50 protein-coding genes and 1 tRNA gene (1 of these 51 running past the window's edge) are annotated in these 56687 nt (G+C 67.7%); 35 read left to right on the top strand and 16 right to left on the bottom strand.

Features of this window, described 5'->3' with window-relative positions; translation table 11 throughout:
- The 8 genes from hutU to BM115_RS24910 form a co-directional block, all read left to right on the top strand.
- Positions 1-1663 carry the 3' portion of a urocanate hydratase gene (hutU, locus tag BM115_RS24945; RefSeq protein ID WP_092300903.1) on the top strand. Its footprint begins 32 nt before the window's first position, so 1663 of the gene's 1695 nt are visible here — the last part of the coding sequence; the start codon falls outside the window, past its left edge; it ends in the stop codon at positions 1661-1663.
- A gap of 32 nt (positions 1664-1695) precedes the next feature.
- Positions 1696-2301 carry a HutD/Ves family protein gene (locus BM115_RS24940; RefSeq protein WP_177220009.1) on the top strand — a complete coding sequence of 202 codons (606 nt, stop codon included), beginning with the start codon at positions 1696-1698 and terminating at the stop codon, positions 2299-2301.
- Entirely contained in the window at positions 2298-3551 is a 1254-nt protein-coding gene (hutI, locus tag BM115_RS24935; RefSeq protein WP_092300900.1) for an imidazolonepropionase, read from the top strand. The genes BM115_RS24940 and hutI overlap by 4 nt, the downstream gene beginning before the upstream one ends.
- On the top strand, positions 3548-4954 hold the full coding sequence (locus BM115_RS24930) for a formimidoylglutamate deiminase (RefSeq protein ID WP_092300897.1): 1407 nt from the start codon (positions 3548-3550) through the stop codon (positions 4952-4954). Before hutI ends, BM115_RS24930 begins: the two co-directional genes overlap by 4 nt.
- Before the next feature lie 27 nt (positions 4955-4981).
- Positions 4982-5797 (top strand): N-formylglutamate deformylase, encoded by an 816-nt coding sequence (hutG, locus tag BM115_RS24925; RefSeq protein ID WP_092300894.1) that lies wholly within the window; start codon positions 4982-4984, stop codon positions 5795-5797.
- 207 nt (positions 5798-6004) lie between these two features.
- Positions 6005-6712: a hypothetical protein gene (locus tag BM115_RS27180; protein ID WP_143093938.1), complete on the top strand. Its 708-nt coding sequence runs from the start codon at positions 6005-6007 to the stop codon at positions 6710-6712.
- Positions 6709-7716, top strand: coding sequence for a M35 family metalloendopeptidase (locus BM115_RS24915; RefSeq protein WP_092300888.1), 1008 nt, complete (start codon positions 6709-6711; stop codon positions 7714-7716). The genes BM115_RS27180 and BM115_RS24915 overlap by 4 nt, the downstream gene beginning before the upstream one ends.
- Before the next feature lie 10 nt (positions 7717-7726).
- Entirely contained in the window at positions 7727-8101 is a 375-nt protein-coding gene (locus tag BM115_RS24910) for a hypothetical protein (protein ID WP_092300885.1), read from the top strand.
- Between the two features lie 97 nt (positions 8102-8198).
- On the opposite strand, the gene BM115_RS24905 is transcribed toward BM115_RS24910, so the two are convergent.
- The 4 genes from BM115_RS24905 to BM115_RS24890 form a co-directional block, all read right to left on the bottom strand.
- Positions 8199-9827, bottom strand: coding sequence for a bifunctional aspartate transaminase/aspartate 4-decarboxylase (locus BM115_RS24905; protein WP_092300882.1), 1629 nt, complete (start codon positions 9825-9827; stop codon positions 8199-8201).
- Positions 9828-9846: 19 nt separating this feature from the next.
- On the bottom strand, positions 9847-11532 hold the full coding sequence (aspT, locus tag BM115_RS24900) for an aspartate-alanine antiporter (protein ID WP_092300879.1): 1686 nt from the start codon (positions 11530-11532) through the stop codon (positions 9847-9849).
- Positions 11533-11803: 271 nt separating this feature from the next.
- Positions 11804-12565, bottom strand: coding sequence for a metalloprotease LoiP (locus BM115_RS24895; protein ID WP_092300876.1), 762 nt, complete (start codon positions 12563-12565; stop codon positions 11804-11806).
- A 132-nt stretch (positions 12566-12697) separates the two neighbouring features.
- The gene (locus tag BM115_RS24890; RefSeq protein WP_092300873.1) at positions 12698-12952 is read right to left on the bottom strand and encodes an RNA recognition motif domain-containing protein; all 255 of its coding nucleotides are present in this window, start codon (positions 12950-12952) and stop codon (positions 12698-12700) included.
- A 290-nt stretch (positions 12953-13242) separates the two neighbouring features.
- On the opposite strand from BM115_RS24890, the gene ppk2 reads away from it, so the two are divergent.
- Both ppk2 and BM115_RS24880 read left to right on the top strand, forming a co-directional pair.
- The gene (gene ppk2, locus BM115_RS24885) at positions 13243-14010 is read left to right on the top strand and encodes a polyphosphate kinase 2 (RefSeq protein WP_255370979.1); all 768 of its coding nucleotides are present in this window, start codon (positions 13243-13245) and stop codon (positions 14008-14010) included.
- Between the two features lie 113 nt (positions 14011-14123).
- On the top strand, positions 14124-15734 hold the full coding sequence (locus BM115_RS24880) for a SulP family inorganic anion transporter (protein ID WP_092300867.1): 1611 nt from the start codon (positions 14124-14126) through the stop codon (positions 15732-15734).
- Here the strand turns inward: BM115_RS24880 and BM115_RS24875 are convergent.
- Complete coding sequence (locus tag BM115_RS24875; protein WP_218158059.1) at positions 15692-16756, bottom strand: AraC family transcriptional regulator; 1065 nt, start codon at positions 16754-16756, stop codon at positions 15692-15694. The two genes, BM115_RS24880 and BM115_RS24875, sit on opposite strands and share 43 nt — an antisense overlap.
- 181 nt (positions 16757-16937) lie before the next feature.
- Between BM115_RS24875 and BM115_RS24870 the strand changes: the two genes are divergently transcribed.
- From BM115_RS24870 to BM115_RS24860, 3 genes are read left to right on the top strand one after another with little or no spacing between them, the layout of a single operon-like run.
- A complete protein-coding gene (locus tag BM115_RS24870; protein ID WP_092300861.1) occupies positions 16938-17918 on the top strand; it encodes a quinone oxidoreductase family protein in 981 nt (326 codons plus the stop codon).
- A gap of 11 nt (positions 17919-17929) precedes the next feature.
- Positions 17930-18778 carry a TauD/TfdA dioxygenase family protein gene (locus tag BM115_RS24865; protein ID WP_092300858.1) on the top strand — a complete coding sequence of 283 codons (849 nt, stop codon included), beginning with the start codon at positions 17930-17932 and terminating at the stop codon, positions 18776-18778.
- 20 nt (positions 18779-18798) lie between these two features.
- Positions 18799-20460 (top strand): fatty acid--CoA ligase, encoded by a 1662-nt coding sequence (locus BM115_RS24860; RefSeq protein ID WP_092300855.1) that lies wholly within the window; start codon positions 18799-18801, stop codon positions 20458-20460.
- An 84-nt stretch (positions 20461-20544) separates the two neighbouring features.
- Here BM115_RS24860 and BM115_RS24855 read toward each other — a convergent pair whose 3' ends face one another.
- From BM115_RS24855 to BM115_RS24845, 3 genes are read right to left on the bottom strand one after another with little or no spacing between them, the layout of a single operon-like run.
- Positions 20545-21522 (bottom strand): Bug family tripartite tricarboxylate transporter substrate binding protein, encoded by a 978-nt coding sequence (locus tag BM115_RS24855; protein WP_092300852.1) that lies wholly within the window; start codon positions 21520-21522, stop codon positions 20545-20547.
- A 43-nt stretch (positions 21523-21565) separates the two neighbouring features.
- On the bottom strand, positions 21566-21805 hold the full coding sequence (locus BM115_RS24850; RefSeq protein ID WP_092300849.1) for a DUF1289 domain-containing protein: 240 nt from the start codon (positions 21803-21805) through the stop codon (positions 21566-21568).
- 18 nt (positions 21806-21823) lie between these two features.
- Positions 21824-22879, bottom strand: coding sequence for a beta-keto acid cleavage family enzyme (locus tag BM115_RS24845; RefSeq protein ID WP_092300846.1), 1056 nt, complete (start codon positions 22877-22879; stop codon positions 21824-21826).
- A gap of 160 nt (positions 22880-23039) precedes the next feature.
- On the opposite strand from BM115_RS24845, the gene BM115_RS24840 reads away from it, so the two are divergent.
- Entirely contained in the window at positions 23040-24062 is a 1023-nt protein-coding gene (locus BM115_RS24840; protein ID WP_092300843.1) for an AraC family transcriptional regulator, read from the top strand.
- A 28-nt stretch (positions 24063-24090) separates the two neighbouring features.
- Here BM115_RS24840 and BM115_RS24835 read toward each other — a convergent pair whose 3' ends face one another.
- The gene (locus BM115_RS24835) at positions 24091-25260 is read right to left on the bottom strand and encodes a porin (RefSeq protein WP_092300840.1); all 1170 of its coding nucleotides are present in this window, start codon (positions 25258-25260) and stop codon (positions 24091-24093) included.
- Positions 25261-25415: 155 nt separating this feature from the next.
- Positions 25416-27017 (bottom strand): phospholipase D family protein, encoded by a 1602-nt coding sequence (locus tag BM115_RS24830; RefSeq protein WP_092300837.1) that lies wholly within the window; start codon positions 27015-27017, stop codon positions 25416-25418.
- A gap of 193 nt (positions 27018-27210) precedes the next feature.
- On the opposite strand from BM115_RS24830, the gene BM115_RS24825 reads away from it, so the two are divergent.
- The 13 genes from BM115_RS24825 (at position 27211) to aspT (BM115_RS24765) (ending at position 43248) form a co-directional block, all read left to right on the top strand.
- A complete protein-coding gene (locus tag BM115_RS24825; RefSeq protein WP_092300834.1) occupies positions 27211-28716 on the top strand; it encodes a DUF3300 domain-containing protein in 1506 nt (501 codons plus the stop codon).
- A 66-nt stretch (positions 28717-28782) separates the two neighbouring features.
- Positions 28783-29664: a DUF2950 domain-containing protein gene (locus BM115_RS24820; RefSeq protein ID WP_092300831.1), complete on the top strand. Its 882-nt coding sequence runs from the start codon at positions 28783-28785 to the stop codon at positions 29662-29664.
- Between the two features lie 242 nt (positions 29665-29906).
- Positions 29907-30479, top strand: coding sequence for a BPSL1445 family SYLF domain-containing lipoprotein (locus BM115_RS24815; protein WP_092300828.1), 573 nt, complete (start codon positions 29907-29909; stop codon positions 30477-30479).
- A gap of 20 nt (positions 30480-30499) precedes the next feature.
- The gene (locus tag BM115_RS24810) at positions 30500-31465 is read left to right on the top strand and encodes a sensor histidine kinase (RefSeq protein ID WP_092300826.1); all 966 of its coding nucleotides are present in this window, start codon (positions 30500-30502) and stop codon (positions 31463-31465) included.
- A gap of 4 nt (positions 31466-31469) precedes the next feature.
- On the top strand, positions 31470-32129 hold the full coding sequence (locus BM115_RS24805) for a response regulator transcription factor (protein ID WP_092300823.1): 660 nt from the start codon (positions 31470-31472) through the stop codon (positions 32127-32129).
- Positions 32130-32299: 170 nt separating this feature from the next.
- A complete protein-coding gene (locus BM115_RS24800; protein WP_092300820.1) occupies positions 32300-32671 on the top strand; it encodes a response regulator transcription factor in 372 nt (123 codons plus the stop codon).
- Between the two features lie 109 nt (positions 32672-32780).
- On the top strand, positions 32781-34010 hold the full coding sequence (locus tag BM115_RS24795; RefSeq protein WP_092300817.1) for an efflux RND transporter periplasmic adaptor subunit: 1230 nt from the start codon (positions 32781-32783) through the stop codon (positions 34008-34010).
- Complete coding sequence (locus tag BM115_RS24790; protein ID WP_092300814.1) at positions 34007-37222, top strand: efflux RND transporter permease subunit; 3216 nt, start codon at positions 34007-34009, stop codon at positions 37220-37222. Before BM115_RS24795 ends, BM115_RS24790 begins: the two co-directional genes overlap by 4 nt.
- Positions 37219-38700 (top strand): efflux transporter outer membrane subunit, encoded by a 1482-nt coding sequence (locus BM115_RS24785; protein ID WP_092300811.1) that lies wholly within the window; start codon positions 37219-37221, stop codon positions 38698-38700. The genes BM115_RS24790 and BM115_RS24785 overlap by 4 nt, the downstream gene beginning before the upstream one ends.
- A 1-nt stretch (position 38701) precedes the next feature.
- A complete protein-coding gene (locus BM115_RS24780; protein ID WP_092300808.1) occupies positions 38702-39283 on the top strand; it encodes a DUF1344 domain-containing protein in 582 nt (193 codons plus the stop codon).
- A 28-nt stretch (positions 39284-39311) separates the two neighbouring features.
- Positions 39312-39704 carry a hypothetical protein gene (locus BM115_RS24775; protein ID WP_092300805.1) on the top strand — a complete coding sequence of 131 codons (393 nt, stop codon included), beginning with the start codon at positions 39312-39314 and terminating at the stop codon, positions 39702-39704.
- 154 nt (positions 39705-39858) lie between these two features.
- On the top strand, positions 39859-41523 hold the full coding sequence (locus BM115_RS24770) for a bifunctional aspartate transaminase/aspartate 4-decarboxylase (RefSeq protein ID WP_092300803.1): 1665 nt from the start codon (positions 39859-39861) through the stop codon (positions 41521-41523).
- A gap of 39 nt (positions 41524-41562) precedes the next feature.
- Positions 41563-43248, top strand: a complete 1686-nt coding sequence (gene aspT, locus BM115_RS24765; RefSeq protein WP_092300800.1) for an aspartate-alanine antiporter — start codon at positions 41563-41565, stop codon at positions 43246-43248.
- A 49-nt stretch (positions 43249-43297) separates the two neighbouring features.
- On the opposite strand, the gene BM115_RS24760 is transcribed toward aspT (BM115_RS24765), so the two are convergent.
- Positions 43298-43382, bottom strand: a tRNA-Leu gene (locus tag BM115_RS24760).
- Between the two features lie 163 nt (positions 43383-43545).
- Here BM115_RS24760 and BM115_RS24755 point away from each other — a divergent pair.
- Positions 43546-44463: an alpha/beta hydrolase gene (locus BM115_RS24755; RefSeq protein ID WP_092300797.1), complete on the top strand. Its 918-nt coding sequence runs from the start codon at positions 43546-43548 to the stop codon at positions 44461-44463.
- A 13-nt stretch (positions 44464-44476) separates the two neighbouring features.
- Here the strand turns inward: BM115_RS24755 and BM115_RS24750 are convergent, their stop codons facing one another.
- From BM115_RS24750 to BM115_RS24735, 4 genes are all read right to left on the bottom strand, one after another.
- Positions 44477-45367, bottom strand: a complete 891-nt coding sequence (locus BM115_RS24750; protein WP_092300794.1) for an NAD(P)-dependent oxidoreductase — start codon at positions 45365-45367, stop codon at positions 44477-44479.
- A gap of 125 nt (positions 45368-45492) precedes the next feature.
- The gene (locus BM115_RS24745) at positions 45493-46926 is read right to left on the bottom strand and encodes a DUF1996 domain-containing protein (RefSeq protein WP_092300792.1); all 1434 of its coding nucleotides are present in this window, start codon (positions 46924-46926) and stop codon (positions 45493-45495) included.
- Positions 46927-47039: 113 nt separating this feature from the next.
- Positions 47040-48188, bottom strand: coding sequence for a methyltransferase (locus tag BM115_RS24740; RefSeq protein WP_092300789.1), 1149 nt, complete (start codon positions 48186-48188; stop codon positions 47040-47042).
- Positions 48189-48242: 54 nt separating this feature from the next.
- Positions 48243-49184, bottom strand: a complete 942-nt coding sequence (locus BM115_RS24735; protein WP_092300786.1) for a CysB family HTH-type transcriptional regulator — start codon at positions 49182-49184, stop codon at positions 48243-48245.
- A 172-nt stretch (positions 49185-49356) separates the two neighbouring features.
- On the opposite strand from BM115_RS24735, the gene BM115_RS24730 reads away from it, so the two are divergent.
- The 7 genes from BM115_RS24730 to cobA are packed head-to-tail and all read left to right on the top strand — an operon-like array spanning position 49357 to position 56385.
- Entirely contained in the window at positions 49357-50130 is a 774-nt protein-coding gene (locus BM115_RS24730; protein WP_092300783.1) for a sulfite exporter TauE/SafE family protein, read from the top strand.
- A gap of 31 nt (positions 50131-50161) precedes the next feature.
- Positions 50162-51844: a nitrite/sulfite reductase gene (locus BM115_RS24725; RefSeq protein WP_092300780.1), complete on the top strand. Its 1683-nt coding sequence runs from the start codon at positions 50162-50164 to the stop codon at positions 51842-51844.
- Between the two features lie 20 nt (positions 51845-51864).
- The gene (locus BM115_RS24720) at positions 51865-52440 is read left to right on the top strand and encodes a DUF934 domain-containing protein (protein ID WP_092300777.1); all 576 of its coding nucleotides are present in this window, start codon (positions 51865-51867) and stop codon (positions 52438-52440) included.
- Positions 52437-53243: a phosphoadenylyl-sulfate reductase gene (locus tag BM115_RS24715; RefSeq protein WP_092300774.1), complete on the top strand. Its 807-nt coding sequence runs from the start codon at positions 52437-52439 to the stop codon at positions 53241-53243. Before BM115_RS24720 ends, BM115_RS24715 begins: the two co-directional genes overlap by 4 nt.
- 26 nt (positions 53244-53269) lie before the next feature.
- The gene (cysD, locus tag BM115_RS24710; RefSeq protein ID WP_092300771.1) at positions 53270-54229 is read left to right on the top strand and encodes a sulfate adenylyltransferase subunit CysD; all 960 of its coding nucleotides are present in this window, start codon (positions 53270-53272) and stop codon (positions 54227-54229) included.
- A gap of 23 nt (positions 54230-54252) precedes the next feature.
- Entirely contained in the window at positions 54253-55557 is a 1305-nt protein-coding gene (locus BM115_RS24705) for a sulfate adenylyltransferase subunit 1 (protein ID WP_092300768.1), read from the top strand.
- A 39-nt stretch (positions 55558-55596) separates the two neighbouring features.
- Entirely contained in the window at positions 55597-56385 is a 789-nt protein-coding gene (gene cobA / locus BM115_RS24700; protein ID WP_092300765.1) for a uroporphyrinogen-III C-methyltransferase, read from the top strand.
- Between the two features lie 70 nt (positions 56386-56455).
- Here the strand turns inward: cobA and BM115_RS24695 are convergent.
- Positions 56456-56687, bottom strand: a 232-nt coding sequence (locus tag BM115_RS24695; RefSeq protein ID WP_143093937.1) for an IS3 family transposase, incomplete at its 5' end; no start/stop codon positions are given.

The raw sequence follows: 56687 nt of genomic DNA, 5'->3' as shown, positions 1-56687 counted from the left end.
CCAGCGCGAGATCCGCGCGCCGCACGGCAGCCAGTTGCATTGCAAGAACTGGCTGATCGAAGCTGCCTACCGGATGATCCAGAACAACCTCGACCCCGATGTGGCCGAGCGCCCGCAGGACCTGGTGGTCTACGGCGGCATCGGCAAGGCCGCGCGCAACTGGGAATGCTTCGACGCCATCCTGGACAGCCTGCGCCGCCTGGGCGAGGACGAATCGCTGCTGGTGCAGTCGGGCAAGCCGGTGGGCATTTTCCGCACGCACCCGGACGCGCCGCGCGTGCTGATCGCCAACTCCAACCTCGTGCCGCACTGGGCCAACTGGGACAAGTTCAACGAGCTGGACCGCGCCGGACTGATGATGTACGGCCAGATGACGGCCGGCTCGTGGATCTATATCGGCACGCAGGGCATCGTGCAGGGCACCTTCGAGACCTTTGTCGAGGCCGGCAACCAGCACTTCGGCGGCGACCTCGCCGGCAAATGGATCCTGACGGCCGGGCTGGGCGGCATGGGCGGCGCGCAGCCGCTGGCCGGGGTGCTGGCCGGAGCCTGCGTGCTGGCCATCGAGTGCGAGGAATCGCGCATCGACTTCCGGCTGCGCACGCGCTATGTGGACAAGAAGGCCACTACGCTGGACGAGGCGCTGGCCATGATCGCCGACGCCACCGCGAAGAAGGAGGCCATCTCGGTCGGCCTGCTCGGCAACGCCGCCGAGATCGTGCCGGAGCTGGCGCGTCGCGCCCAGGCCGGCGGCATGCGGCCGGACATCGTCACTGACCAGACCTCGGCCCATGACCTCGTCAACGGCTACCTGCCCGAGGGCTGGACCGTGGCGCAGTGGGAAGACCTGCGCCAGCGCGACCCGAAGGCGGTGGAAGCCGCCGCGCGCGCGTCCATCGTCAAGCATGTGAAGGCGATGCTGGCCTTCAAGGCGATGGGCGTGCCGACGCTGGACTACGGCAACAACATCCGCCAGGTAGCGTTCGACGAAGGCGTGAAGAACGCGTTCGATTTCCCGGGCTTCGTGCCGGCGTATATCCGCCCGCTGTTCTGCCGCGGCAAGGGGCCGTTCCGCTGGGTGGCGCTCTCGGGCGACCCGGAAGACATCTACAAGACCGACGCCAAGATGAAGGAGCTGTTCCCCGAGGACAAGCACCTGCACCGCTGGCTGGACATGGCGCGTGACCGCATTGCCTTCCAGGGCCTGCCGTCGCGGATCTGCTGGGTGGGGCTGGACGAGCGCCACCGCGCCGGGCTGGCGTTCAACGAGATGGTGAAGTCGGGCGAACTCAAGGCGCCCATCGTGATTGGGCGCGATCACCTCGACTGCGGCTCGGTGGCCTCGCCGAACCGGGAGACCGAGGCCATGCGCGACGGTTCCGATGCCGTGTCAGACTGGCCGCTGCTCAACGCACTGCTGAATACCGCCGGCGGCGCCACCTGGGTCAGCCTGCACCATGGCGGCGGCGTGGGCATGGGCTTCTCGCAGCATGCCGGGGTCGTCATCGTCTGCGATGGCACCGACGCTGCCGCGAAGCGCATCGAACGTGTACTCTGGAATGATCCGGCCACGGGCGTCATGCGCCATGCCGATGCCGGTTACGAGAGCGCCATCGCCTGCGCCCAGGAGAAGGGCCTGGACCTGCCGATGGTGAAGGGTTGAAGGGTTGAACGCTTGAAAGGTTGGAAGCGAGCATGAAGGAACTGGAGCCGGGTGTGGTGCGGTTTGCCCTCGACGCCATCGCCCCCACGCCGTGGAAGAACGGCGGCGGTACCACGCGCGAGATCGCCGTGTGGCCGCCGGGCGCGGGCATGGACGCCTTCGCGTGGCGCGTAAGCGTGGCGGACATCGTCGCCGACGGGCCGTTCTCGGCCTTCCCCGGCATTGACCGCCAGATCGCGCTGCTGGACGGCGCCGGCGTGCATCTGCAGGCCCACGACGACTCGTTCTGCCACCGGCTCACGGCCATCGGCGAGCCGTTCGGGTTTGCCGGCGACACGGCCGTGCACGCCACGCTGGTGGAGGGCCCGACGCGCGACTTCAACGTGATGTCCCGGCGCGGGGTGTGCCACGCCGACGTGACCCTGCAGCGCCAGCCGTTCGACGTGGAAACCGGCAACGACGCCGTGATGGTGTTCGTGATCCGGGGCGAATGGCGCGGTGCCGATGGCCTGACGCTACGGGATGGCGAGGGCCTGCTGGTGTCGGCAGGCGCTGCGCCGGGCCGGCTGGCGTTGGTACCGGCCGAAATCTCCGCGCTGTGCCTGCGCGTGTTGCTGCAAATGGAGCCTGCTCAATGACGATTTCCCACGCGCCGTCTGCCGATGGCGTCTGGCACCACTGCCACCTGCTGCCCGAGCCCGGGCAGGACACGGCGCTCCGCGATGGCGCTATCGTCGTGGCCGATGGCCGCATCGTCTGGATCGGCGCGCACGCGGCGCTGCCGGACAGTTATCTCCACCTGCCGCGCCACGACGCCGGGGGCGCCTGGATCACCCCCGGTCTGGTCGATTGCCATACCCATCTGGTCTATGGCGGCCAGCGCGCCGACGAGTTCGCGATGCGGCTGGCCGGCGCCAGCTACGAGGAGATTGCCCGGGCCGGTGGCGGCATCGTCTCCACGGTGCGCGCCACGCGCGAGGCCGACGAGGACACGCTGTTCGCCCAGGCCGCGGCGCGGCTGCAGCCGCTGCTGGCCGAAGGCGTGACCGCCATCGAAATCAAGTCCGGCTATGGACTCTCGCTGGACGCCGAGCGCAAGCAGTTGCGCGTGGCGCGCCGGCTCGGCACGGCCTTCGGCGTCACCGTCCACACCACCTTCCTGGGTGCGCACGCGCTGCCACCCGAGTACGTGGGCCGGGCGGACGACTATATCGATCTGGTCTGCGACACCATGCTGCCGGCGCTGGCCGGGGAAGGGCTGGTCGATGCCGTGGACGCATTCTGCGAGGGCATCGGCTTCTCGCCCGCGCAGACCACCCGCGTGTTCGAGGCCGCCACGCGGCACGGCCTGCCCGTCAAGCTCCATGCCGAGCAACTCAGCAACCTCGGCGGCGCGGCGCTGGCGGCGAGCTTCCACGCGCTGTCCGCCGACCATCTCGAACATCTGGACGAGGCCGGCGTACGCGCCATGGCCGCCGCCGGCACCGTGGCCGTGCTGCTGCCGGGCGCCTACTACTTCCTGCGCGACACCCACCTGCCGCCGCTGGCGCTGCTGCGCGAGCACGGCGTGCGGATTGCGCTGGCGACCGACCATAACCCGGGCACCTCGCCGACCACCTCGCTGCTGCTGATGATGAACATGGCCTGCACGCTGTTCCGCATGACCGTGCCCGAGGTGCTGGCCGGGGTGACCACCCACGCGGCGCACGCGCTGGGCGCGGCGGACCGGCATGGCACGCTCGCCGCCGGGCGAGCGGCGGACTTCGTGCTGTGGCAGGTGGCCACGCCGGCCGAGCTGGCCTACTGGTTCGGCCGCAATCCCTGCGCGGCAGTGGTGCGGCAGGGACGTATCTATCCGACTGGGGCTAGCGTGGGGGGCACGCCATGAGCGCGGGCCATCTCTTCGCACCGTCCGCCCTGCTGCCCGAAGGCTGGGCGCGCAACGTCCGCCTGGGCTGGGACGCGCAGGGCAGGCTGACCGAGGTCACGCCCGACGCCACCGCCGCCCCGGGGGACGAACACGCGGCGGGCCCGGTGCTGCCGGGCATGCCCAACCTCCACTCGCACGCATTCCAGCGCGGCTTTGCCGGGCTGACCGAGTACCGCAGCATCACGGCGGACGAAGACCCGGCCGGCGGCGACTCGTTCTGGAGCTGGCGCACGCTGATGTACCGCTTCGCGCTGCGGCTCTCGCCGGACGCGCTGGAGGCCATCGCCACCCAGCTCTATATAGAGATGCTGCGCGCCGGCTATACCAGCGTCTGCGAATTCCATTACGTCCATCATGATCCGGAGGGCCAGCCGTACGCCACGCCCGCCGAGATGTCGCTGCGGCTGCTGCGCGCGGCGCACCGGGCCGGCATCGGCATGACGCTGCTGCCGGTGCTGTACCAGACCGCCGGTTTCGGCGGCAAGCCGGCGCAGGCGGACCAGCGGCGCTTCCTGCACGACACCGATGCCATGCTGGCGCTGCTCGCCGACCTCGCCCCGGCCTGCGCCGAGCACGGCGCGCGGCTCGGGCTGGCGCCGCACTCGCTGCGCGCGGTGCCGCCGGAGAGCCTGGCGCGCGCCGTGGCCGGGCTGCATGCGATGGACGCCACCGCGCCGGTGCACATCCATATCGCCGAACAACAGAAGGAGGTCGATGACTGCCTCGCGTGGTGCGGCGTGCGGCCGGTGGAGTGGCTGCTCGATCACGCGCCCGTCGATGCGCGCTGGTGCCTGATCCACGCCACGCATATGGATTGGGACGAGCGCCGGCGGCTGGCCCACAGCGGCGCGGTGGCCGGCATCTGCCCGACCACCGAGGCCAACCTGGGCGATGGCGTGTTCGATGCCGCGCCCTACCTCGCCCAGCAGGGCGCGTGGGGCATCGGCTCGGACAGCCACGCGAGCGTGAGTGTGGCTGAAGAACTACGAACCTTCGAATACGGCCAGCGGCTGGGCCTGCAACGGCGCAATGTGCTGGCTTCGGCGCAGCATGCCCAGGTGGCGGACCGGCTCTGGCTCGAAGCCGTGGCCGGCGGCGCCCGCGCGGCGGCGCGTAACGTGGCCGGGCTGGCGGTGGGCCAGCAGGCCGATTTCCTCGTGCTGGACGGCGCCCACGCCACGCTGGCGGGGCTGGACGGCCCGCGCGCGCTGGCGACCCACGTGTTCGCCAGCCACGGGCATGAGACACTAGCGGAAGTCCGCACCGCCGGCATCCGCCGGGTGCAGCAGGGTTCGCATCCGCAACAAACGGAAGCGGCCCGGTTGTTCGCCGCCACGCGCGCCGGCCTGCTGGCCGACTGATCTCCTGAAGCAGCCCCCTACATCACGATGTCCTTCACCACCGATACCCCCGCTTTCACCCTGCATCGCGGCACGCGCCCGCTGCTGGTGTCGATGCCGCACGTCGGCACGTACCTGCCCGCGCCGCTGGCCGCCCGCCTCACGGCCGAGGCGCGCACCGTGCCCGATACCGACTGGCACATGGACCGGCTCTATGAATTCGCGCGCGAGCTGGGCGCCTCCGTGCTGATGGCCACCCATTCGCGCTACGTGGTGGACCTGAACCGCCCGCCGGACAACGCGAACCTGTACCCCGGCCAGGACACCACGGGCCTGTGCCCGGTCGACACCTTCGACAAGACGCCGGTCTACGCCGATGGATCGAAGGGCCCGGACGACGCCGAGATCGCCCAGCGCCGCGACGCGATCTGGCATCCGTACCACGCCGCCCTGCAGGAAGAACTGAAGCGCCTGAAGGCCGAGCACGGCACCATCGCGCTGTGGGACGCCCACTCGATCCGCTCGGTGCTGCCGCGCTTCTTCGACGGCAAGCTGACCGACTTCAACCTCGGTTCGGCGGATGGCGCGAGCTGCGACAAGGGCCTGGCGGACGATGTGCTGGCGATTGCCAGCGCGGTGCCGGCGCACACCGCCGTGCTCAATGGCCGCTTCAAGGGCGGCTACATCACGCGCCAGTACGGCAACCCGGCCAACGGCGTGCACGCGATCCAGCTCGAGCTGACGCAGTCGTCGTACATGGAAGAGGTCTACCCGTTCGCCTACGACCCGTCGAAGGCCGGCGCCATCCAGCCGGCCATCCGGCAGATGCTGGAGACGGTGCTGGGGTTTGTGGAAGCGCGCTGAGGGTTTGAGGCGCTGACCCTCTTCCGCTGTTGGGGGAAGGGCGCCTGACTCAGGCCGCTATTGCTCGGGGACAATTGCATTCCCATTGCAATTAGGAAGTGGCCCCGAGCGATTTCATTGATCGCGTCGCATTCAAGAGAATTGCTATAGACGTTGGTGATCGCATTGCGTCAGCCTTTTGGCTTTTGCCAGGAAGGGAGACGTAAGGTGAAGCAAAACGACGCGCCGAATGCAAGGCCATGCGGGCACATCCTGCATACGGATCCACCTCTCTACGTGCTCGTCACGTACTGCCCGCAGCGCGCTCAACCGGACTTCGTCCGGGCCTCCTGCGAGGCCATCGACGAGACCTATCATGGGCGTCCTGGCAATGCCCTGACGGTTTTTCTGTCGCCGTTCGATGCCTATCTGTCTGCGGCATACATCTCGCAACCCGGCGAGCCGTATCACGTCGTGCACGCCGCTCGTTTCGACCCGCGCGAACTGATCCACACCAACGGCGGCAAACTCCATATTTCCCTTCATTGCGGTTTCGGGGCTCACGACGGGCGACTCGTCAGACGGCGTGCGGGCAGTATCGTGACGCTCTCGGCGGAACAATCCTGGGACATTGATTCCCACAACGTCAGTGCCGTCGATATCAACCTCACGGATCATGACCTCAAGGGATATCAAAGCCTTCGAGACGCTGCAGGACTCTTCGCGCACGCGGAATCCCACGCGCCGTTCCTGAGCCTGCCTCACCCGGCAAGGGCGCGGGCCGTCGGGCGCGCCATTGCTTGCATGGAAGGCACCGTGGATCTGTCGCACAAGGCGAACCAGTGCGCGATTTATGATCCGGAAGCCGGCGCATGGCATTTCGTCCCCATCGGCGTGTTCTTCGACGCCCAGAATGAGGAGGCGTGCCCATCATGACATCGGCCGATACGCGTTACTTGATCGGGGAAGGTGACAAGACTGGAACAGGCGGTTATCAGTCCGCCAGCAGCACGTCGACCAATATGGGGAAGCGCATTGCGTTGGAAGGAGACTATGCGAGCTGCCCCGCCTGCAAGGCTGGCGGTCCCGTCTATAACGACTGCGACCCGCGATGGTACGAGAACGGAAAAGCCGTGCTCGTCGAGGGCGCCCGGGTCTTCTGTCAATGCAAGGAGAAGCCGCGTGTTTTTGCCTCGCAACGCACGATGTCCACTGAGGTGGTCAGCGGGAATACTGGTGCTACCGCGCCGACGGTCCTGTCTCCTTCGCAATGGGTAGATGCAAGCCGTCACAAAGCCAGCCATAGGGACACCGCGACGGCGCTGGCAGATCATCCCACGCTGATCTGCCCGAACATGACCAATGACGCCTTCGCCGCGCTCGCGATGGATCTATGCGCGATTCTCGTGGCTCGCACCGAGGCACGACTGGCGGAATTGCGCCGCTGGGATGCCGAAGCCAGACGCAATGTTCAAACGTGGTTTGGCGTTACGGATAGCCGGACACGCGAGACGCTGAGCAGTGGGTTGGGCCGGATGCTGGCCGTATTCAGGCGCTTGCGGCCGGCCAATTTCGTACGGTACTCGCCTTCGGCGCTTGAGTTTGTTGGCTGTGTTTCCAAGCCGGACGCAGAAAAGCGCGGCGTCGTTGCGGCTGTTTGCAAACCGGACGTCAAGACCCATACGATTGCCATAGCATTGAATTTCTGCGAGATGCCGGATGACCATGACTGCAAAGACTCTCAACTCCTCACCTTGGCACATGAGGTCTCACATTTCCACGACACCATGGATACGGAGGATCATCACTATTTCCTCTGGAATGCCATCGCGCTTGCGCGCGCCAGGCATCCCGCATGCATCACGAACGCAGACAACGTGGCGGGGTATGTTGTCGTACATGGCCCGATCCCTGATAGCTTTGGCGTTGGTATGCGGTAGCGCCATCGCAATGGCATGCAAGCCGGGCGAGCAGTTCAACGCGAGGTTTTCCACCGAGGCCGATCAGTTAGCCGGTGCGGAGGCTGGCAGGCTAGGTGCCTGGGTTGCGGAGCTGCAGCGCAGCTACCCAAAACGCGATCTGTTCATCCTGGTGAGCTATGTAAAGGAACGGGGAGCATCCGAGGCCATTGCGGAGCGGCGCGCCGACTGGATAAAGGATTTCCTTGTCAGCATGGGCGAGGAGCCGAAGACCATCGTCTACGGCGGGGCGACGGTGCGCCTGAATCCGACAGGGCGGGACTACAGCGGCGCCACCGATTCCTCTGTCGCCATCGAATTTGGGCCGGGGTGCCCGAATCGATGCTGCGGAGCGCTGCGCGAGTAATTGGGCGCCAGCGGCGCTTGAATGCCGACGGTTTTCTCCCCTCGCCCTTCGGGAGAGGGGCGGGGGAGAGGGCAGGCGGTTCAACCTGCCCCGCCGCTTACTTCTTCGTCACCTTCGCATCGGCCTTGTTGCCGGTCGCCTCGTTGTACCGTTCGACATATTCCTCGAACAGTTTCCGGATCGAGCGGCCGATCTTCACGTAGTCGGACTCGTTCAGGTTCGCCAGCGACACCCGGCCGGACGGATGCTGCGTGCCGAAGCCCCGGCCCGGCAGCAGGACCACGCCGGCTTCTTCGGCCAGGCGGAACAGCAGTTCCACCGGCTCGGCCGAGCCCAGCACCCACTTCACGAACTCCGGCCCGATGGCCTTGCCGCCCAGTTGCTCGATGTCGAGCAGGGTGTAGTAATCCACCGCATTCGGGTCGTCCGCGTTCTCCGGCGCGATGCCGATCTCGCGGAACAGGGCGGCCTTGCGGTTGCGGATCAGCCGCTTCATCGCCTGCTTGTAGGCGTCCGGCGTGTCCATCAGCGAGAACAGCGAGAACAGCACCATCTGCACCTGCTGCGGCGTGGAGAGTCCTGCCGTGTGGTTCAGGGCCACGGTACGGCTGTCCGCCACGATGCGGTCGATGAACTTGAGCTGGTCCGGCGTGGTGGTGATGGAGTTGTAGCGCTTGTGCAGTGCCTTGCGCTGCGCCTCCGGCAGCTTGGCCAGCTGCTCGTCGAAGATGTTCTCGCGGTGCGTGGCAATCACGCCCAGCCGCCAGCCTGTGGCGCCGAAATACTTCGAGAACGAGTACACCAGGATGGTGTTGCGCGGGCAGAGCGCGAACAGCGAGACGAAGTTATCGGCAAACGTGCCGTACACGTCATCGGTGAGGATGATCAGGTCCGGGCGGGATTCGACGATGGAGGCCAGGTACTCCAGGCTCTCGTCGCTCATCCGCACGGACGGCGGGTTGCTCGGGTTGACCAGGAAGAAGGCCTTGACCTTGGGGTCGCGCAGCTTGTCCAACTCCTGCTTGGAGTACTGCCAGCCCGCCTTCGGGTCGGCATCGACCATCAGCTCCACGAGCTGGTAGTCGTTCAGCTCGGGGATCTCGATATAGGGCGTGAAGATCGGCATGCCCAGCGCGATGGTGTCGCCGGCCTTGATCAGGTGGTTCTCGCGGAACGAGTTGAACAGGTAGGTCATGGCGGCCGTGCCGCCTTCCACCGCGAACAGGTCGAACTCGCCGATGAACGGATGGTCGCCGATCATCTCCTTGCGGATGTACTGGCCGACGACGACCTCGGACAGCTTCAGCATGCGGTCCGGCACCGGGTAGTTGCAGGCCAGGATGCCTTCGCACATCTCGTACAGGAAATCCCCGGCGTTCAGGCCGAGCTGGTCGCGCACGTAGGACACCGCGCCGGCCAGAAACTTCACGCCGGGCACGTTCTCGAATTCCCGGGCGAAGAGGTCGAAACGCTCCTCGATGCCATCCCGCCGCGGAAAGCCGCCCACGCCCTCGGGCATGTACGAGAACGACCGCTCCGACTCGCGCATCGCGAACAGCCCAAGCTGCCAGAAGCCATGGCGTGGCACGGTGGCCAGGAAGTTCGGATTGCCGCGCCCGGCGTTGAGCATCAGGCGGTTGGCGTCGCCGCTGGCCAGCTGGATCAGTTCGTCCTTGAGTTCGAACGGCGACAGGCTGGAGAGTTTTGCAAGATCCGGTTTGCTCATCAATCGCTCCTTCAGGAAATCAGACCAGTCCGACCACGAGCGGACCCAGCAGGGTCAGCAGCACGTTGGCCAGCGCGTAGGTGATGGCGAACGGCACGGTGGGCACCGGGCTTTCCGCCTTGTCGAGGATGCCGCCGAAGGCGGGGTTGGCGCTGCGCGAGCCAGACAGCGCGCCGGCCAGCAGCGCGGCGTTGTCGTAGCGCAGCACGTAGCGGCCGAACAGCATGGTCAGGAACAGCGGCAGCAGGGTGACCACGGCGCCGAGCAGGAAGATGGTCACGCCACTGTCGCGCAGCGTGTGCACGGCCTGCAGGCCCGAGTTGATGCCGACGATGGCCACGAAGGCGGCCAGGCCGAAGTCCTTCAGCAGCTGGCACGCGGCCGTCGGCATGGCGCCGTACATCGGATGCTTGGACCGCGCCCAGCCGAACACCAGGCCGGACAGCAGCGCGCCGCCGCCCGAGCCCAGCGTAAGCGGGATATCGCCGATGCGCACTACCAGCAGGCCGATCAGCAGGCCCACCAGCACGCCGGTGCCGAAGTAGACGAAATCGGTCTTCTCGCTCGGCACCAGCTCGTAGCCGGCGCGCTCGGCGGCGCGCCTGGTGTCCGCCGGGGTGCCGTAGAAGGTGATGATGTCGCCGTGCTGGAGCTTCAGGTCGGGCAGGATCGGCAGCGCGTGGTCGTAGCGCTCGATGCGTTCCAGGTACACGCCGTGCCGCATCTCGCGCTCCACGCCGGCCACGATCTCGCCCAGCGGCTTGTTGTTCATGCCGGTGGCCGTGAACACCGCGCGGCGGGTCTGCATGACCATGCCCATGCCTTCCGCATCGGCAATTTCCTCGCCGATCTGGAGCGCCGTGGGCACCATGGCGTCGCGACGGCCCACCAGCAGCACGACGTCGCCCTCGTTCAGCACCGTGTCCTGCTTGAACTCGAGCGCCTTGCCGCCGCGCTGGATTTTCTCCACCGTGACGAGGTCCTCGCCGCCCATCTCGATCTGGGCCACGGTCTTGCCCGCCGCCCCGCCCACGCGGAACAGCCGGCCCACCAGCCGGGGCAGCGCGCCGGCCTGGCCCGGCCCGAACTGCGGCAGGCCGCCGTGCATGGACGCCTCCACCTTCTTCGAGTCAGTCTTCAGGTCGCTGCCCATGAAGCGGGGCAGGATGTTCACGCAGACGATGATCGCGCCGAGCGAGCCGAACACATAGGTCACCGCGTAGCCGATGGCGACGTTGGCCTGCATGATCTTCACCTGGTCCGGCGGCAGGCCGAGCTTGGTGATGGCGTCCCCGGCCGTGCCGATGATGGCCGACTGGGTCATGCCGCCCGCCGCCAGCCCCGCCGCGATGCCCTTGTCGAGGTGGAAGATCTTGGCCAGCACCACCACCGTGACCAGCCCCGCCACGGCCATGAACACCGCCATGGCGATCTCGCGCAGCGAACTGCGGTTCAGCGAGTTGAAGAACTGCGGGCCGCTTTCATAGCCCACCGCGTAGATGAAGACCGCGAACATCACGGCCTTCACGCCGTTGTCGATCTCCACGCCCACCTGGCTGATGATCACGGCCGCCAGCAATGAGCCGGCCACGCCACCCAGCTGGAACTTGCCGAACGTGATCTTGCCGATGGCGTACCCGACCGCCAGCGACAGGAACAGCGCCGACTCGGGTGACTTCTGGAAGATGGTGTGCAACCAATCCATGGGACCTCCTGAAACGCGACACAGGGTCAAAGTTTTGACGGGGAACGGCAGGGGGTGTGTGACGCAGCGGGAGGCGAACTGGGAGGGCGGGTGAAATCCATGGCGCGGCGGGGGCTCCTCGTCGGACGCCTGCCGGGGGCGGCAGACGTGAAGGATTATCCGCGTGGCGTTATTCAGCCCGTACTGAATTGTTTTGGATGCGTATTAAACGCATTGGAGGAATGTGACGAATCGGACGCCGCGCCGGGGGTGGCGCCGGCGTCGCAAATCATTACTTGCCGCTGGCAAGCCGCTCCTGGATATGCTGGGCGCGCTGGGCCGAGCCCGGGTGCGAGCTGAGCATGCTGGACTGGCCGCCATCGAGCGTGGCCATCTTCTGGAACGCGGTGACCAGCGCCTGGCGGTTAGCGCCATTCCTGGTCAGCAGGTCGAACGAGTAGTCGTCGGCGGCGCTTTCCTGGCGCTGGGAGAACTGCGCGTTGACGAACTGCTCGCCGATGGCGGCCAGTTGCGACGAGGACAGCGCGGTCAGCGTGGCGTTGCCGGTGGCGCCGAGCAGCCCGCGCGCGGCGGCGGTGGTGTAGGCCACCTGCATGGCCGACTTGGTGTGGCCGAGCGCCACGTGGCCGACCTCGTGGCCGAGCACGCCGCGGACCTCGTCGTCGCTCATCATGTCCATCAGCCCGCTGTAGACGCGCACGCAGCCGTTGGCCATGGCCCAGGCGTTGACGTCCTTGGTCACGTAGACCTTGGCGTCCAGCGGCAGGCCGGTGTTCTGCAGGCCACTCATGACCGTGGCCAGCCGCTTGGTGTAGGGGCTGTCGGCCGGGGCGAGCGTGTTCTTCTTGTCCATCTCGGCGCAGGACTGGTCGGAGAGTTGCTTGACGCTCATGTCGGAGAGCGTGGCGGCGGTGAACAGGCTGCCGCCGGCCTGCGTCAGGCTGTTCATGTCGGCACCGGCGCAGCCGGCGAGCAGCAGCGCGCAGCCAAGGGCCGCGCTGGCCGATGCGGCGGGGGCGGTGAAGCGGTTCATAGTCTTCCCTGAGTCGTCAAATGTCATGGCATGCAGACAACATCCACGGGGGATGCGGCGCAGGGAAAGGATAGGCAAGCCGGCGGGGGGCTGGCTAGTGGAGTTCGTCCGACATGGCTGACGGCGGGTGGCTCAGGTAAACCGCTCGTGCAGCACCATCACGGACAGCCGCTTGTTCTTCCAGTACATGTCGTGGATGCGCGGGCGCAGCAGCTGGAGCGCGTCCGCATCCACTGCGTGGAAGGTCAGCATGACCGAGGGGCGCGAGCCGTCGCCCTCGATATGCTCGATCTCGTCCGGCGCCGGAATGCCGTACTTGCCGAGGAAGGCGAGTAGTTCCTCGTCGGTGGTGCCGTCCGGTACGTTGGTCAGCATGAATAGGGCCATGATCGCGCCTCCTGGCGGAACCGGGTGAATGGCGGGTCGGCGGTGCCCGCAATCGAACCTTAGCCCCACGCGCCGCGCGCGGCAACCGGGGCGGGCCCAAAGGCCAATCTGTTTCCCTTTGCCTCCGCCCGGCAAAGCCACCACACTGTAAGCGGAACGCTCCCTGTTTCTCCCCTGCCAGAGGAGGGCCGCGCATGAGCAAGTCATCGAAGAAGGGCAAGGACCGCGCGCCGGAGGACTCGTACCCGTCTCCGCCGCCGCCGCCGCCGCCGCCGGAGGCGGGCGCGCGCATGTCGAACAAGGACTATCTCGCGGCGCTGCGCGAACTCCATGTGGAGCTGGTCAAGCTCCAGCAATGGGTGGTGCAGAGCGGCAGCAAGATCTGCATCGTCTTCGAGGGGCGCGACGGCGCCGGCAAGGGCGGCACGATCAAGGCGCTGACCGAGCGCGTGAGCCCGCGCATCTTCCGCGTGGTGGCACTGCCCGCCCCGACCGACCGCGAGAAGAGCCAGATGTACGTGCAGCGCTACCTGCCGCACCTGCCGGCCGCCGGCGAGATCGTCATCTTCGACCGCAGCTGGTACAACCGCGCCGGCGTGGAGCGCGTGATGGGTTTCTGCACGCCGGACGACGTGGAGAGCTTCCTGCGCTCAGTGCCGCTGGTGGAGCGCGCCATCGTCGCCTCCGGCGTGATCCTGATCAAGTACTGGCTCGAAGTGAGCCAGGCCGAGCAGACCCGGCGGCTCCAGGCGCGCATCCATGATGGCCGCAAAACCTGGAAGCTGACCGGCATGGACCTGAAGTCCTACAGCCGCTGGTACGACTATTCGCGTGCGCGCGACGCCATGTTCGCCGCCACGGACACCCCCGACACGCCCTGGTACGTGGCCGATTCGAACGACAAGCGGCGCGCGCGCCTGAACATCATCAGCGACCTGCTGGATCGGATTCCGTACCAGGCGCCGGCGCGCAAGCCGCCCAAGCTGCCCGAGCGCCAGAAGCGCGGCGGCTACCGCGAGTCGGACCACCCGTTCCGCCATATCGCCACGCGGTACTGACGATATTGACGATACCGGCGCCGCCAGGGCGCTGGCACGCGGAGGGCGCGCATGAAAGCCGATGGAGCGCTGCACGGGTGGATGCCGGCCTGGCTGGCCGGCTATCGCCGCGAATGGCTGCGGCGGCCGTGGTCATTCCGAAGTCGCTCGCCTACGCCACCATCGCCGGGCTGCCGGTGCAGGTGGGTCTGTACACGGCCTGCGTGCCGATGGCGATCTACGCGCTGCTCGGCACCTCGCGGCTGCTCAGCGTGAGCACCACTACCACGCTGGCGATCCTGGCCGGCGCGGCGCTGGCGCAGGTGGCTGCCGCCGATCCTTCGGCAAACCTGCTGGTGGCCTCGGCCACGCTGGCCCTGCTGGTGGGGCTGGTGCTGGGGGCCGCGTGCGCGCTGCGGCTCGGCTTCGTCGCGGACTTCATCTCGGAGCCGGTGTTGGTGGGCTTCAAGGCCGGCATCGGCATCGTCATTGTGGTCGACCAGATTCCCAAGCTGCTCGGCATCCATTTCGCCAAGGGGTCGTTCCCGCACAACGTGTGGGCGATCGTGCAGGGCGCGCCGCATGCGTCGATGCCGACGTTGGCGATTGCGCTCGTCACCCTCGCCCTGCTGGCGTTCATGGTCTGGCGCCTGCCCCGGGCGCCGGCGCCGCTGATTGCGGTGGCGCTCGGCGTGGCGGCCGTGGCGCTGCTGGACCTGCCGGCGCGCGGCGTGGAGATCGTCGGGCGGGTGCCCACGGGGCTGCCGGCGGTGATGCTGCCGGACCTGTCGATGGTGGCCACGCTGTGGCCGTCCGCGCTCGGCATCGCGCTGATGAGCTTCACCGAGACCATCGCCGCTGGCCGGGCTTTTGCGCACGAGCGCGAGCCGCCGCCGCAGCCGAACCGCGAACTGCTGGCCACGGGGCTCGCCAATGCCGGCGGTGCCCTGCTCGGGGCGATGGTGGCCGGTGGCGGCACCAGCCAGACCGCTGTGAACCAGCGCGCCGGGGCACGCTCGCAACTCGCCGCGCTGGTCACGGCCGGCGCCGCGCTCGGCACCATGCTGCTGCTGGCGCCGGTGATCGGCCTGATGCCCAATGCCACGCTGGCCGCCGTGGTTATCGTCTATTCGATCGGGCTGATCGATCCGGCCGAGTTCCGCGCCATCCGCAAGATTCGGCGCATGGAGTTCGTGTGGGCGCTCGTCGCCATGGCTGGCGTGGTGGGGCTGGGCACGCTGCAGGGCATTCTCGTGGCGATCATCGTGTCGCTGCTGGCGCTGGCCTACCAGGCGGCCGACCCGCCGCTGTACGTGCTGGCCCGCAAGCGCGGCACCAATGTGTTCCGGCCGCTCTCGCCGGAGCATGCCGGTGACGAGGTCTTCGCCGGGCTGCTGATCCTGCGGCCCGAAGGGCGCGTGTTCTTCGCCAATGCGCGGCGGCTGGGTCAGCGCATGCGCCAGCACGTGACGGAGGATATGCCGCGCGTGGTGCTGCTCGACCTTTCCGGTGTGATCGATCTCGAATACACGGCGCTCAAGATGCTGATCGAGGCCGAGCGCGGGCTGGGGGAGCAGGGCGTGTCGCTGTGGCTGGCCGGGCTGAACCCCGAGGTGCTGGCGATGGTGCGCCGCGCCGCGCTGGCCGACGCGCTGGGCGCGCACCGGATGTTCGCCACGCTCGAACAGGCGCTGGTCCGGTTTCAGTCGCCGGAAACTTCGTCGCCGGCGGCTTCGTCGTCGTAAGCCGTCTCGTCAGGCGGCCCCGGCACCCGCGTGGCGGCCTGCGCGCGCCATGCCGAGGGCGCCATGCCGAACTCCCCCGTGAACCAGCGCGTGAACGTGCTCGGTGAGCCGTAGCCGAGCAGCACCGCCACCTGCGCCAGCGGCACCCGGGGGTTCTCCACATGGCGCGGGGCCTGCTCGCGCCGCACCGCGTGCAGGATGTCGTGGAAGCTCGCGCCTTCGTCGCCGAGCGCGCGCTGCAGCGTGCGCAGGCTCATGCCGAGCCCTTGGGCGACGGAAGCACCGGTGGCGCGGCCCATCGGCAACAGCAGGGCGATGGCGCCGCGTACCTCATGGGCGACGGTCGGCGCGGCGGGCCGGGGCAGCGCCTCCACCACGCGCTGGGCGTGGCGCGCCATGGCCGGATCGGCGCCCGGATTCGGCACGTCGAGGTCGACGGCGCGGCAGACGATGCCGTTGTACTCGTCGTTGAAGGCCAGCCCGCAGCGGAACAGTCGCCGGTGCACGCTCTCGTCGGCAGGCGCCGGGTGCGTGAAGCACACGCGCAGCGGCTGCCAGCGTGCGCCAAGCAGCGCGTTGCAGAGGCGGAAGACCACGCCCATCGCCAGTTCGCCGGCCTGGCGCGAGGGCGCCTCGCCCACCACTTCCACGCGGATGATGACCGAGCTGCCGGCGTCTTCGAGCAGCATCGCCACGGATTCGTTGACCAGATGGCGGTAGCGGATGATGGTGGCCAGCGCCGCGCGCAGGTTGGGCTGGTGGGCGATCAGCAGGCTGATGACGCCGAAGTCCGCCAGCTGGCGCGACTCGGCCATGCGCAGCGCGAAGTTGTCGCAGCCGCTGGCTGCCGCCGCGTCCTCGAGCAGCGTCACGCAGGCGGCCATCGGCACACGGAAGTCCGGATCGGCCAGCAGGGTGCGCTTGAGGCCGGCCTGGCGCAGCAGGGGCTGCACATTGAGCCCGCGCGCCTCCGCCACTTCGAAGAAATTGGTAAGCGCCGCGGCGCGTATCCGTGTATCCAAGCCGTCTCCCCCTGGCTGAGTGTCCGGTGTGATCCCGGGCATCCGTGCGCCGATGATAGGCGCGGGTGGCGCGAATTGCAAAGTCGATGGAAGGAATTGTCACGCGTGCCGCGACCCCCCGGGCCTACATTGGGCTCAACGCGGCGCAAGGTGTGCCGCTCCGCCTGACAGGAGAGTTGGCATGGCAAGAATCGTACGCATGATGGAAACGGGTGGCCCCGAGGTACTGCGGCTGGAAGAGGTGGAAGTGGGCGATCCCGGCCCGGGCCAGGTCCGCATCCGGCACGTGGCTGTCGGCCTGAACTACGCCGATACCTACTTCCGCAACGGCACGTATCCGGTGCCGCTGCCGTCCGGCATGGGCGTGGAAGCGGCTGGCGTGATCCAGGCCGTGGGCGAGGGCGTGCGCAACGTCGCCGTGGGCGACCGCGTGACCTACACCGGCTTCCTGAACACGCTCGGCGCGTACAGCAGCGAGCGCATCATGCCGGCGGCGCCGCTGATCCGGCTGCCCGAGTCGATCGGCTTCGAGACCGCCGCCGCGATGACCATGCGCGGCCTGACCGCCGCCTACCTGATGCGCCGCATCCACGCGTTCCGGCCGGGCAACACCATCCTGCTGCACGCAGCCGCTGGCGGCGTGGGCTTGATCGTCTCGCAGTGGGCCAAGCTGCTCGGGCTGACGGTGATCGGCACGGTGTCCACCGATGCCAAGGCCGCCATCGCCGCCGCCCATGGCTGCGACTACACCATCAACTACAGCCATGAGGATGTGGCCCAGCGCGTACGCGAGCTGACCGACGGGCAGGGCGTGGACGTGGTGTTCGACAGCGTCGGCAAGACCACCTTCATGTCCTCGCTGGACTCGCTGCGTCGGCGCGGCACGCTGGTCTGCGTCGGCACGGCTTCCGGCCCGATCCCGCCGTTCGACCCGGTGCTGCTGGCGATGAAGGGCTCGCTGTTCGTCACGCGCCCGGCGCTGGCCGACTACATCGCCGATCCAGCCGAGAAGGCGGAGCTGGCGGGCGAACTGTTCGACCACGTCGGCGCCGGCCGCATCGGCATCGAGATCCACCAGACCTATGCCCTCGAAGATGCCGTGCAGGCGCACCGCGACCTCGAGTCGCGCCGCACGACCGGTTCGTCGATTTTCGTGATTTGAAGGAGACTGCCATGCGAGTGGAACCCCTGACCTGCCATATCGGCGCCGAACTGTCCGGCGTCAACCTGGGCGAGGCGTCGCGCGATGCCGGCCTGTTTGCCGAGATCAAGTCGGCGCTGCTCCAGCACAAGGTGCTGTTCCTGCGCGACCAGGACATCACCCGGGCCGAGCACGTGGCCTTTGCGCGCCGCTTTGGCGAGCTGGAGGACCACCCGGTGGTCGGCAGCGACCCGGAGCACCCCGGCCTGGTGCGCATCTACAAGTCGCCCGACAGCAAGGTGGAGCACTACGAGAACTCGTTCCACTGCGACGCCACCTGGCGCGCCGCGCCGCCGATGGGCTGCGTGCTGCGCTGCGTGGAAACCCCGCCCGTGGGCGGCGACACGATCTGGGTGAACATGGCCGAGGCGTACCGCCGGCTGCCGGACGACATCAAGATCCGCATTCACGGCCTGCGCGCCAAGCACAGCATCGAGCACACCTTCGGCGCCAATATGCCGCCGGAGAAGCGCGCCGCCCTGGCGGCCCAGTTCCCGATGGTGGAGCACCCGGTGGTGCGCATCCACCCGGAAACCAGCGAGCCCGTGCTGTTCGTCAACGCCTTCACCTCGCACTTCGCCAACTACCACCGGGGCGACACCGTCCGCTTCGGCAAGGACTTCATGCCCGGCTCGGGCGACCTGCTGCAATACCTGTGCGCGCAGGCCGAGGTTCCCGAGTTCCAGGTGCGCTGGCGCTGGACGCGCAACAGCGTGGCGATCTGGGACAACCGCTGCACGCAGCACTACGCCGTGCAGGACTACGCGCCTACCGTGCGCAAGATGGAGCGCGCCGGCATCGTCGGTGACGTGCCTTACTGACTGACCGCGAGATGCCTCACATGACAGATTTCAAGACCGATGCCCGCATCGTCTCCACCCCCTCGGCCTACGCCTACCCGCTGCTGGTCAGCCAGTTGCTCGTCAACGCGCTGAGCCTGAGTCCGGAGCAGGAGATCACCTACCAGGGCACCACGCGCTACACCTACCGGGCGTTCCGCGGCCGCATCGGCCAGCTGGCCTCGGCGCTGGGCGCGCTGGGTGCCCGCCACGGCAGCACCGTGGCCGTGATGGACTGGGACAGCCACCGCTACCTGGAATGCTATTTCGGCGTGCCGATGATGGGCGCCACGCTGTTCACCGTGAACGTGCGGCTTTCGCCGGCGCAGATCCTGTACACGCTCAACGACTCGCAGGCCGAGATCGTGCTCGTGCACCGTGACTTCCTGCCGTTGCTCGAGGAGATCCGCGACCAGCTAACCGGCGTCAAGCGCTTCGTGCTGATGGCCGATGGCGAGCCGGCGCCGGCCACCACGCTGCCGCTCGACGGCGAGTACGAGGCGCTGCTCGCGGCGGCCTCGCCGGACTACCCGTTCGCGGAGTTCGACGAGAACACCCGCGCGGCGATGTTCTACACCACCGGCACCACGGGCGACCCCAAGGGCGTGTCGTACAGCCATCGTCATATCGTGCTGCACGCGCTGATCACGGCCACCACGCTGTGCTCACCGCGTACGGGCCAGCGCCTGCATCGGGAGGACGTGTACATGCCGATCACGCCGATGTTCCACGTGCTGGCGTGGGGCATCCCGTACGTGGCCATCCTGCTGGGGCTGAAGACGGTGCTGCCGGGCCGCTACGTGCCGGCGCAGCTGCTGGCGCTGCGTGCGTCCGAGGGCGTGACGTTCTCGCACTGCGTGCCGACCATCCTCCAGATGCTGCTGCAGACCGCCAGCGAAACCGGGCAGGACCTGTCCGACTGGCGCGTCATCATCGGCGGCTCGGCCCTCCAGCCGGCGCTGTGCGCGGCGGCGCTCGATGCCGGCATCGACGTGTTCTCGGGCTACGGCATGTCCGAGACCGGACCGATCGTCGCGCTGGCCCAGCTCGCGCCCGGTGTCCGTCCGGCCAGCCGCGAGGCCGAGATCGCCATGCGCTGCGCCACGGGGAGACCGGTGGCGATGGTCGACTTCCGCATCGTGGACGAACAGATGCGCGACGTGCCGCACGATGGCCGCCATCAGGGCGAGATCGTGCTGCGCGCGCCGTACCTGACCGAGTCGTACCACGGCAAGCCGGAGGCCTCCGAAGCGCTGTGGGCCGGCGGCTACCTGCATACGCAGGACATCGCCGTGATGGGCGCGGATGGCGGCGTCCGCATCGTCGACCGCATCAAGGACGTGATCAAGACCGGCGGCGAGTGGGTGTCGTCGCTCGAGGTGGAGGGGCTGGTGGCGCAGGTGCCCGGCGTGCGCGAGTGCGCAGTGATCGGCGTGCAGGACGCACGCTGGGGCGAGCGGCCGATGGCCTTCGTGGTTGGCCAGCCCGGCCACGCGGTGGATGCGGCCGATATCCGCCAGCGCCTGCTGGACCATGTGGCCGGCAACCGCCTCAGCAAGTTCGCCGTGCCGGAGGCGGACCGCATCGTCTTCGTGGCGGAGATCCCCAAGACCAGCGTCGGCAAGATCAACAAGAAGCAGCTGCGGGAATCCGCGCAAGGCTGACCCCGGCCGGGGAAGGAGAGCAGCAAAAAGGCCAGCCGCGAGGCTGGCCTTACTCATTGCCCGATCGGATCGGGCGGGATTGGATCAAGGCTGGATATTGAACGTCTTCACGATGCCTGCGTTGCGGTCGAACTCGGCGCGCACGGACTGGCTCAGTTGCGGTAGCGGCAGTTCGGCGATGGGCTCGTAGCCGAGCGCTTCCATGCGGGCGCGGACCTTGGGGGTCTGCGCGGCCTTGTCGACGGCGGTCTGGATCTTGCGCGCCAGGTCTTCCGGCATCTGGCCCGAGGCCACCACGCCGATCCAGTTGCTGAAGTCGACGTCCGGATAGCCGAGTTCGGCGAAGGTCGGCACGTCAGGCAGCAGTGGCGAGCGCGTCTTGGCGGCCAGCGCGTAGGGCTGGAGCTTGCCGGCCTTGATCAGCGGCAGCGAGGTGACCATGCCGTCGTACATCACGGCGATCTGGCCGCCCATGACTTGCGTCAGGGCCGGGCCGGAACCCGCGAACGGCACGTGCTGGAGGTCGATGCCGGTCTTCTGGTTGACGATCATCCCCGCGTAGTGAGAGGCCGTGCCGGCGCTGTACGAAGCAAAGCCGAGCTTGCCCGGATGCGCCTTGGCGTAGCTGACCAGGCTCTTGAAGTCCTTGGCCGGCAGTTGCGGCGCGCCGACCATCAGCAACCGCGAACGCGCGATGGCGGCCACGGGGCGGATGTCCTTGAGCGGATCGAAGTTGCTTTTCAGCACGTGCGGGATCTCGGTCAGCACGTTGCTGGCCGTGACCATGATGGTCTGGCCATCGGCCGGTGCGGCGATCAGCGTGTGGATGGCGATGCCGCCGCCCGCGCCGGGCTTGTTGTCGACCACGACCGGCTGGCCGAGATCGGCGGAAAGCTGCTCCGCCAGCAGGCGGGCGACCACGTCCATGGTGCCGCCAGCGGGGGCCGGCACGAGCATGCGTACCGGCTTGTTGGTCCACGCAAACGCGGCCGGCATGGCCAGCGCGAGCAGGACAGCCACGGCGGTGCGCCGCGGTATCAGGTGGGCAAGGCGTTGGGCCATGCTTGTCTCCGTTCGATGTATTGGAATAGTAGGGCAGGCACGCTCAGGCGGCGTGTCTTGTTCCCGTATTGCAGGGGTTGCAGGGGCTGCAGGTATTGCCGGAACTGCTGGAACTGCCGGGATTGCGGCGCTGGGCGATGGCCGCCAGCGTGGCGGCGCGCTCCAGCAGCGTCATGCGGGGCCAGCGGCCGATCTCCAGGGGGGTACGGCGACACCCCTGGCAGAACTGGCCGGACAGGTCCATGCGGCAGATATTGATGCAGGGATCGGTCAGTGCGTCCATGTCGTGCGTCAGCCAGTATCAGGCGGGACGGCGCGGCAGGTTGCGCTCGCCGGCCCGGCGGTTCGGGGCCATGCCGTGCGCGCGCAGCGTCTCTTCGGCGCTGTCGTACCAGGTGCCGATGCGGTAGATCGCGCGGGCTTCCTTGCCGGTGGCGATCTCGCGGCCCAGTTCCTTGGCCACGCGCACGCACTGCTGGATCTGCTGCACCGAACTCATGCGATTGCCGTGCTGGTCGATGATGGTGTCCTCGATGCCGCAGCGCGGGTGCAGGCCCATCGCCATCGCCATCATGTTGAACGGCAGCACGTTCTTGAGCAGCGACTCGGCCGTCAGCGTGCAGCCATCCGGCGCGCGGTGGATGAAGTTGAAGAAGTTGAACGGGTTGGGGCCGTCGAAGCCGCCGCCGATGCCGATCCAGGTCAGGTTCAGCGGACCCAGGTAGACCCCGGCGCGCACCAGGCGCTCGAGCGTCTCCAGCGCATGCATGCCGGTCAGCTGGAAGTGCGGCTGCACGCCGGCGCGTTGCAGGCGGCGCAGGTGCTCGGCCACCCAGGCCGGGCCGGCCGGCACGGTCATCTCGCTGTAGGCCGCCTGGTACGCCGGGTTCTCGAGCGAGGTGCCCGCGACGTACTCGGGGTACAGCAGCTCCATGATGTTCATCTGCGTGGTGTTGATGGCCACGGTCACCTGGTCGGGCTTCGGCGTGAGTTCGGCCAGCATGTGGCGCGTGTCGTCCGAGAGCCATTTGGCGGATTCGCCTTCGTCTTCCGGTGCGAACGAGATCGACCCGCCCACCTGGATGATCATGTCCGGCACGGCCTTGCGCACGCCGGCGATCAGCTCGTTGAACTTGGACAGGCGCTTGGAGCCCTTGCCGTCGAGTTCGCGCACGTGCAGGTGCAGCACGGTGGCGCCGGCTTCGTAGCAATCCACGGCTTTCTGGATCTGGGCTTCCATGGTGACGGGGATGTCTTCCGGGAAGTCTTCGGGCATCCACTCGGGGCCGTACGGCGCCACGGTGATGACCACTTTGTCCATGGTCTCGGGGTGAAGGGAATCGTCAAGAAATTGCATGTTGTCTCCTCGCTGGGTGCGGTGGGAATGTGCGGACGGCACGCGGGGCGCCGGTGTCCGAAGTATCGGCCAGCGGGTATACGCGGTTTGACATGACGGGACATTGAATTAACCTGTGGGGACACCCCGGGAAAGCACGCATCCATCCTTCTATGTGCCTATGTCCTATACGTTGCGCGGCGCCAGCCTGACCCATTACGTGGATGTGGCGCGGGCCGTCGGGCTCGACCCCTACCAGCAGTTGCGCGCGGCGCGCATCGCCCGTTCCGCGTTGCTGGATCCCGACTTGCGCATCCGGGCCGAACTGGTCGGCGGGCTGCTCGATGCCTCGGCGCAAGCGGCCGGCGTGGACGACTTTGGCCTGCGCATGGCGGCGCTGCGCGAGTTCTCGAACCTGGGCCCGCTGGCCTTCGTGGTGCGCGAGGCACCCACGCTGCGCGAGGCGCTGGTGTCGATGGTTCGCTACATGGACCTGCAGAACGAGGCGCTGGGGATGTGGGTGGAAGAGGCGGGGCCGCTGGTAGTGATCCGGCTGCAGATTCTGAGCGAGCGGCCCGGCACGATGCGCCAGGCCTCCGATCTCGCAGTGGGGGTGATGTTCCGCATGCTGCGGCTGTTCCTGGGCACCGGGTGGCGGCCGCGCAGCATCAGCTTCACGCACGCGGCGCCGGCCAGCACGGCCACGTCGCTGCAGCTGTTCGGCATGCCGGCGGACTACGGGCAGGATTTCGATGGCATCGTCTGCCAGGCGGCGGACCTGGAGGCGCCGCTGCCATCCTACGACCCGGTGATGGCGCGGCAGGTGAAGCAGTACCTCGGCACGCTGCTGGCGCAGTCGTCCGCGACGATGCAGGACCAGGTGCGCAAGCTGATCTACGCGCTGCTGCCCACCGGCCTGTGCACGGTGGATCGCGTGGCGCAGCACCTCAGCGTGGATCGGCGCACCGTGCACCGGCGGCTGGCGCAGGAAAAGACGACGTATTCCGATGTGCTCGATGCGGCGCGCGCGGACCTCGTGCTGCGCTACATCGACAACGCCACGCGGCCACTCTCGGAAGTGGCAACGCTGCTTGGGTTTTCATCGCTCAGTGCTTTTTCGCGCTGGTTCTGCGGCCGCTTCGGCTGTAGCGTCACGGCCAGGCGCATGGGCAAGGCGGAGGCAAAAACGACCACCGCCGGCTGAGGGGCTGGCGGCGGTTTGAGCACGGGGCTCAGAAGCGGTGGCGGATGCCCACGGCGGCGCCGATCATCGACCGTTCGCCATTGCCCAGCGCGTAGCTGTTGCCGAGCGAGAGGCTGTTGGCGTAGACCGTGGCCAGCGATTCGAGCATCAGGCCGGCATTCTTGGCGTAGGCGGTGGTCAGGTACACGTCCGTGCGCTTGGAGAACGCGTAGTTGGCCACGAAGCCGATCTGCCACGGGTTGGCGAGCTGCGTCGCGCCGGCCAGGCTCTTGAGATCGTCGTAGTGATACTCGAGCGTCAGGCCGACGGCCGGCGTGAGTTGGTAGAGCGCGCCGATCCAGTACAGGTCGTCGCGCTGGATCACCGTGCCGCCCGCGTTCTTGTTCTGGCCCCAGCGGTAGCCGGCCATGATCTTGGCATCGCCAAAGCCGTAGCTGCCGCCGATGGCCGCCTTGCGCAGCGTGCCGCTGCTGGTGCCGATGGTCGGGTTCCACTGGTCATAGCCGACGGTGACCCCGAACGGGCCGGCCGCGTAGGCCACGGCCGCGCCGTAGGCGGTGTCGCGCCGGAACGAGCCCGGCACTTCGCCGTTGCCGCCGATCGGCGTGGCCACGCCCACCGTGGCCGGCAGCGCCAGGCCGGTGCCGAAGGACCAGTGCGCCAGCGCCGTGACCGGGCCGAACTGGCCCGTGTACTTGATGGTGTTGTCTTCGCGGAAGTTGGCGCCCGACTGCAGCACCACCGGCTCGTACTGGGTGGCGTAGGCGGTGGGCGAGAAGTTGGCGAGCGCCTCGAACATCGACGTGTACTGGCGCCCGAAGGTGATCTGCCCGAGTCCCGTGCGCTGCAGGCCGACAAACGCCTGACGTCCGAACATCCGGCCCGACTGCTGCAGCGTGCCCGAGTCCAGGCTGAAGCCCGACTCCAGCACGAACATGGCCTTCGCGCCGCCACCGAGGTCCTCGGTGCCGCGAATACCCCAACGGGAGCCGGCGAGGCCGCCCGAGTTCATGCGTACCACGTCGTGACCCTGCCCGCGGTTGAACTGGTTCGTGGCGACCGGCACCGCGCCCACGTGATTCGCGTATTCGACGTTCACGTCGGCCACGCCATATAGCGTGACCGCCGATTGTGCTTGTACTGCACCCGTTCCCGCAGTGGTCATCAGCGCCGCTGCGGCAATATTCCTGGCCTTCATGTTGTCTCCGTGTCTCGGTTCGAGTTATGTGCAACCGGGTCGGAGTATTGGCGGAACGGGCGCTGCCGATTTGACTGTCGGGGACAATCCTTTTTCATTTCGGGACAGATCGGGAAAACGCGAACCTGCCCTGCAGGACGGGCGCGGCAGTCACTTCACAACTGCGATTCGATGGGAAACAGCCCCATGAACCACACGCCGACGCGCCGCAGCACGGAGGACTCGGGCTCCGTGGTCAGCGGGGCGGCGTCCGGGTTCGCCTCGTCGATCCAGATCAGTTGGCGGCCCCGTTCGGGGTCGTCCTCCTCCGCGAGCCGCCACGCAATGCGCCCCAGATTCGGCAGGATCGCGCCGGCCACCTGCGCGGCCAGCGCCGGGCTCACGCAGACCACGCCCAGCTCCGTGTTGAGCTGCACCGAGCGCGGGTCCAGATTCATCGAGCCGATAAAGACGGCGCTGTCGTCGGCCACGAAGGTCTTGGCATGCAGCGACGCGCGCGAGCTGCCGAACGCCGACAGCTTGGTATTGCCCGATTTGGTCGATTTTCCCGATGTTCCCGCCGCGGCTTCGGGGTCGTGCATCGGCTTGACCTCGTACAGCACCACGCCCATGCGCAGCAGCGTCTCGCGGTAGCGCTTGTAGCCGGCGTGCACGGCGGCCACGTCGGTGGCGGCGAGCGAGTTGGTCAGCACCGTCACGGCCACGCCGCGCTCGCGCAGCCCGCGCAACCACGCCACGCCCGCCTCGGCCGGCACGAAGTAGGGCGAGACGATCAGCAGCGTGCGCTGCGGCTGCACGTCCAGCGCGCGCAACTGGGGCACCAGATGGCCGGCCGTGTCCTCGGCAGCGCGCGTGATCTTGCCGGGATCGTCGTAGAGCAGCGCGGCGCGGCCCCATGCGGCGACGGCGGGCGGCTCGGCGAGTACCTGCCGGAGCCGCTCGCGCGCGTGCACGGCGTAGGGGTGGTCCTGTTGGGCCGCCGCCAGCGCATCCAGCCGCTCGCGTAGCGCGGCCACGGCTTCCGGGTCGGCGCTGCGGCCGGTCAGCGTGCCCACCGGATAGGCCGCCTCGCTGTTCCAGTAGGCGTCGAACGCGCCGGAGACCTCGCGCACGATGGGGCCGTGCGTCAGCACGTCCAGATCGCCAAAGCTGACGGCGGGCGATGCGCCGAAGTACTCGTCGCCGATATTGCGCCCGCCGACGATGGCGGCCTGGTTATCGGCGATCAGCGCCTTGTTGTGCATGCGCCGGTTCACGCGCGAGAAGTCCAGCAGCGCGCCCGCACGCCGGAAGGCGCGGCTGGCCACCGGGTTGAAGATGCGCACCTCGATGGCTGGATGGGCGTCCACGGCCAGCAGCAGGTTGTCGTCGGCGCCCACGCCGATGTCGTCCAGCAGCACGCGCACGCGCACGCCCCGGTCCGCCGCGCGCAGCACGGCATGGGCCAGGGATCGGCCGGTGGCGTCGTCGTGCCAGATGTAGTACTGGAGGTCGAGCGAGCGCTCGGCCTTTTCCGTCAGCAGCACGCGGGCGATCAGCGCGTCGACGTTGTCCGCCAGCAGGTGGAAGGCGCTCTGGTCTGGCGGGTCAGGGCGACGCTGCGCGGCGAGGCGGCCGAGCGTGGTTTGCGCGGTGTCTGTCATCGCGTGGCTCGGTTCACCGTCCGCCGGGGGCAGGCTGGCGCAGCCGGACAGCAGCGCGGCTGCCACCATCGTGACCATCGCCACCCGGGCCAGCACGCGTGCGGCAGCGGTCATGCATGTCTCCCGGGGAAGGGCAGGCCGCCCGCGCTGGCCAAGTCCAAAGGCCAATACAAATTGGCGCCGACGGCGTCGAGAATGGGAATGCTTGCCCCGGGAAAAGCAAGCGTTACGGCTACGCAAGAGGTGCTACGAACATAGTCCGGCATCGCGGAGATTGCAAACCGCTTCCCGGAGAGAGGAGGCAGCCATGGCTCGTTGGCTCGAGCGACTGATGTCCTGCGCGCGCGTTCTGGTCGCCGTGGCGTGGCTTGCCATGTTCACCGCACCCGGTGTCCCGGCGGCGCAGACCCCTGCACCCGCCGCGCCGCCGGCATCCACCGCGCCTGCGGCGCCGACCTTCAAGCCCGAGGAACTCGAGTCCCTCGTGGCGCCGATCGCGCTCTATCCCGATTCCGTGCTCTCCCAGGTGCTCATGGCGTCCACGTATCCGCTCGAGATCGTGTATGCGGCGCGCTGGGTCAAGGCCAATCCCAATGTGAAGGGCGACGCCGCGGTCAAGGCCGTGGAGAACCAGCCCTGGGATGTCAGCGTGAAGTCTCTGGTGGCCTTCCCGCAGGTGCTGGAGCCGATGAGCGACAAGCTGGACTGGACGCAGAAGCTCGGCGACGCGTTCCTGGCCCAGGAGCGCGATGTGCTGGCGGCGGTGCAGCGCCTGCGCGCCCGCGCCCGGGACTCGGGCAACCTCAAGACCAACGAGCAGCAGAAGGTGTCGGTGGAGCCAGGGCCCGCGCCGGTGCAGGGCCAGCCGCCACCGGTCGCCGAGACCATCATCCGCGTCGAGCCGGCCAATCCCCAGGTGATCTATGTACCGGCCTACAACCCCACCGTGGTCTACGGCTCATGGGGCTATCCGAGCTATCCGCCGTACTACTGGCCCCCGTATCCGGCCTACTACCCGGGGGCGGCGCTGGCCACCGGCTTCGCCTGGGGCGTGGGGCTGGCAGCGGCGGGCGCGATCTTCGGCGGCTGCAACTGGGGCGGCGGCGATGTGAATATCGACGTCAACCGGGCCACCAATATCGACCGCAATTTCGACCGCACCAAGGTGCAGGGCGGCGGCAAGTGGCAGCACGATTCCAGTCACCGGCAGGGCGTGTCGTACCGGGACAACGCTTCGCGGGAGAAGTACGGCAAGAACTCGGGCGGGGCGGACCGCCGCAGCGACTATCGCGGCAGGGAGGGTGGGCGCGAGGGTGGACGTGATGGTGGCCGTGAGGGCGGACGTGAGGGTGGGCGCGATGGTGGCCGTGACGGTGGGCGCGATGGCGTCGGCGGCGATCGGGCAACAGCTTCTGATCGGTCAGCAAACCGGGGCGACCGGCAAGGGGGCGACCGGGGCGACCGCCAAGGCGCCGGCGGCGACCGCGCGCAGGCCAGCAATCGGCAAGCCAGCGACCGCAGCCTCAGCACGGACCGTGGCCGGGGCGACATGGGCTCGGGCAGCGGGGCAGGCCGGGACAATGCCTTCCAGGGCGTAGGCGGCGGGCAAAGTGCGCAGCGCGACATGGACCGTGGCCGCGCCAGCTCGCAGCAATCGAACTTTGGCGGCGGGCACGCCAGCAGCCGTGGAACCGGCGGCGGTGGCGGTAGTCACGCGGGCAGCCGTGGCGGCGGGGGAGGCGGCGGCTTCGGCGGCGGCGGTGGCCGTGGCGGCGGTGGGGGTGGCCGGGGTGGTGGCGGCGGCAGGCGCTGAAAAGGGGAGACGATGACCGCGCGATCAACGCACCGCCTGGGGCGGCTTGCCGGAAGGGCCCGCTGGATGGCGGCCACGACAGCCATCGTGATGGCCTTGACATGGCCATGGCCGGGCCCGGCGTGGGCCGCCAGCCAGCGGCATTTCCCATCGCCCGAAGCCGCCATGCTGGCATTTGGCGACGCCGTGGCGACCAGCGACGACGCCGCGCTGGGGACCTTGCTCGGTGCCGACTACCGGCGCCTGATCCCGCCCGTGGGCGCGGACGCACGCTACCGCTTCCTGAGCGCCTGGAGTGTGTCGCACAAGATACTTCCCGAGGGTGCCGACCGCGCCCTTGTGGCGGTGGGCGACGATGGCTGGACCTTGCCGGTGCCGCTGGTGAAGTCGGCGCAGGGCTGGTACTTCAACGTGCCGGAGGGCGTGGACGAGATGCGCGTGCGGCGTATCGGGCGCAATGAGCTGGCTGTCATCCAGACCATGCTGGCGGTCTGCGACGCCCAGCGCGAATACGCCAGCGTCGATCATGACGGCGACGGCGTGCTGGTCTATGCCGGCAAGCTGTCCAGCTCGCCCGGCAAGCGCGACGGCCTGTACTGGCCCACGGGCGGCGGCGAGCCGCCGAGCCCGCTCGGCCCCGCCTTCCTGGCTGTCGGCAAGGGCAATACCGCGCAGGACGGCTACTACGGCTATCGCTATAAATTGTTGACGGCACAAGGACCGGCGGCGCCCGGCGGTGCCTACGACTACGTGGTCAACGGCCGGCTGTTCGGCGGCTTTGCCATCGTGGCGTGGCCCGTGCGATACGGCGATACCGGCGTCAAGAGCTTCATGGTCAACCACGAGGGCCAGGTGTACGAAGCCGACCTCGGTCCCAACAGCGCGGCGCGCGCGCAGGCCATGACCCGCTTCGATCCTGGCCCGGGATGGGCCAAGACGGCCCCCTGAGCCTCCGGCGCCGCCCCCGCAGGGCGGCGTCCGTGTGCAGGAAGAGATTGCAATTGCGCAGGCCGCCCACTAATGTGAAAGCCGACCATACATAGATCACGAATCTGGCGAATTCGCTTTGTCGTCTTTCTTGACGATTCCTGGCCTTATCCGGGGTGCAGCGCAACGTATATCCGGGCGCAGTACGCGCAGATCGCGCAGTCAGCAAAACATGGACGCACAAGCTCCAGGGGGTAACTGCCATGAATCGTCGTTCGTTCACGACCCTGCTCGGCGTGGCCGCACTGGCCAGTCTCAACGCCGCCTGTACCACCTCTTCCGGTTCCGCCTCGGATAACGCCAGCAAACGCAAGGAAATCGACGCGGGCGCGGACGGCGCGCTGAACCGGCTCTATAGCTCGGTCAACGGCTCGCAGGCCCTGGCCAGCAAGGCCACCGGGATTCTCGTCTTTCCCAAGATCATCGCCGCCGGGCTGGGTATCGGCGGCGAGTACGGGGAGGGCGTGCTCCGCACTGCCGGCCAGCCGGCGGGCTACTACCGCACCTCCACCGCGGCCTTCGGGCTGATTGCCGGCGCGCAGTCCAAGATGATGGTGATGATGTTCATGACGCCGGAAGCCTTGCAGAAGTTCCAGCAAAGCAAGGGCTGGACGGCCGGGGTGGACGGCTCCGTCGCGGTGGCGCAGGTCGGCGCCAACGGGCTGATCGACACCAACACGGCGCGCGCGCCGATCGTCGCCTTCGTGGTGACGAATGCCGGCCTGATGGCGAACCTCTCGCTGGAAGGCACCAAGATCAGCAAGCTCGACATCTAGTCGGGCCGCGGAGAGACCGCATGAGCCGATCCCCCCGGATTCCACATGGGACGACGTGGCTGTTGGCAGCGGCCAGCGTGGCCGCCGGCTGCGCAGTGGCGGACGCGCTGTGGCGCGCATTGCCGCACAAGCGCGCCCCGCCGCGCGCGCCGGCGCCGCGCACCGGGCGGCTGCGGCGGCGCGGCGAGAACGGCGCCGATGCCGACTATGCCTCGCTGATGCGCTCGTCCCGGCTCTCCAGCATGGGCGAGCTGGCCGGCTCGCTGGCCCATGAACTCGACCAGCCGCTGACCGCCATCGTCAGCAATGCCCAGGCCGCGCGCCAGTACCTGGAGTCCGATGTCATCGACATGGACGAGGTGCGCGAGATTCTCAAGGACGTGAACGACGAAGCGTGCCGAGCCAGCGCCACGGTGCGGCAGATCCGCGCGCTGATCAAGGGCGAGTCCCGCGTGCTGGGGCCGCTGGACATCGGCGCCGCCATCGACGAGGCCCTGGCGCTGGTGCGTGGCAACGCGCTCGGGCGCGGCATCGTGCTGACCCGGCAGGTGGCGTCGCCGCTGCCGCGCGTCAATGGCGATGCGGTGCAGATCCAGCAACTGCTGCTCAACGTGCTGCTCAACGCCTGCGATGCCGTGGACCGGGGCGTGCCCGGCAGTGGCACCCCGCGCGAGGTCACGGTGATGGCGCACGTGGCGGAGGGGATGGTGCAGATCGCGGTGCGCGACAGCGGCGCCGGCGTGGACCCCGGCGACCTCGAGCATATCTTCGAACCGTTCGTCACCTCGAAGCCGCAGGGCATGGGGCTCGGGCTGTCGATCAGCCGTGCCATCGCCGCGCGCCACGGCGGCACGCTGGACGCGTGGAACAACGCGGACCGTGGCATGACATTCCAGTTTTCGCTGCCCCAGGAAGGCATGCCCACACGACGCGGCGTCCGCATGCCGCGCGGGCTTGCCATGGCCGAATCGTCTTTCAAAGGATAGCGCCATGAGCGAACACGTTCCGACGGTGTATATCGTCGACGATGACCCCGGTGTCGTGCGCGCGCTGGTGCGGCTGGTCAAGGCGCACGGCTACCAGGCGGTGGGCTTCAACGATGCCTGGGCCTTCCTCGATGCGCGCGCGGCGGACCCCGGTCCGGCCTGCGTGATGCTGGACCTCCAGATGCCGGGCATGGACGGCATCACGCTCCAGCGCCGGCTCGACGGCGAGCTGCCGGTGATCTTCGTCACGGGCCATGCCGATGTCCCCTCCACGATCCTGGCCATGCTGGCCGGCGCCACGGACTTCCTGCTCAAGCCGGTGCAGGAAGACGCGCTGCTGGCGTCGCTCGAACGGGCCTGCCGCTGCGCCGTGGCGCGGCACATGGAACACGAGGAAATGGCCGACCTGCGCGAGCGGCTCGACCGCCTGACCCCGCGCGAGCGCGAGGTGATGGCATGGGTGGTCACCGGCCGCCTGAACAAGCAGGTGGCCAGCGAACTGGGCACGGTGGAGAAGACCATCAAGGCCCATCGCGCCAGCGTCATGCGCAAGCTGGAGGTCGGCTCGCTGGCCGAACTGGTGCGCATGGCCGACAAGCTCGGCCTGCCCGCCGTGGCCGCCGCACGGACACCCCACCGCGCGGGTGCGGGCGCCGGGGCCTGAGCGCTCCCCACGCAGACGGGTGAAGGGCCGGGGTGCACACCCCGGCATGGCGCGCCGCCTGGGCGGGACCATGGCCCAATATCGCGGGGGCGGGGCATCTCGTAGGCTACGAGCATCAGCGATGCTTGCGCGATTGCCGATCCTGCCGATGGTCAACCTGTGGTCAATCTATGGGGCCTACCGAGACCTTTGTCGTCATCGTCGATGACGACGACGCCGTAGCCCGCGCGATTGCGCGGCTGCTGCGCGCCGCCGGCGTCGTCGTGGATACCTACGCCAGCGGCCTGGCGCTGCTGGACCGCCTCCACGCCGACCCCGGCTACCGCCCCGACTGCGTGATCCTCGATGTCTGCATGTCCGATATTGACGGCCTGGAAGTGCAGCAGCGGCTGATGCCCATCGGCCTGCCCGTGCTGTTCATCACCGCCTATGACGTGCCCGAGGCGCGCACCCGCGCGCTGGCCAACGGCGCGCTGGGCTATCTGCGCAAGCCGTTCAACGCGTCCCAGCTGCTCGCCCTGATCCCGCCCCCCCGGTCCTGACGCGGGGTGGCCCTTGGTCCAATTGCCATGGATTGCGGCGCGGCACAAGCTAGGTCGAGAAGCGCCCTTTGCATGGCGTGGGCGTGGCATGTGTGGATGGGAGACCGCAATGCGCAGCAGGATCGGCCGAGGGGGAGTGACGCTGCTGGCGGCGCTGGTGCTGGTGCTGGGCGCGGGCTGCGGGAAGGAGGAGCGCAAGGCCGCGGCGCCGCCGGTGACCGACGTCGGCGTCATCACCGTGTCGTTGCGTGACGTGCCGCTGAACTTCGAGTTCGTGGGCGAGACCCAGAGTTCCCAGCAGGTGGAGATCCGGGCCCGCGTGAACGGCTTCCTGGAGCAGCGCACCTACACCGAGGGCTCGCTGGTCAAGGCCGGCGACGTGCTGTTCCGCATGGACCAGAAGCCATTCCAGGCCGCGCTGTCCGCCGCCAACGCGGAGCTGGCGCAGCAGCAGGCGCGGCTGACCACGGCGCGCGCCAACCTGAACCGCGTGCGTCCGCTGGCCGCCAAGAACGCCTTGAGCCAGAAGGACCTCGACGACTCCACCGGCCAGGAACAGGCCGCGGCGGCGGCTGTCGAGCAGGCCAAGGCCAACGTCGTCAACGCGAAGCTGAACCTCGGCTATACCACCATCACCTCGCCCGTGAACGGGCTGTCCAGCTTCGCCAAGAAGCAGGTGGGCTCCTATATCGACCCCACCAACAGCCTGCTGACCTACGTGGCCAAACTGGACCCGATGTGGGTCAACTTCAGCCTCTCCGAGAACGAAGTGCTGCAAACACGCTCCCAGACGGCATCGGGCGCGCTGCGCATGCCTGAGCGCGGCGCGCTGGAGGTGGAAGTGATCATGGCCGACGGCAGCGTCTATCCGAGCCGGGGCCGCATCGCCTTCCAGGACGCCTCCTTCAGTGCCGAGACCGGCACCTACCTCGTGCGGGCCGAGGTGGCCAACCGCGATGGCCAGCTACGGCCGGGCCAGTTCGTGCGGGTGCGGGTGATCGGCGCCCAGCGCACGCGCGCCATCACCGTGCCGCAGGAGGCGGTGATCCAGGGCCAGCGCGGCGAATCGGTCTGGACCGTGGACAAGGACAACAAGGCGCAGTCGCGCGCCATCGAGGTGGCCGAATGGACCGAGGGCAACTGGGTGGTGCGCTCCGGCCTGCGCGAAGGCGACGTGGTGATCGTGGACGGCACGGTGCGGCTCGCGCCCGGCGCGCCGGTGCGGCCCACACCGGTAGGGGCGAAGCCGGCCTCCGCGCCGGCAGCCCAGGGCGCACAGAAATCGGCTGACCAGAAATCGGCGGCCCAGCCCGCGCCCGGTGAGAAGGCCGCGCCATGACGCTGTCGCACTTCTTCATCGACCGGCCGATCTTTGCATCGGTGCTGTCCATCATCATCGTGGTGGGCGGGCTGGTGGCGATGTTCAACCTGCCGGTGGCGCAGTTCCCGGACATCACGCCGCCGAGCATCACTGTGACCACCACATACCCCGGGGCGAGTTCCGAGGTGGTGGCGCAGAACGTGGCCGCGCCGATCGAGCAGCAGGTGAACGGCGCGGACAACATGCTCTATATGTCGTCCACCAGCTCGTCCACCGGCAACATGACGCTGACGGTGTACTTCGAGATCGGCACCGACCCGTCGCTGGCCCAGGTGGACGTGCAGAACCGCGTGAACCTGGCGCTGCCCACGCTGCCGGATGCGGTGACCAAGCAGGGGGTCTCGGTCCAGAAGCGGTCGTCGGCGTTCATGATGGTGATCGCGGTCTACTCGCCGGACAACAGCTATCCGCAGACCTTCGTCGACAACTATACCAACATCTACATCCTTGACGCGCTGAAGCGGATTCCCGGCGCCAATCAGGCCGCGATCTTCGGCACGCCGGACTACGCGATGCGCGTCTGGCTGCGGCCGGACCGCATGGCGCGGCTCGGCATCACCGTGGAGGACGTGAAGAACGCGGTGGCGGCGCAGAACGAGCAGTTCTCGGCCGGGCGCATCGGCTCCTCGCCGACCGACGGGCCAGTCAAGCAGACCTTCCCGGTGGCCACCAAGGGCCGCATGACCGAGCCGGCCGAGTTCGACAACATCATCCTCCGTGCTGCCTCGGGCGATGCGGCCATTGTGCGGCTGAAGGACATCGGCCGGGCCGAGCTGGGTTCGAAGGACTACTCGCTGCGCAGCCGCTTCAAGGGCAAGACCGCCACGCTGATGGCCGTCTACCAGCAGCCGGGCGCCAACGCGCTGGACGTGGCCAAGCAGGTGCGCACCACGCTGGAGACCATGAAGAAGTCGTTCCCGCCCGGGCTGGAGTACGAGGTGGCGCTGGACACCACGGAGTTCGTGCAGGAGTCGATCAACGAGGTGGTGCATACGCTGCGCGACGCCGTGATCCTGGTGATTTTGGTGGTCTACCTGTTCCTGCAGAGTTTCCGCGCCACGCTGGTGCCGATCCTGGCCGTGCCGGTGTCGATCATCGGCACCTTCATGGCGATGTCGGCGTTCGGCTTTTCGGTGAACATGCTGACGCTGTTCGGGATGGTGCTGGCCATCGGCATCGTGGTGGATGACGCCATCGTGGTGATCGAGAACGTCGAGCGGAATATGGTCGAGTTCAACATGCCGCCCAAGATCGCCGCCAAGCACGCCATGGACGAGGTGGGCGGGCCGGTGGTGGCCATCGTGCTGGTGCTGCTGGCCGTGTTCATCCCGGTGGCCTTCCTCTCCGGCATCACCGGGCAGCTGTACAAGCAGTTCGCCATCACGCTGGCGGTGTCGGTGTTCCTGTCTGGCATTGTGGCGCTGACGCTGTCGCCCGCGCTGGCGGCCATCCTCCTCAAGCCCGGCACGCACAAGAAGAACCGATTCTTCCAGTGGTTCAACCGCAGCTTCGACCGCATGGTGGAAGGCTACGGCAGCAGCATCCAGCTGGTGATCCGCCGCGTGTTCATCTCCGTGGCGCTGGTGCTGGCGCTGATCGTGGCGAGCGTGCTGCTGTTCATGCGCATTCCGTCGTCGTTCCTGCCCGTGGAGGACCAGGGCTACCTGTTCGGCGCGGTGGTGCTGCCGGACGCGGCGAGCCTGGACCGTACCGGCGACTTGTCCAAGCGCGCCGAGCAATGGTTCGCGGCGCAGCCGGGCGTGAAGTCGGTGGCCACGCCGGACGGCTACAGCCTGATCGACTCGCAGAACAAGTCCAACGCCGGCACGCTGTTCATCACGCTGAAGAGCTTCCACGATCGCGGCAAGGGCGAGAGCGCCGAGGACCTCATCACCAAGGCCAACCGCGAGTTCTCCACCTGGCGCGAGGGGCTGGTGATCCCGGTCAATCCGCCGTCCATCCCGGGACTTGGCACCACGGGCGGTTTCGAGTTCTGGCTGCAAAGCACCGGCGACGGCACCTACCAACAGCTGGAGGCGCGCGCGCGGGCCTTCATCGCCAAGGCGCGCCAGCGGCCCGAGCTGCGCAGCGTGAGCACGACGATCAACACGCGCTCGCGCCAGTTGCTGGTGGACCTGGACCGCGAGCGCGCCGAGACCCAGGGCGTGCCGGTCGATCAGGTCTACTCGGCCCTGCAGACCATGTTCGGCTCGCTCTACGTGAGCCAGTTCCCGAAGAACAGCCGGCTGTTCCAGGTCATCCTGCAGGCCGAGCCGCAGTTCCGTTCGCGCCCGGAAGACCTCGACAAGGTCTATGTGCGCAACACCCATGGCGACATGGTGCCGATCAAGGCCGTGACCACCTCGCGCTACGTGGCCGGCGCGGACCTCGTCACGCGCTTCAACAACTTCCCGGCCGCCAAGATCACCGGCGACGCCGCGCCCGGCTACAGCTCCGGGCAGGCGCTGACCGCCATGGAGGAAGTGGCCGCCGAGGTGCTGGGCGAGGGCTACAGCTTTGCGTGGAGCGGGCAGGCGTATGAGGAGAAGAAGGCCGGCTCGACCGCCGCCATGGTGTTCGCCTTCGCGCTGCTGATGGTGTTCCTGATCCTGGCCGCCCAGTACGAGAAATGGTCGCTGCCGATCGGCGTGCTGCTGGCGGTGCCGTTCGCGCTGTTCGGCGCGCTGGTCGCCATCCTGATACGCGGCATGCAGAACGACGTGTACTTCCAGATCGGCCTGACGGTGCTGATCGCGTTGGCGGCCAAGAACGCCATCCTGATCTTCGAGTTCGCGGTGGAGATGCGCATCAAGGAGGGGCTGAACGCCTACGACGCGGCGGTCAAGGCGTCCAAGCTGCGGCTGCGGCCGATCATCATGACCTCGCTGGCCTTCATCCTGGGCTGCATTCCGTTGGCCATCGCCAGCGGAGCTTCCGCGGCGAGCCGGCAGTCGCTCGGCACGGGGGTGATCGGCGGCATGCTCGGCGCCACGGTGATCGCGGTGTTCTTCATCCCGATGTTCTTCTGGGCGCTGGAGCGCCGCACCGCCGGCAAGGTGCCGGACCAGCCGACGCCGGGCCATCCGCCTTCGGGTCATCCGCCCGAGCCGGGGCTGGAGCCGCCCGCCGATGCGCCGGCCGCGCCGGTGCGCCGGGGAGACCCGCCATGAGCCACGTGCACTGGCAGGCGCTGGTTGGTGCCGGCGCCTTGATGGCAGGCGGCTGCGCGGTGGGGCCGGACTACGAACGGCCCGCCGTGGACGTGCCCGAGACCTATCGCTTCGCGGAGACCCCGCCGGCTACGGCCACGCCTACGGCCGCCACGCCCGCCACGCCCGCCATCGATCCGCAATGGTGGGGCCAGTTCGGCGACCCGGTGCTCGACGCGATGATCGCCCAGGCGCTGGAGCGCAATCGCGACATCCTGATTGCCGCCGCCCGTGTGGACGAGTACTACGGGCGCGTGATGTCCACGCGCGGCCTGATGTTCCCGCAGGTCGGCGTGGAGACGTTGGCAAGCCGTCAGCGCCTGAGCAACAGCAGCGGCACGCTGTCGCCGGTGGGCAATCCGTTCAACCAGGTGCAGGCCGATGTGTTCGCCTCGTGGGAGATCGACCTGTTCGGCCGGCTGCGGCGCCTGACCGAGTCGGCCCGCGCGCAATGGGCAGCCTCCGACGAGGCGCGCCGGGCCGTGGAGATCAGCGTGGTGGCGGCCGTGGCCTCGGGCTACGTCACGCTGCGCGATCTGGATAACCGCCGGCTGGTGGCCGGCGACACGCTCGACAGCCGCGCCGGGGCGTTGGAGCTGTTCCGGCAGCGCTTCGAGGGCGGGGTGGTGTCCGAGGTGGAACTGGCGCAGGCGCAGTCCGAGTATGCGTCGGCGCTGACCTCGGTGGCGCTCTACGACCAGCTGGTGGCGCAGCAGGAGAACCTGCTGTCGGTGCTGATCGGCGAGAACCCGCGCGCCATGCCGCGCGGCCTGCCGATTGGCGAACTGCGCCCGCCGACGATTCCGTCCGGCCTGCCGTCCGACCTGCTGGAGCAGCGCCCGGACCTGTTGCAGGCCGAGCAGCAACTGGTGGCCGCCAACGCCGAGATCGGCGCGGCACGGGCCGAGTACTTCCCGACCATCACGCTGACCGGGCTGTTCGGCGCGGCCAGCACGGCGCTTTCCGGGCTCTGGGTGGGCGCGGCGCAGACGTGGTCGTATGGCGCGTCGGTGGCGATGCCGATCTTCAGCGCGGGGCGGATTGCGGGCGATGTCCGGCAGGCCGAGGCACGCCAGCGGCAGGCGCTGCAGGGCTACCAGCAGGCCATCCAGACCGCGTTCCGCGAAGTGGCGGACGCACTGGTGGGCGTGCAGCGCACGCGCGATCAGCTCACGGCCAAGACCGCGCAGGTCGATGCGCTGGCGCGCTATGCCGCGCTCGCGCGCGACCGCTACGAGGGCGGCTACACCAGCTACCTGGAGGTGCTCGACTCGGAGCGCGCGCTGTTCTCGGCCCAGATCGACCAGTCGAGCCTGCGCGGTACCGAGTTCGGGCAGATCGTGCAGCTTTACAAGGCGCTCGGTGCTGGCTGGCCGCTGCGCGCAGCCGGCATCCCGCAAGCGGAGCGCCGGGATCAGGCATCCACAACGGAGAGATGACATGAAAAAACGAGTGCTGGTGATGGTGGCGATGATTGCCATGGCAGGCGCGGCGCAGGCCCAGCCGGATACCAAGGTGGATGTCACGCGTGGACAGGGGACGGCCACGATGACGGGCACCGCCAAGGTGAACGCGACGATCACGAAAATCGACGCGCCCACGCGCACGGTGACCCTGAAGACGCAGACGGGCAAGGTCGTCGACCTGGCCGTGGGCCCCGAGGCGCGCAACTTCGACCAGCTCAAGGTCGGCGACAAGGTGGCGGTGGAATACCGCGAGGCGCTGACGCTGAAGCTGGAGAAGGGGAGTGGGCCGCTGTCGATGGAAACCAAGCCCATCGAGGAGCGCTCGGCGCCGGGTGCCAAGCCGGGCGGCGTGATTGGGCAGGAGGTGACCGTGGTGGCCGATGTGGTGGCGGTCAGCCCGTCCAAGCACACCGTGACGGTGAAGGGGCCCAAGGGCAATGTCATGGACCTGATGGTGGAAGACCCCGCCCAGTTGGCCGAGGTGAAGAAGGGCGACCGCATCAAGGCCGTCTACACGCAGGCCGTGGCCGTGAACGTGCAGGCGGCGACGAAGTAGCCCTGTCGCACCTATCGCACCTACTGCCATGTCGCGCCGCCTTGTTGTCAACCTCCGCGTCTGCGCCGGCCTCGCCCTCTGTGCGATGGCCTGGCCGGCCCAGGCGTACTTCGACCATTTCCTGAACAACACCATCGTCGGCCGGCTGAGCCGCCCGCAGACGGAGACGCTGGCCGACATCTACCGCAAGGCCTTGTCCGAGAAGGACGATGGCAGCAGTACGCCGTTTGAGCTGCCAGCGGACAAGGACGCGAAGGCCGCCGAAGGCAGCATGACGCTGATCCAGACCACCCAAAAGGGGGATCAGCGTTGCCGTCAGGTGAAGTCGGAGTTCCGGCAGGCCGGCAAGTCCGAGAAATGGACGGGCTGGTACTGCCGCAAGGGCGACGGCGACTGGCGGCGCACGCAGATGAAGCAGTAGCCGGGCCGTCCCTCACTTGGGTGATGCGCGCTCCGCATGGTGGACCATGGTCCAATACCGGCGCGTGCCCCGGTTGAATATCTTGTTCAGGAAGCAGTGTCCGCGCTCGGCGCGGACGCTTTGACCATCGTTACCCCCTTGCGAGGCATGCACCATGAGCCGACACGATACGTCGAAGCTGGCGAGCCTTTCGCCCTTCGAACTCAAGGATGAACTGATCAAGCTGGCCGGGAGCGTGTCCAACCGGCTGATGCTCAACGCGGGGCGGGGCAACCCCAATTTCCTGGCCACCGTGCCGCGCCATGGCTTCCTGCAGCTTGGGCACTTCGCCATGATCGAGTCGGAGCGGGCGTTCTCCTACCTGCCCGTGGGCGTGGGCGGATTCCCGCGCCGGGCCGGCATCGAGGAACGCTTCGACCAGTTCTCGCGCCAGCACCATGACGTGCCCGGCGTGGCCTTCCTGACCGGCGCGGTCTCGTACGTGCGCGACCAGCTCGGGCTGGACGGCGGCGACTTTCTCTACGAGATGTGCGAGGGCTTCATGGCCTGCAACTACCCGGTGCCGGACCGGATGCTGCGGCTCAGCGAAAAGATCGTCAAGCAGTACATCCGCCGGGAGATGATCGGCGCGCATCCGTTCGAGGGCGACTTCGACCTCTACGCCGTGGAAGGCGGCACGGCGGCCATGACCTACCTGTTCAACTCGATGCGCGTGAACGGGCTGCTGCGCGCGGGCGACACCATCGCGCTGGGCATGCCGATCTTCACGCCGTACATCGAGATTCCCGAGCTGAAGGAATACAACCTCCACGAGGTGAATATCAACGCCGACCCGGCGGCCGGCTGGCAATACCCGAACGAGGAACTGGACAAGCTGCGCGACCCCAAGGTCAAGGCGTTCTTCCTGGTCAACCCGAGCAACCCGCCCTCGGTGCGGGTGAGCGATGCCAGCCTGGAATACCTGGCGGACATCGTCAAGGAGCGCCCGGACCTGATCATCCTGACCGACGACGTGTACGGCACCTTCGCCGACAACTTCGTCTCGCTGTTCGCCATGTGCCCGCGCAACACCATCCTGGTGTACTCGTACTCGAAGTACTTCGGCGCCACGGGCTGGCGGCTGGGGGTCATCGCCACGCATAAATCGAACTTGTTCGATGCGCAGATCGCCGCGCTGCCCGATGCCGACAAGAAGGCGCTGAACGAGCGTTATTCGTCCATCACCACCGAGCCGGCCAAGCTGCCGTTCATCGACCGCATCGTGGCGGACAGCCGCACCGTGGCCCTGAACCATACGGCGGGGCTTTCCACGCCGCAGCAGGTGCAGATGGTGCTGTTCTCGCTGTTCTCGCTCATGGACACGGCGGACACCTACAAGGACACCGTGAAGCGCCTGATCCGCAGCCGCAAGGCCGCGCTGTACCGCGGCATGGGAGCGAAGGCCGAGGCCGTGGACGAGAACGTGGTGGATTACTACACGCTGCTCGACGTGGAGCGCGAGAGCCGCGAGGTGGGGCCGGAGTTCGTGAAGTGGCTGCTGGACTCGATCAAGCCGCACGAGCTGCTGTTCCGGCTGGCCGAGGAGGCCGGCGTGGTGCTGCTGCCCGGTGGTGGATTTGGGACCCAGCATCCGTCCGGACGGGTCTCGCTGGCCAACCTCAACGAAGAGGACTACGTGAAGATCGGCCGCTCGGTGCGCAAGCTGCGCGACGAGTACCTGGAGAAATACCGGGCGCAGGGCGGCAAGGTGGGCAAGGCGGATAAATCGGACAAGTCCGAAAAATCTGACAAGTCGGGCAAGGGCAAGTCAGGCAAGTAGCCGCCCGCACCCAGAAGAACAACCCGAAGGAGGTGCTTCATGAACTGGTTCGTGACGACCCTGAAAGCCTACCCGGAGATCTCGATCTTCCTGGCGCTGGGCATCGGGTACTGGGTGGGCGGCAAGAGCTTCAAGGGCTTCAGTCTCGGGGCGGTGACGTCGACGCTGCTGGTGGCGATCGTGATCGGCATCCTCGGCGTCAAGATCTCGGCCAACGTGAAGTCGGTCTTCTTCCTGATGTTCCTGTTCGCGGTGGGGTACGGCGTGGGGCCGCAGTTCGTGCGGGGCATCGCCAAGGACGGCGTGCCCCAGGCGATTTTCGCGGTGATCCTGGCGGTGCTGTCGCTGGTGGTGTCGGTGGGGGCGGCGATGATCGCCGGGTATGACCTCGGCTCGTCGGCGGGGCTGTTCGCCGGCTCGCAGACCATTTCGGCGTCGATGGGGCTGGCGACGGACGCCATCAACCGGCTGGGCCGCTCGCCCGAGGAAACCAAGGAGTTGCTGGACGCCATGCCGATTGCCTACGCGGTGACGTATATCTTCGGCACGGTCGGCTCGGCCATCATCCTGGCGCAGATCGGGCCGAAGCTGCTGGGCATCGACCTCGTGAACGCCTGCAAGGAGTACGAGCACCTGCTGGGCGCCAGTGACGATGCCGCCGGCACGCAGTGGCACAACTTCGAGCTGCGCGCCTACAAGCTGGCGCCCGACGCGCCCTACATCGGCAAGACCGTGGGCGATGTGGAGTCCCACACGCAGGCGGGCTTCCGGGCGTTCATCGAGCGCATCCGGCGCGACGGCAAGATCATCGAGACGGACCCGTCCACGGTGCTGCAGGCCGGCGACGTGGTGGCGATTGGCGGCAAGCGTAACCAGCTGATCGAATTCCTTGGCCCGCGCGGCGCGGAGGTGGAAGACCGCGAGCTGCTGGACACACCCACCGAGGGCGTGGACATCTACATCACCAACAAGGCCGTGGATGACAAGACGCTCGAGGAACTGGCGCACGAGCCCGGCGCGCGCGGGGTGTTCCTGAGGAAGATCAAGCGCGGCCCGACCGAGACCGTGATCCCGGTGCTGCCGAAGACCAAGCTGTATCGCGGCGATGTGGTCACGCTGGTGGGCCGCACGCGCGACATCAACGCCACGGCCAAGACCCTCGGCTACGTGGACCGGCCGACCACGGTGACCGACGTGGCCTTCATGTCGCTGGCGATCACGGTGGGCACGCTGATCGGGGCCATCGTGCTGAACGTGGGGGGCATTCCGCTGACGCTGTCCACCGCCGGCGGCGCGCTGATCGCGGGGATCATCTTCGGCTGGTATCGCGCCATCCACCCGACCTTCGGCCGCATTCCGGAACCGACAGTCTGGTTCATGAACTCGGTGGGCTTGAACGTGTTCATCGCCGTGGTGGGCATCTCCGCCGGCCCGGGCTTCGTCGCCGGGCTCCAGAAACTCGGCATCAGCCTGTTCCTGTGGGGCATCTTCGCCACCGCCGTGCCGCTGTTCATCGGCATGTTCATCGCCAAGTACGTGTTCCACTTCCACCCGGCGCTGCTGCTCGGCGTCTGCGCCGGGGCGCGCACCACCACGGCGGCACTCGGCATGCTCTGCGAAGCGGCCAAGAGCCAGGTGCCGGGGCTGGGCTATACGGTGACCTACGCGGTCGGCAACACGCTGCTGACGATCTGGGGGATGGTGGTGATCATGATTTTGGCGTGAGGGGGCCAAAAAAGGGGAGTGGTGCGGGATGCACTCGCGGTGCGGGGGATGGTGCCCGGGGTCGGACTCGAACCGACACGCCTTGCGGCGGGGGATTTTGAGTCCCCTGCGTCTACCTGTTTCACCACCCGGGCATTGGGCGGCGATACCCGGACGGGCATCGCGCGGCGATGAACCGCGGATTATGCCGGAAATCGCCCCGCCGAACAACCGCCCCGGGCTTGCGGTAGCATAGCGCGCAGCGCCGCCCGCTTCGCCCCCGTCCTCGTCGCGGCGTCCCCATCGGAGCACCGTGACATGTCAGACCAGCCGTCCCTGGCCAGCCTTGCCGAGTTGCCATCCCAGGACCCCGCGTTCTACGCGCACGCCTATAACAACCGCGCCCGGGTGCCGGACAACGCCACGCACATGGCCCGCTGGGCTGCCGATTCGGCGCTGGTGCGGGCTGCCGCGGCGTCGTACCTCGAGAACCTGCCCTATGGCGACCCGGCGTCGCCCCATGCCGACGACGAGCGCCTCGACTATTTCCCCGCCACGGGCGTGCCCGCCGGCACCCGTCCGCCGCTGCTGGTGTTCGTCCACGGCGGCTACTTCCGGGCGCTCGACAAGCGCGACCACAGCTTCGTGGCCAGCCTGCTGCCCCGGCGCGGCGTGTCGGTGGCGATCATCAACTATTCGCTGTGCCCGGCGGTCACGGTGGAAGCCATCGTCCGGCAGGTGGTGCAGAGCGTGGCGTGGCTGTACCGGCAGGGCGATGCGCTCGGCCATGATCGCGACCGCATCTTCGCGGCCGGGCATTCGGTGGGCGGGCATCTGGTGACCATGCTGATGGCGGCGCTGTGGCCGCAGGTGGGCGCAGACCTGCCGGTGGGCCTGATCCGGGGCGGTCTGTCGATCAGCGGCCTGTACGACCTCGAACCGCTGCGCCGCGCCGACTTCCTTCAGGTGGACCTGCGTCTGACCGAGTCAGATGTCGTGCGCCTTTCGCCGGCCTTCCTGCCGCCCGCCACGCGCGCGCCGTTGCTGACGGCGGTGGGCGAGATCGAATCGAGCGAATATCACCGCCAGAACGCGCTGATCCGCGCCGCCTGGCCGGACAACGCGCGCGAGGACATCCCGCTGCCGGGCCGCCATCATTTCAACGCGATGGACGACCTGGCGCGCGACGGCAGCCCGATGCTGCGCGCGCTGCTGGCGATGATCGGCGGGATGTAGGGGAGGGCAGGCTTTAGGACGCGTCCGAGTCCGGCGCCTGCTTGTGTTCCAGCAGGCGCAGCAGCGACGAGGTGTCGTCGCGTCCCCAGCCGTTTGCCATCATCTGGTCGAGCTGGGCCGAGGTGACGCGCATCGCGGGCAGGTCCAGCCCGATCTGCTCGGCGATGTCCTGCGCCAGCCCGAAATCCTTGGCATGCAGCCGCGATTCGATGCCGGCGGCGAAGTCGCGCGCCACCATCTTCGGCCCCAGCAGATCGAGCATGCGGCTGCCCGCAAAGCCCGTGGAGATCGCCTGGAACACCTTGCCGGTGTCCACATCCTGCGCGGCGGCAAAGCGCATGGCCTCGGCGATGCCCTCGATATTCACCACCTGGGCGATCTGGTTGCACAGCTTGGCGACCTGGCCCGCGCCGTGGTCGCCGATATGCGTGATCGACTTGCCAATCAGGTTCAGCAGCGGCCGCACGGTCTCCAGGTGCTCGGCCTTGCCGCCGACCATGATGGTCAGCGTGGCGGCCTGCGCGCCGGTCGTGCCGCCCGACACCGGGCAGTCGAGCGCGTGGATGCCGCGCGCCGCCAGCGACTGGGCAATCTCGCGCGTGACGATCGGCGAGATTGTGCTGTGATCGACGCAGATCGTGCCGGGCGCGGCGCCCTCGATCACGCCATCCTTGCCGAGCAGCACCGTGCGCACGTCTTCCGACGAGGTGACATTGGTGAACACCACGGCCGCTCCGCGTGCGGCGTCAGCCGGCGTGAAGCACGGTTCCGCGCCGAGCTGGCGGGCCGCGTCGGCGGCCTCCGGGCGGCGTACGAAGGCCCGTACCGTGTGGCCGCCAGCAATCAGGTGGCCGACCATCGGCGCGCCCATCGCGCCAAGGCCAATAAATGCAAGGGTGGTCATCCGCGGTTCCTTATCCCCATCGTAAAAAAAGCCATGTGCCGCCGGCTTGGGCGACACATGGCGAGGATAGCCGAGGATGCCGCGCGGCGCCACGCAGGGGCCTGCGCGGGCTCCGGGGCAGGGGCTCAGAACGGCAGTTGTTGGATGGCGCGCAGGATTAGCAGGGGGCTGTTGGGCCCTTCCTTGCTGCTGAAGGCGAACGCATGGCCGGGGCGCACGGCCTTCACGCAGAACGAGATCGTCTTTTGGCCAGCCGCGAGTGCGTTGGCCACCGCCGCGCTGACATCGATCTGCCGAGATTGCTGCACATGGTTGAGGTGAAGCCGTCCGACGAACCGGCCGCCGCACGCTGGCGCGTTGGCCATGGTCAGGGTGTCTTCGTTCCACGCCGTGTCGGTGACGAAGACCTGCAGGATATCGGCCGCCGTGCCGGTGACGTTGCCGCCATGGAGCATGATCCGGTACTCGGGCTTGAAGCGGGCGGGCAGCGCCTGCGCGCCCTCCGGGATCTGGAACTTCATGTAGAAGCTCAGCGGCGGCGTGGCGCCTTGCGCCGCCTCGGTGGCCAGTTTCACGTCGCGGCCGAATGTCGTGTGGACATCATTGCCGCCGCTGACCATCGCGTCAGCCTCGGGCGCGTTGTAGTCGTACGGAATTTCCCGGGCGCAGGCGCGTTCCTTGTTGAGGCATTGTTCGGTCAGATAGTGCATGGCCTTGGGCTGCCAGCCATTGAAGAAGTCGGCATGCCCCGAATAGAGGGGCCCCCAGTTCTCCTGGGATACCTTGCCATGCGCGTTCAGCGTCGGGTCCTTCGAGAGCTGCGCATGCGTGAGATCGCGCACCTGGCCCAGCGCATAGGCGAGATTGATGCTCAGGTGCGGCACGCGCACCGGATAGCCGACCGGGCAGGCGCCGCTCTGGTCGGCATAGGCCATGTTGTTGTAGCCGCCGTGATGGGAGCGCAGCGTCGGATTCAGGTTGATGCCGTCCCAGCAGGTGGGGAAGCTGATGCCGATGTTGAGTTGCGTCCCCTTCACCGGATCGGGCACGCAGTCAGTCGGGATGGTGTTGGTGTAGCCCCTGCGGCTGCCGGTGCACAGGAACGAGATGCGCGGGTTGGGCTGCGTGCCGGCGTGGTTGCCGGCCAGCATTTGCAGGCCGGTTGGCATGACACTGACCGGGTAGCGGTTGGAACTGGGCACCGCCACGTTCGAGTAGTAGGTCTTCTTGTAGGTGGGCGGCACGATCGTGCCGTCGGGCAGCTTCAGCGAGGGGGCCCAGTACGAGCTGGTGTCCGCAGCGTTCTCGCAGGTGGTGCCGGACTTTGCCAGCAGGTCGGCGCCCGTGGTGTAGGCGTCTGCCGCCGTGTTGCCGAAGAAGTCATGCCGCATCGCCGTGCCCGGCCGCTTCGGGTGAACGATGGGGTCGTCCGCCAGCGTGTGCGAGTACAGGCAGAGCGCGTTGGCGCGGCCGTCGCGCAGGGTGCCCTGCGCCATTGCGGAGAAGCTGGCGGCCAGACCGCCCGCCAGGACAAGGGTTTTGAGACAGGAAGCGTGCATCGGTCGTCGTGGTTGTCGGAATGGCTGCCTGACAGGATCAGGCGCGGCCGATTCTAGCGACGACGGACGCAACGAATCGTCTCAATCTCCTTGTTCTTGATGCACTTGAATAATCAAAGTTTTTGCGAGGCCGCGAGGCGCCACAGCGAGGTCACCTCGGCCTTGCGGGCCTGGTGCAGCGGATCGTCCGGATCACTCGCCTTGGGATGGCGCGGGCGGATGTCGGAGCGGCCCAGCACCTTCAGCCCGGCGTCTTCGATCCAGCCCAGCAGTTCCTCGCGCGTGCGCAGGCCCAGATGCTCGGCGAAGTCGGAGAGCAGCAGCCAGCCCTGGCCGGCCGGCTCCAGATGCTCGGCAAGGCCGGCGAGGAAGCCGCGCAGCATGCGGCTCTCGGGATCGAACACGGCATGCTCGACCGGCGAACTCGGTCGCGCGGGCACCCAGGGCGGGTTGCAGACCACCAGCGGGGCGCGGCCGGCGGGGAAGAGGTCGGCCTCGACCACTTCCACCTGATGGGTCAGACCCAGCCGGCCGAGGTTGTCGCGGGCGCATTGCAGCGCGCGCGGGTCCTGGTCCGTGGCCACCACGCGGCGCACGCCGCGCTGCGCCAGCAGGGCCGCCAGCACGCCGGTGCCGGTGCCGATGTCGAAGGCGAGCTTGTCCGAGGGCAGCGCTTCCTTGGCGACGAGGTCGAGGTATTCGCCCCGCACCGGCGAGAACACGCCGTACCACGGGTGGATCCGTTCGCCCAGCACCGGGATCTCGACGCCCTTCTTGCGCCACTCGTAGGCGCCGATCAGGCCGAGCAGTTCGCGCATCGAGGCCACATAGGGCGCCGTGGCCGGGCCGTAGACCTGCGTGCAGGCCTCAGCCACCTCGGGCGCGCGGCGCAGCGGCACCACGTGGCCGGCGTCGAACGGCAGCAGCAGCATGCCCAGCGTGCGCGCGCGTTGCGACTGCGCCAGCCGGTGCTTGTGGAACGCCTCGGTCATGTTGGCCGGCGGCTTGGGCGCGCGCTTGGGCTTGCGGTCGGTGCGGCGGGCCATGGCCTGGAGCAGCTGGCGCGCGTTCTGGAAGTCGCCGCGCCAGAGCAGGGCCACGCCTTCGCTGGCCAGCCGAAACGCCGTGTCGGCGGGCGTCTGGTCATCGGCAATCACCACGCGCTTTGGCGGCGGCAGGCCGGCCTCGGAGCGCCACAGCGCGCTGCGCTCGGCGCCGTCTTCGGTCCAGTGGATGGTGGGGAGGGAGGAGGAGTCAGACATATCTATATAGAGGGAGGCGTGCGCCACATCGGCAGGCAATCTTAAATGTGCCGATTACAGCTCATAGGCCTCGTGATCGCCCGACATCGCCTGTTCCACGAGCTTGCGGTTCAGGGTGGGCGAGAACAATTCGATGAAGGTATAGACGAAGCTGCGCAGATACGCGCCCTGTTTGACGGCCAGATGGGTCACATTGGTGCCGAACAGGTGGCCGACCGGGATGCCGCGCAGGTTGCGGTCGCGCTCGGCATCGAACGCCACACCGGCCACGATACCGATGCCCAGGCCGATCTCGACATAGGTCTTGATCACGTCTGCGTCGATGGCCTCGAGGATGATATCCGGCTCCAACTGGCGCAAGGCGAATGCCTTGTCAATCTTGGGGCGGCCCGCGAAATTCGGATCGTAAGTGATCAATGGATAACTTGCGATGTCCTCGAGCGCGATGTGCTTCTTTTCCAGCAAGGGATGGTCGGGCGGCGTGATGACCGTATGCGACCACTGGTAGCCGGGCAGCGACACCAGGCCCTTGTCCCCCGAGATGCCCTCGGTGGCGATACCGATGTCGGCCTGGTCGTGCAGGATCATGTCCGCGATCTGCGAGGGGTTGCCCTGCTGGATCGACAGCCGCACCTTGGGGTAGCGCTTGGTGAACTCGCCGATCACGCGCGGCAGGGCATAGCGCGCCTGGGTGTGCGTGGTGGCGATGGTGAAGTTGCCTTGATCCTGGGCAGCGTAGTCCTTGCCTACCCGCTTCAGGCTCTCCACCTCCTGCAGGATCTTCTCCACGGAGGTCAGGATGCGGCGCCCCGGCTCGGTCAGGCTGCGGATGCGCTTGCCGTGCCGCGTGAAAATATCGACGCCCAGCTCCTCCTCCAGCTCGATGATGGCCTTGGAGACGCCAGGTTGTGACGTATAGAGCGCTTTAGCGGCTTCGGTCAGGTTGTAGTTCTGACGGACGGCCTCGCGCACGAAGCGGAACTGGTGCAGGTTCATATAACTCGGTGCGTATAAACAAACAACTTCTTATTAGTTTGAGATATGAGGCCAGTTTATTACGATTTTCGAACTTTGTTAAATAACGGCCTGCCCGTATTGCGTCCGCGCCCAGCCTGAACCCCGGCGAAGCGCGGAAGTGACGGAAAAGGCATTGTTGAGAACCCCCCGAATGTCCCTTGCGTATACCGCTTCCGGTCTGCTGGTAGGTATCTTGGTCGGCCTGACCGGGGTAGGCGGGGGTTCGCTCATGACGCCGCTGCTGACCCTGCTGTTCGGCTTCTCGCCGGCCACGGCGGTGGGTACCGACCTCGCGTTCGCTTCGATCACCAAGGGCTTCGGCACCATCGCGCACCGCGCCCATGGCCACGTGCAATGGCAGGTGGTGCGCCGCCTCTGCATCGGCAGCCTGCCCGCCGCACTGGTCGCCATCCTCGTACTCAAGAGCGCCGGCGAGCTGGACGCGCGCTGGCTGCACGGCATTCGGCTGATGATCGGCGTGTCGGTGCTGCTGACCGTATTGTCGCTGCTGTTCCGCAAGCAGATGCTGGCCTGGCTCGAACGCAACCCGCGTTTCCAGCTGGAAGGCCGCCGCCAGGTGGTGGCGACCGTGGTGGTGGGCGCCGTGATCGGCGTGCTCGTCACGGTGTCGTCGATCGGCGCCGGCGCGGTTGGCGCCACGCTGATCCTGTTGCTGTACCCCCATATGAAGCCGGCCGAAGTGGCTGGCACCGATATCGCCTACGCCGTGCCGCTCACGGCGGTGGCCGGGCTGGGCCACGTGTGGCTCGGCACCGTCGACTGGAATTTGTTGCTGGCGCTGCTGGTGGGCTCGATCCCCGGCATCTGGCTGGGCGCGCAACTGTCCCGGGCGCTGCCCGAGCGGCTCGTGCGCGCCGCCCTGGCCACCACGCTCACGCTGGTCGCCATCAAGCTCGTTTCCTAAGCATTCAACGAATACTGAACGGACCCACACCATGTATCAGTACGATCAATACGACCAGCGCATCGTCCAAGAGCGCGTTGCCCAGTTCCGTGACCAGGTGCGCCGCCGCCTCTCCGACGAACTGACCGAAGAGGAATTTCTGCCGCTGCGGCTGCAGAACGGCCTGTACATGCAGCGCCATGCCTACATGCTGCGCGTGGCCATTCCGTACGGCCTGCTGGCGTCGAAGCAGATGCGCATGCTGGCGCATATCGCGCGCGAGTACGACCGTGGCTACGGCCACTTCTCCACGCGCCAGAACATCCAGTACAACTGGATGGACCTCGAGCGCGTGCCGGACGTGCTGGCCGACCTCGCCAGCGTGGAGATGCACGGCATCCAGACCTCGGGCAACTGCGTGCGCAACATCACGACCGACCACTTCGCCGGCGTGACGCCGGACGAGACCGTGGACCCGCGCGTGCTGGCCGAACTGCTGCGCCAGTGGAGCACCTTCCAGCCGGAATTCGCCTTCCTGCCGCGCAAGTTCAAGATCGCGATCTCGGCCTCCGCCAACGACCGCGCCGTGGTGCAGATGCACGACATCGGCATCTACGCCTACCGGAACGCCGCCGGCGAGACGCGCCTGCGCATCCTGGCCGGTGGCGGCCTGGGCCGCACGCCGATCCTGGGCACGATCATCAAGGACGACCTGCCGTGGCAGCACATGCTGACCTACGTGGAGTCCGCGATTCGCGTGTACAACCGCTACGGCCGCCGCGACAACAAGTACAAGGCCCGTATCAAGATCCTCGTGAAGGCTATCGGCGCCGAGAAGTTCGCCGCCGAGGTCGAGGAAGAGTGGCAGCACAGCAAGGACGGCCCGGGCACCATCACGCAGGACGAGTTCGACCGCGTGGCGCAGTACTTCGCCCCGCCGGCCTACGAGAAGCTGGCCGACACCGACGCCGGCTATGAGAAGCACCTGCTCGAGGACAAGGCGTTCGCGCGCTGGGTCAGCCGCAGCGTGCACGCCCACAAGGTGCCGGGCTATGCCGCCGTGACGCTCTCCACCAAGCCGGGCCCCGTCTCGCCCCCGGGCGATGCCACGGACAAGCAGATGGAAGCCGTGGCCGACCTGGCCGACCGCTACGGGTTTGGCGAGCTGCGCGTGGCGCACGAGCAGAACCTGGTGCTGCCGGACGTCAAGAAGCATGACCTTTTCGCCCTCTGGCAGGAAGCGAAGCAGGCCGGCCTGGCGACGGCCAACATCGGCCTGCTGACCGACATCATCGCCTGCCCGGGCGGCGATTTCTGCTCGCTGGCGAATGCCAAGTCGATCCCGATCGCGCTGGGCATCCAGGAGCGCTTCGACAACCTCGACTTCGTGTACGACCTCGGCGAGATCTCGCTGAACATCTCCGGCTGCATCAACGCCTGCGGTCACCACCACGTGGGCAACATCGGCGTGCTGGGCGTGGACAAGGACGGTTCCGAGTGGTACCAGGTGACCCTCGGCGGCGCCCAGGGCAACAACACCGCGCTGGGCAAGGTCATCGGCCCGTCGTTCAGCGCCGAGGAAATGCCCGACGTGGTGAGCCGCATCATCGAAACCTTCGTCGCGCACCGCGTCGAGGACGAGCGCTTCATCGACACGTTCGCCCGCATCGGCATCGCCCCGTTCAAGGAACGTGTGTACGCCGACAAGCAGCGCGAAGAGCGCGCCGAAGCCTGACGACCCCGGAGAGACTGAACATGGCAAAGATTATTCAACTGCAACGCGACGCCGCCGACCTCCGCCCCGTGATCGTCGAGGACGACTGGACCGTGCTGCGCGCCACCGAGACCGAGCCGCTGGACGACGCCCGCGTGGCCGCCGCCGCGCAGGGCACGGACGCCGTGCTGTTCCCGCTGTCGGTGTGGAAGGCGCACGCAGCGCTGCTGGCCGGCCGCGACAAGGCCATCACCGGCGTGTGGCTGGCTCCTGAAGACGAGCCGGGCGATGCCGAGGCGCTCTTCGACCGCGTGTCGCTGGTCGCCGTCGATTTCCCGGTGTTCCGCGATGGCCGCGGTTTCTCGTCGGCCTACCTGCTGCGCACCCGTTACCACTGGGACGGCCAGCTCCGCGCCATCGGCGACGTGCTGCGCGACCAGCTCAACTTCATGAAGCGCTGCGGCTTCGACGCCTTCGCGGTGCGCGCCGACAAGAACATCGACGACGCCATCAAGGGCTTCACCGAGTTCACGGTGGCCTATCAGGCATCGGTGGACGAGCCGCTGCCGCTGTTCCGCCGCAACCGTGCGGAAGTGACCGCCCGGGGCGCCGCATGAGCGCAGTGATCTCCGACATCCCTGTGGTGGAGCTGGGCGCGCCGGTGTCCGGCCTGCGCCCGCCCGCGCTGTGGACCCAGCCGGTCTACACGGGCACGGTGGAGGCGCTGGAAGCCAAGGAACGCGCGCTGGCCGAGCGGCTGGCCGAGATTGCGGGCCGCTTCTTCCGCGCCCGCTTCGCCACCAGCCTGGCTGCCGAGGACATGGTCCTGACCGATGCCATCCTGCGTGGCGGTGACGCCGTGCGCGCCGGCATCCGCGTGTTCACGCTGAACACGGGCCGCCTGCACGCCGAGACGCTGGCCGTGCTGGATCAGGTGCACACGCACTACGGCTACGCCATCGAGCAGTTCACGCCGGACCCGGAAGCAGTGGAGAACTACCTGAAGAACCACGGCCTGAACGCGTTCTACGACAGCGTGGACCTGCGCAAGAGCTGCTGCGGCATCCGCAAGGTGGAGCCGCTGAACCGCGCGCTGTCCCACGCCGATGCCTGGATGACCGGCCAGCGCCGCGAGCAGGCCGTCACGCGTGCCGAGCTGCCGTTCGAGGAGCTGGACGAAGCGCGCGACATCCCCAAATTCAATCCGCTGGCCGACTGGACCGAGGCCGAGGTCTGGGCCTATCTGGTGCGCCACAACGTGCCGGTGAACGCGCTGCATGCCAAGGGCTACCCGAGCATTGGCTGCGAGCCGTGTACGCGCGCCGTGAAGGCTGGCGAAGACGTCCGCGCAGGACGTTGGTGGTGGGAGACCAAGGACTCGAAAGAGTGCGGGCTCCACGAGCAGAACATCAAGCATTGAAGTATTGAATCGAGGCCGAGAACGACATGGGCATCATGAACGACATCGCAGAAGCAGGGGTTGAACACCTGCTCCAGGTCCAGAACGACCACCTCGACCGGCTGGAAGCCGAGTCGATCTACATCATCCGTGAAGTGGTGGCCGAGTGCCGCAACCCGGCGCTGCTGTTCTCCGGCGGCAAGGATTCGATCGTCATGCTGCACCTGGCGCTGAAGGCCTTCCGCCTGGGCGACCGCAAGGTGGAACTGCCGTTCCCGCTGGTGCACATCGACACCGGCCATAACTACCCGGAAGTGATCGCCTTCCGCGACCAGCGCGTGGCGGAACTGGGTGCGCGCCTGGTGGTGGGCCATGTCGAGGATTCGATCAAGCGCGGCACGGTGCGCCTGCGCAAGGAAACCGACTCGCGCAACGCGGCGCAGGCCGTGACGCTGCTGGAAACCATCGAGGCGCACAAGTACGACGCGCTGATGGGCGGCGCCCGCCGCGACGAAGAGAAGGCCCGCGCCAAGGAACGGATCTTCTCGTTCCGCGACGAGTTCGGCCAGTGGGACCCCAAGGCCCAGCGCCCCGAGCTGTGGAGCCTGTACAACGCCCGCATGGCCTCGGGCGAGCAGATGCGCGTGTTCCCGATCTCGAACTGGACCGAGCTGGATGTGTGGCAGTACATCGCCCGGGAAAACCTGGCCCTGCCGCCGATCTACTATGCGCACGAGCGCGAAGTGGTGCGCAAGAACGGCCTGCTGGTGCCAGTGACGCCGATCACGCCCAAGCAGGACGGCGATGTGAGCGAGGTGCTGTCGGTACGCTTCCGGACCGTGGGCGACATCTCCTGCACCTGCCCGGTGGCCAGCACGGCCGCCAACCCGGTGGACATCATCGCCGAGACCGCGGTGACCGAGATCACCGAGCGCGGCGCCACCCGGATGGACGACCAGACCAGCGAGGCGTCGATGGAGCGCCGCAAGAAGGAAGGCTACTTCTAAGCCGCAGCCAAGGACCACACATCATGACTAGACAAGCATCTCACCAGGGCCTGCTGCGCTTTATCACCGCGGGTTCCGTGGACGACGGCAAGAGCACGCTGATCGGCCGCCTGCTGTATGACAGCAAGGCCGTGCTGTCCGACCAGCTGACCGCGCTGGCCAACGCCAAGAACAAGCGCACCGCCGGCGAACAGATCGACTTCTCGCTGCTGACCGATGGCCTGGAAGCCGAGCGCGAGCAGGGCATCACCATCGACGTGGCCTACCGCTACTTCTCCACGGCGCGCCGCAAGTTCATCATCGCCGACACGCCGGGGCACGAGCAGTACACCCGCAACATGGTGACCGGCGCCAGCACGGCGCACGCCGCCATCGTGCTGGTGGACGCCACGCGCGTGACCGTGCAGGGCGGCCGTGCCGAACTGCTGGCCCAGACCAAGCGCCACTCGGCCATCCTGAAGCTGCTGGAGATCCAGCACGTGATCGTCGCCATCAACAAGATGGATCTGATCGAGTACGACGAGCAGCGTTTCAACGAGATCCGTACCGCGTACACCGAACTGGCCGCGCAACTGGGCCTGAAAGATGTGCGATATGTGCCGGTGTCGGCGCTTCGTGGTGACAACATCGTCCACGCCAGCGACGCGATGCCGTGGTACTCGGGCGAGCCGCTGCTGCCGCTGCTGGAGGCCCTCCCAGTCGAGGAGCCGGCCCCCGAGGGCGACGCCGCGCTGCGCTTCCCGGTGCAGCTGGTGATCCGCCAGGACGGCGCCCAGTCGGACGATTTCCGGGGCTACGCCGGCCGCGTGGAAGCGGGCACCGTGCGCGTGGGCCAGAAGCTGCGCGTGCTGCCGGCCAACCGCGACGCCGTGGTGGCCGAAGTGCTGACGCCGAACGGCGCCGCCGACTCGGCCAACGCGGGCGACACCGTGACGGTGCGCCTGTCGGAAGACGTCGATGTATCACGCGGTGACATGTTCGTCGCCGCCGACGCCGCCTCGGTCTCGGCCAAGAAGCTGCAGGCCGACCTGTGCTGGTTCGACGACGAATCGCTGAATCCGTCGCGCAAGTACGTGCTCAAGCACACCACGGCCAGCGTGTTCGCGCGCGTGTCGGCGGTGGATCGCGTGCTGGACGTGCACACGCTGTCGCACGAGACCGGCCGCCATGACATCCGCCTGAACGACATCGGTTCGGTGCAGTTGTCGCTGCAGAAGCCGATCGTGTGCGATGTCTACGGCGATAATCCGGCGACGGGCGCGTTCGTGCTGATCGACGAAGCGACCAACCACACGGTGGCGGCGGGCATGATCCGTGCGTATAGCTGACATCGACATCGTCAGACGGCAAGTAGAACAGTGAGCGAGATGACCCCGCATCAAGACAAACGGACCGGACGCGTGACCCTGATTGGTGCAGGCCCCGGTGCGGCCGACCTCATTACGGTGCGTGGTGCACGCCTGCTGGGCGAGGCCCAGGTGGTGCTGCACGACGCGCTGGTGTCGCCCGAGATGCTGGCCTGGTGCCCCCAGGCGCAACTCGTGGAGGTGGGCAAGCGCTGCGGGCAGCGCAGCACCGCACAGCTGTTCATCAATCGCCAGATCGTGGACCTGGCCACCAAGTACGAGCGCGTGGTGCGCCTCAAGGGCGGCGACCCGATGCTGTTCGGCCGCGCCGACGAGGAACTCCAGGCGCTGGAAGCGGCAGGCATCGAGTATGAGGTGGTGCCGGGCATCACGGCAGCGCTGGCGGCCGCCTCGGCCATCCGCAAGCCGCTGACCAAGCGCGGCGTCTCCCGCAGCGTGGCCTTCGCCACCCAGGCCAAGGCGGCCGATGCGGTGGACGTGGAAGCCGACGTCCGCGCCGACACCATCGTCTATTACATGGGGCGCGACCAGGCGGCCAACATCGCCGCACAGCTGATCGCCCACGGCAAGCCCGCCACGACGCCCGCATGGGTCGTGGAAGCGGCCACCACCCCGAAGCAGCGCAGCCACCAGTTCACGCTGCGCCAGATGGCGGCCGGGGAGGCTGCGGCATGGATGGACCCCGTGCAGCCGAGCCTGCTGATGATCGGCGAGGCACTGGCGGATCGGGCGACGGAATCCGTGGAAGAGGCTGGGGCGGACGAACCCCATCACGAGCGCGCCGCCTGAGTCTTGGCGGGAGGCGTATGAAAAAGCCAGAGCGATGTGAACTGACCCCCAGAAGTTGGACGGTTGATGGCTAGGCCGGAAAGGGCTGAGTCCTGTATTGCACAGGACTCAGCCCTTTTAGTTTGAGCTTGATGCGGTCATGATTGTAGTAGTGAATGTATTGGCGCAGTCCATCCTGCAGTTGCTCGATGCTGGTGAACTTGTTCAGGTAGAAGAATTCGGACTTTAGGATGCCGAAGAAGCTCTCCATGGCAGCGTTGTCGAGGCAGTTACCTTTGCGCGACATACTGGGACGGACACTG

It is taken from the genome of Cupriavidus sp. OV096 (assembly GCF_900115455.1).
GTDB lineage: Bacteria > Pseudomonadota > Gammaproteobacteria > Burkholderiales > Burkholderiaceae > Cupriavidus.
This window is presented reverse-complemented; position numbering and strand designations above follow the sequence as displayed.

Excerpts from the sequence above, each read along its gene's own strand:
- BM115_RS24835 (WP_092300840.1), bottom strand. The coding sequence starts at position 25,260 with ATGAAGGCCAGGAATATTGCCGCAGCGGCGCTGATGACCACTGCGGGA.
- BM115_RS24805 (WP_092300823.1), top strand. The coding sequence starts at position 31,470 with ATGAGCGAACACGTTCCGACGGTGTATATCGTCGACGATGACCCCGGT.
- BM115_RS24770 (WP_092300803.1), top strand. The coding sequence starts at position 39,859 with ATGAGCCGACACGATACGTCGAAGCTGGCGAGCCTTTCGCCCTTCGAA.
- BM115_RS24780 (WP_092300808.1), top strand. The coding sequence starts at position 38,702 with ATGAAAAAACGAGTGCTGGTGATGGTGGCGATGATTGCCATGGCAGGC.
- BM115_RS24775 (WP_092300805.1), top strand. The coding sequence starts at position 39,312 with ATGTCGCGCCGCCTTGTTGTCAACCTCCGCGTCTGCGCCGGCCTCGCC.
- BM115_RS24810 (WP_092300826.1), top strand. The coding sequence starts at position 30,500 with ATGAGCCGATCCCCCCGGATTCCACATGGGACGACGTGGCTGTTGGCA.
- BM115_RS24850 (WP_092300849.1), bottom strand. The coding sequence starts at position 21,805 with ATGGACGCACTGACCGATCCCTGCATCAATATCTGCCGCATGGACCTG.
- BM115_RS24910 (WP_092300885.1), top strand. The coding sequence starts at position 7,727 with ATGGCATGCAAGCCGGGCGAGCAGTTCAACGCGAGGTTTTCCACCGAG.
- cobA (WP_092300765.1), top strand. The coding sequence starts at position 55,597 with ATGACCCCGCATCAAGACAAACGGACCGGACGCGTGACCCTGATTGGT.
- ppk2 (WP_255370979.1), top strand. The coding sequence starts at position 13,243 with ATGTCGAACAAGGACTATCTCGCGGCGCTGCGCGAACTCCATGTGGAG.
- BM115_RS24860 (WP_092300855.1), top strand. The coding sequence starts at position 18,799 with ATGACAGATTTCAAGACCGATGCCCGCATCGTCTCCACCCCCTCGGCC.
- BM115_RS24880 (WP_092300867.1), top strand. The coding sequence starts at position 14,124 with ATGGCTGCGGCGGCCGTGGTCATTCCGAAGTCGCTCGCCTACGCCACC.
- BM115_RS24820 (WP_092300831.1), top strand. The coding sequence starts at position 28,783 with ATGGCGGCCACGACAGCCATCGTGATGGCCTTGACATGGCCATGGCCG.
- cysD (WP_092300771.1), top strand. The coding sequence starts at position 53,270 with ATGGGCATCATGAACGACATCGCAGAAGCAGGGGTTGAACACCTGCTC.
- BM115_RS24790 (WP_092300814.1), top strand. The coding sequence starts at position 34,007 with ATGACGCTGTCGCACTTCTTCATCGACCGGCCGATCTTTGCATCGGTG.
- BM115_RS24720 (WP_092300777.1), top strand. The coding sequence starts at position 51,865 with ATGGCAAAGATTATTCAACTGCAACGCGACGCCGCCGACCTCCGCCCC.
- BM115_RS24745 (WP_092300792.1), bottom strand. The coding sequence starts at position 46,926 with ATGCACGCTTCCTGTCTCAAAACCCTTGTCCTGGCGGGCGGTCTGGCC.
- BM115_RS24930 (WP_092300897.1), top strand. The coding sequence starts at position 3,548 with ATGAGCGCGGGCCATCTCTTCGCACCGTCCGCCCTGCTGCCCGAAGGC.
- BM115_RS24940 (WP_177220009.1), top strand. The coding sequence starts at position 1,696 with ATGAAGGAACTGGAGCCGGGTGTGGTGCGGTTTGCCCTCGACGCCATC.
- BM115_RS24865 (WP_092300858.1), top strand. The coding sequence starts at position 17,930 with ATGCGAGTGGAACCCCTGACCTGCCATATCGGCGCCGAACTGTCCGGC.
- BM115_RS24755 (WP_092300797.1), top strand. The coding sequence starts at position 43,546 with ATGTCAGACCAGCCGTCCCTGGCCAGCCTTGCCGAGTTGCCATCCCAG.
- BM115_RS24705 (WP_092300768.1), top strand. The coding sequence starts at position 54,253 with ATGACTAGACAAGCATCTCACCAGGGCCTGCTGCGCTTTATCACCGCG.
- aspT (WP_092300879.1), bottom strand. The coding sequence starts at position 11,532 with ATGGATTGGTTGCACACCATCTTCCAGAAGTCACCCGAGTCGGCGCTG.
- BM115_RS24825 (WP_092300834.1), top strand. The coding sequence starts at position 27,211 with ATGGCTCGTTGGCTCGAGCGACTGATGTCCTGCGCGCGCGTTCTGGTC.
- BM115_RS24715 (WP_092300774.1), top strand. The coding sequence starts at position 52,437 with ATGAGCGCAGTGATCTCCGACATCCCTGTGGTGGAGCTGGGCGCGCCG.
- BM115_RS24845 (WP_092300846.1), bottom strand. The coding sequence starts at position 22,879 with ATGCAATTTCTTGACGATTCCCTTCACCCCGAGACCATGGACAAAGTG.
- BM115_RS24870 (WP_092300861.1), top strand. The coding sequence starts at position 16,938 with ATGGCAAGAATCGTACGCATGATGGAAACGGGTGGCCCCGAGGTACTG.
- BM115_RS24895 (WP_092300876.1), bottom strand. The coding sequence starts at position 12,565 with ATGAACCGCTTCACCGCCCCCGCCGCATCGGCCAGCGCGGCCCTTGGC.
- hutG (WP_092300894.1), top strand. The coding sequence starts at position 4,982 with ATGTCCTTCACCACCGATACCCCCGCTTTCACCCTGCATCGCGGCACG.
- aspT (WP_092300800.1), top strand. The coding sequence starts at position 41,563 with ATGAACTGGTTCGTGACGACCCTGAAAGCCTACCCGGAGATCTCGATC.
- BM115_RS24725 (WP_092300780.1), top strand. The coding sequence starts at position 50,162 with ATGTATCAGTACGATCAATACGACCAGCGCATCGTCCAAGAGCGCGTT.
- BM115_RS24800 (WP_092300820.1), top strand. The coding sequence starts at position 32,300 with ATGGGGCCTACCGAGACCTTTGTCGTCATCGTCGATGACGACGACGCC.
- BM115_RS24750 (WP_092300794.1), bottom strand. The coding sequence starts at position 45,367 with ATGACCACCCTTGCATTTATTGGCCTTGGCGCGATGGGCGCGCCGATG.
- BM115_RS24785 (WP_092300811.1), top strand. The coding sequence starts at position 37,219 with ATGAGCCACGTGCACTGGCAGGCGCTGGTTGGTGCCGGCGCCTTGATG.
- BM115_RS24815 (WP_092300828.1), top strand. The coding sequence starts at position 29,907 with ATGAATCGTCGTTCGTTCACGACCCTGCTCGGCGTGGCCGCACTGGCC.
- BM115_RS24840 (WP_092300843.1), top strand. The coding sequence starts at position 23,040 with ATGTCCTATACGTTGCGCGGCGCCAGCCTGACCCATTACGTGGATGTG.
- BM115_RS24730 (WP_092300783.1), top strand. The coding sequence starts at position 49,357 with ATGTCCCTTGCGTATACCGCTTCCGGTCTGCTGGTAGGTATCTTGGTC.
- BM115_RS24735 (WP_092300786.1), bottom strand. The coding sequence starts at position 49,184 with ATGAACCTGCACCAGTTCCGCTTCGTGCGCGAGGCCGTCCGTCAGAAC.
- BM115_RS24855 (WP_092300852.1), bottom strand. The coding sequence starts at position 21,522 with ATGGCCCAACGCCTTGCCCACCTGATACCGCGGCGCACCGCCGTGGCT.
- BM115_RS24915 (WP_092300888.1), top strand. The coding sequence starts at position 6,709 with ATGACATCGGCCGATACGCGTTACTTGATCGGGGAAGGTGACAAGACT.
- BM115_RS24890 (WP_092300873.1), bottom strand. The coding sequence starts at position 12,952 with ATGGCCCTATTCATGCTGACCAACGTACCGGACGGCACCACCGACGAG.
- BM115_RS24830 (WP_092300837.1), bottom strand. The coding sequence starts at position 27,017 with ATGACCGCTGCCGCACGCGTGCTGGCCCGGGTGGCGATGGTCACGATG.
- hutI (WP_092300900.1), top strand. The coding sequence starts at position 2,298 with ATGACGATTTCCCACGCGCCGTCTGCCGATGGCGTCTGGCACCACTGC.
- BM115_RS24795 (WP_092300817.1), top strand. The coding sequence starts at position 32,781 with ATGCGCAGCAGGATCGGCCGAGGGGGAGTGACGCTGCTGGCGGCGCTG.
- BM115_RS24740 (WP_092300789.1), bottom strand. The coding sequence starts at position 48,188 with ATGTCTGACTCCTCCTCCCTCCCCACCATCCACTGGACCGAAGACGGC.
- BM115_RS24905 (WP_092300882.1), bottom strand. The coding sequence starts at position 9,827 with ATGAGCAAACCGGATCTTGCAAAACTCTCCAGCCTGTCGCCGTTCGAA.